Genomic DNA, 57,671 nt, shown 5'->3' with positions numbered 1-57,671 from the left:
CAGTGCAGCGTTACGCTGCTTAAGGAGGCGCTTCAGGTTGCTCCAGGCGTTAAAGAAACCGGCTTCGTTGTGAAAGCATCCCCAGTCAAGGAAGGCTCTTCTGTATTTGGGGCCGCCATTGAGTAAAGTAAACCCCTCCGGCGTAATCAGCTGCATCGGCATCAGCAGCGCGAGCTCAGCCACTTTGTGGCCGTCAGTACCGTCGATACGAACCTTGCTGTCGCCCTGCTTGTCTTTGGTCAGACCGATGGCCGTTTCACGCTCCTCGCCCTGCAAACGCCCGTGCAGAACAAAGGCTTCCTGTTCGTGGCGAATGACGCGGCCAATTTGCAGACTGCGAAACGCTCGTCCGTGGCCGAGCGTGTAGATGGCCTCAAGCACGCTGGTTTTACCGCTGCCGTTCGCGCCAACCAGGAAATTAAAGCCAGGGGATAAAGCGAGATCCGCGTTTTCGATATTGCGGAAATCTTTAATTAAAAGGCGCGTCAGTGACATATCTGGATTTCTTCGGGCCAGGGCGTAATCGGCTCAGCCCGTTTCAACGCGGACTGCACGCAGACCCTGGTGCGTACACGAAGTACGAGACAGGGGCGAGCACAGCCCGGGTTGAAAAAGGCAAGTAAGATAGCCCGATAGCGTTCACTACAGCCTCATCGGCATGACAACGTAAGCCGCACTTTGGCTGGCCGCATCTTCAATCTGTACACTCGAAACGGAGTCGGTCAGCAGAATGCGAACGTTCTCGCATTTAAGCGCGTTCAGTACATCCAGCACATAACTGACGTTAAAGCCGATTTCCATCTCAGTCCCGGCATAGGTGACGTCCAGAATCTCTTCTGCCTCTTCCTGCTCCGGGTTGTTGGCGGTGATTTTGATCTGATTTTCGCTCACATACAGACGCACCCCGCGGAATTTCTCGTTAGAGAGAATCGCGGCGCGGGCAAAGGCCTGCTTGAGGCTGTCGCAACCGGCTTCCAGCGTTTTGTCCGGGTTCTTCGGCAATACGCGGCGATAATCCGGGAAACGACCGTCAACCAGCTTCGATGTGAAGACAAAATCACCCACGTGAGCACGGATGTTATTGCTGCCGATCTGCACGCGCAGTGGCGTATCACCACCGTCGAGCATACGCATCAGCTCAATCACCCCTTTACGCGGTACGATCACCGAATGGTTTGGCAGCGAGTCGCCAATGGGCATAGAACAGACTGCCAGTCGGTGACCGTCGGTAGCCACGGTACGCAGCTCTTCACCTTCGGTTTCGAACAGCATGCCGTTTAAGTAGTAACGAACGTCCTGATGCGCCATTGAGAACTGCGTGGCTTCAATCAGACGCTTCATCGTTGCCTGCGGCAGGGTGAATTCAACTTCACTCTGCCAGTCGTCCAGGTTCGGGAAGTCCGCGGCAGGCAGCGTGGAGAGCGAGAAACGGCTGCGGCCAGAGCGCACCAGCATACGGTCGCCTTCCAGCTGCACGGCAATTTCAGCGCCTTCCGGCAGCCCGCGGCAGATATCAAAGAATTTACGTGCCGGAACAGTGGTCGCGCCCGCTTCATGCGGCTGAGACAGCGTAACGCGCGCGATCATTTCCATTTCCAGATCTGTGCCGGTCAGCGACAGCGTACCGTCCGCGACCTGAAGCAGCAGGTTTCCGAGAATTGGCAGCGTTGGGCGGCCACCTAATGGGCCACTCACCTGTTGCAGCGGTTTTAATAAATGTTCACGTTCAACGGTAAATTTCATAGCGTCACGATGATAATGTTCTGATTAAATTGGAAAAATCTTCTTTTATGTCGTGGCTTTCTTCGCGTAACTGCTCAATCTTACGACAAGCGTGCAGCACGGTCGTATGGTCACGGCCACCAAACGCATCGCCGATCTCCGGCAGACTGTGGTTGGTTAACTCCTTTGCCAGCGCCATCGCCATCTGACGCGGACGCGCCACCGAGCGGGAACGACGTTTAGACAGTAAATCTGCCACTTTGATTTTGTAGTACTCGGCCACCGTCTTTTGAATATTGTCGATAGTGACCAATTTTTCCTGCAGTGCCAGCAAATCGCGCAGCGCTTCACGCACAAAATCGATGGTGATCGCACGGCCGGTGAAGTTGGCATTGGCAATCACGCGGTTCAGTGCCCCTTCAAGTTCACGGACGTTGGAGCGCAGACGCTTGGCAATAAAGAACGCCACTTCACCCGGCAGGCGAATGTCGTTTTCATCGGCTTTCTTCATCAGGATCGCGACGCGGGTTTCCAGTTCCGGTGGCTCGATCGCCACGGTCAGGCCCCAGCCAAAACGGGATTTCAGACGATCTTCAACGCCGTTGATCTCTTTTGGATAACGATCCGACGTCAAAATGATCTGCTGATTACCTTCCAGCAGCGCATTAAAGGTGTGGAAAAACTCTTCCTGGGATCGTTCTTTGTTGGCAAAGAACTGGATGTCATCGATAAGCAGTGCGTCAACAGAACGGTAGTAGCGTTTAAACTCTTCGATCGCATTGTTTTGCAGGGCTTTTACCATGTCCTGAACGAAGCGCTCGGAGTGCATATACACCACTTTCGCATTTGGCTTACGCGCCATAATGCCGTTGCCTACCGCATGCAGAAGGTGCGTTTTACCCAAACCCGTGCCGCCATAAAGGAACAGCGGGTTGTAAGCACCACCGGGGTTATCTGCAACCTGGCGTGCCGCCGCGCGCGCCAGCTGGTTCGATTTACCTTCAACGAAGTTATCGAACGTGTGTTTAACATTGACGTTAGAACGGTAGGTTTGCTCTGCCGGAGCAGGCACGTTGTCCCAGCCCGAACGGGTCGCCGGAAGGGCGCGCGGTGCCGGCGCGGGGGCTGCCTGAGCAGGTATTGCCACATTTACCGTTTCACGCACGGTCTGCGTGACCGGTTTTGTTCCCACTTCAAAGCGTAGCTGTGGCGCATCGGATCCGCAGAAATCATTCAGCAGTCCATTGATGTTATTAAGGTATTTATCCCTTACCCAATCGAGCACAAAACGGTTTGGCGCATACAAAGCCAGCGTGTTATCGCTCAGTTCCGCCTGCAAGGGGCGGATCCACATACTGAATTCTGTGGCTGGTAACTCATCCTGCAATCGGGCAAGACACTGCTGCCAAAGCGAAAGTGACACGGCGGACTCCACTCGAACAATAAAAGAAAACTATTGAATATTCATGATTGTTGGCGCACATCGACATGACCCTGTGCAAAAGGGTGATGTGCGAACCGCTATCTGCGGTTATACCCGGCCAGGATCGCTGGATCCCGATCGGGACCGCGGATCATAGCCTAAACTGAGCCAGAGATCTTCTGTTTCTCACAGATTCTTCCCGATTTATCCACAGGAAGATCGGAAACCGGGTAAGTGTAAACGATCCTGGGGCGAGTACCCTACGATTTAGCCCGCATATTGGAAAAATTAATGAGCACAGACAATTTCTTGCTTAAATGATCTAACGAAGATCCGGGACGATCCTTGCGCTTTGTTTGGGAGGACGTATAATCCTCGACCCGGCGCGAGGCGCTCATCTTCCTGCGTCGTCCGTTGCTCATTTTCCACGCGAAAACGTGCGGAAATACGCGGGAAATAAGGAAAGAGAATTGACTCTGGAGTGTACAATTATTACAATCCGGCCTCTTTAATCACCCACGCTGAGGCGTTAGTCGTTCGAAACTCGTTCGGGTATACGCAAAAGTCAGTGAATTTATTCAAGTTTAGGTAGAAATCGCCATGAAACGCACTTTTCAACCGTCTGTACTGAAGCGCAACCGTTCTCACGGCTTCCGTGCTCGTATGGCTACTAAAAATGGTCGTCAGGTTCTGGCACGTCGTCGTGCTAAAGGCCGCGCTCGTCTGACCGTTTCCAAGTAATAAAGCTAACCCCTGAGTGGTTAAGCTAGCATTTCCCAGGGAGTTACGTTTGTTAACTCCCACTCATTTCACTTTCGTCTTCCAGCAGCCACAACGGGCTGGCACGCCGCAAATCACCATCCTCGGCCGCCTGAATTCGCTGGGGCATCCCCGCATCGGTCTTACTGTCGCCAAGAAAAACGTTAAGCGTGCGCATGAACGCAATCGGATTAAACGTCTGACGCGTGAAAGCTTCCGTTTACGTCAACACGAACTGCCTTCAATGGATTTCGTGGTGGTGGCTAAAAAAGGGGTTGCCGACCTCGATAACCGTGCTCTCTCGGAAGCGTTGGAAAAATTATGGCGCCGCCATTGTCGCCTGGCTCGCGGGTCCTGATAGCCCTCATTCGGGTCTATCAACGCCTGATTAGTCCGCTACTCGGGCCACACTGCCGTTTCACGCCAACATGCTCAAGCTACGGAATTGAGGCATTGCGCAGGTTTGGAGTGATAAAAGGCAGTTGGTTGACGGTGAAACGCGTATTAAAATGCCACCCTTTACACCCAGGTGGAGACGATCCCGTCCCGCCAGGACCCTTTGATACCAGAGAACACTAACGATGGATTCGCAACGCAATCTTCTTATCATCGCTTTGTTGTTCGTGTCTTTCATGATCTGGCAGGCATGGGAGCAGGATAAAAATCCTCAACCCCAGCAGCAGACCACGCAGACTACGACCACCGCAGCGGGTAGCGCCGCCGACCAGGGCGTACCGGCCAGTGGCCAGGGGAAACAGATTACGGTTAAGACCGATGTGCTTGAGCTGACTATCAACACCCGTGGTGGTGATGTTGAGCAGGCGCTGCTGTTGACCTACCCAAAAGAGCTGAAGTCTAACGAACCGTTCCAGTTACTGGAAACCACGCCTGAGTTTATCTACCAGGCTCAGAGCGGCCTGACCGGTCGTGATGGCCCGGATAACCCGGCTAACGGTGCGCGTCCACTGTACAACGTCGAGAAAGAGACCTTCGTACTGGCTGATGGTCAGAACGAAATCGCTATCCCGATGACCTACACCGACGCCGCGGGCAACACCTTCACCAAAACCTTCACCCTGAAACGCGGTGAATATGCGGTGAACGTGGGCTACAGCGTTCAGAACACCGGTGCGAAACCGCTGGAACTGTCGACCTTTGGTCAGCTGAAGCAGTCCATCAATCTGCCGTCTCACCGTGACACCGGAAGCAGCAACTTTGCGCTGCATACCTTCCGTGGCGCGGCGTACTCCACGCCTGATGCGAAGTACGAGAAATACAAATTCGACACCATTGCCGATAACGAAAACCTGAACGTCAGCGCTAAAGGCGGTTGGGTGGCAATGCTGCAGCAGTATTTCGCCACTGCGTGGGTGCCAACGAACGACGGTACTAACAACTTCTATACCGCGAACCTGGGTAACGGTCTTGCAGCCATTGGCTACAAATCTCAGCCAGTTCTGGTACAGCCGGGTCAAACCGGTAAGCTGGCAAGCACCCTGTGGGTCGGTCCAGAAATCCAGGACAAAATGGCTGCCGTTGCGCCGCACCTGGATCTGACCGTGGACTACGGCTGGTTGTGGTTCATCTCTCAGCCGCTGTTTAAGCTGCTGAAGTTCATCCACAGCTTCCTGGGTAACTGGGGCTTCTCCATCATCGTTATCACCTTCATCGTACGTGGCATCATGTACCCGCTGACTAAAGCGCAGTACACCTCCATGGCGAAGATGCGTATGCTGCAGCCGAAGATTCAGGCAATGCGTGAGCGTCTGGGCGATGACAAACAGCGTCAGAGCCAGGAGATGATGGCCCTGTATAAAGCAGAGAAAGTGAACCCACTGGGTGGTTGCTTCCCGCTGCTGATTCAGATGCCAATCTTCCTTGCGCTGTACTACATGCTGATGGGTTCCGTTGAGCTGCGCCACGCGCCGTTCGCCCTGTGGATCCATGACCTGTCTGCACAGGACCCGTACTACATCCTGCCGATCCTGATGGGCGTAACGATGTTCTTCATCCAGAAGATGTCGCCGACCACCGTGACCGACCCGATGCAGCAGAAGATCATGACCTTTATGCCGGTCATCTTCACCGTGTTCTTCCTGTGGTTCCCGTCAGGTCTGGTGCTGTACTATATCGTCAGCAACCTGGTGACCATTATCCAGCAGCAGCTGATTTACCGTGGTCTGGAAAAACGTGGCCTGCATAGCCGCGAAAAGAAAAAGTCCTGATTCGGTAAGTTAACGCTAAAATAAGGGCGGTCGATTGACCGCCTTTTTTATTTGTATTGAACGAGACCAACCATGAGCCATAACGACACTATCGTCGCCCAGGCAACCCCACCGGGACGCGGTGGTGTAGGCATTCTGCGTATCTCCGGCCTGAAGGCCCGCGAGGTCGCCGAAGCGGTGCTGGGTAAACTGCCAAAGCCGCGCTACGCTGATTATCTGCCGTTTAAAGACACTGACGGCACGCCGCTGGACCAGGGCATTGCGCTGTGGTTCCCGGGCCCGAACTCCTTTACCGGAGAAGACGTACTGGAGCTGCAGGGCCACGGTGGCCCGGTCATTCTCGACCTGCTGTTAAAACGCATTCTGACGCTGCCGGGCCTGCGCATTGCAAAGCCAGGTGAGTTCTCCGAGCGTGCCTTCCTGAACGACAAGCTCGACCTCGCACAGGCAGAAGCAATTGCTGACCTGATCGACGCCAGCTCCGAGCAGGCAGCCCGCTCCGCACTGAACTCGCTTCAGGGCGCGTTCTCGGCGCGCGTGAATCATCTTGTGGAAGCACTTACTCACCTGCGCATCTATGTCGAAGCAGCTATCGATTTCCCGGATGAGGAGATCGACTTCCTCTCTGACGGTAAAATTGAAGCTCAGCTCAATAGCGTGATGGCCGATCTCGACGCGGTGCGTGCCGAAGCACGTCAGGGTAGCCTGCTGCGCGAGGGGATGAAGGTCGTAATTGCGGGCCGCCCTAACGCCGGTAAATCGAGCCTGCTCAACGCCCTGGCGGGCCGTGAAGCGGCGATCGTCACCGACATCGCCGGTACCACCCGCGACGTGCTGCGTGAGCATATTCATATCGACGGTATGCCGCTGCACATCATCGACACGGCAGGTCTTCGCGACGCCAGTGACGAAGTAGAGCGCATCGGAATCGAACGTGCCTGGCAGGAGATTGAGCAGGCTGACCGCGTGCTGTTTATGGTGGACGGTACCACGACCGATGCCGTTGATCCGGCGGACATCTGGCCCGACTTTATTGCCCGCCTACCGGCAAAACTGCCGATCACCGTGGTGCGTAACAAAGCGGATGTGACCGGCGAAACGCTGGGTATTAGTGAAGTGAATGGCCACTCACTTATTCGCCTGTCGGCCCGTACCGGTGAAGGCGTTGACGACCTGCGCAACCATCTCAAACAGAGCATGGGCTTTGATACCAGTATGGAAGGCGGCTTCCTTGCGCGCCGTCGTCACCTTCAGGCGCTGGAAGACGCGGCACGCCACCTCGATCAGGGGAAAGCACAGCTGCTTGGCGCATGGGCGGGTGAACTGCTGGCGGAAGAGCTGCGTCTGGCGCAGCAAAATCTGAGTGAGATAACCGGCGAATTTACCTCGGACGATCTGCTGGGACGGATTTTCTCGAGCTTCTGTATCGGCAAGTAATTACCGCTGATGATGGGTGATTTCCTCCCGGGAAATCACCTTTGTCCAAATGGCAACTCGCCTAATCCCTTTTATCCCCCTATTCTGCTTGCCTGCATCTATGGGGGGTTTATGGCTCGTTTTCTGTTTTGTAGTTTTGCGCTGGTTCTGCTCTATCCATCGGGTATTGATATGTATCTGGTGGGGCTGCCGCACATTGCCCGCGATCTGGGTGCCAGCGAGGCGCAGCTGCATATTGCGTTTTCGGCCTATCTCGCCGGGATGGCATCATCGATGGTATTTGCCGGGAAAATCGCGGACAAAGCGGGTCGTCAGCCCGTGGCCATTACCTGTGCCATCATCTTCGCGCTGGCGTCAATGCTCTGCTCCCTGGCCCAGGACAGTACCCTGTTCCTGACAGGACGCTTTATCCAGGGGGTAGGTGCCGGTGGCTGTTATGTGGTGGCCTTCGCCATCCTGCGCGATACCTTAAGCGCCCAGCGCCGTGCCAAAGTGCTTTCCATGCTCAACGGTATTACCTGCATCATTCCGGTGATGGCGCCGGTGGTGGGCTATCTGATCATGCTGAAATTCCCGTGGCAGAGCCTGTTCTGGACGATGGCGGCCATGGGTGCGCTGGTCTTTATCCTCTCGATCACGGTGCTGAAAGAGACCCATCCAGGCTCGCAAAACGCAGGCCATACGGCAACCCTTCATCCGGCCGAGACGCTGCTAAACCGCTTTTTCCTGAGTCGCCTGGCCATTACCACACTGAGCGTGGCGGTGATCCTGACGTATGTAAACGTTTCCCCGGTATTGCTGATGGAGACCATGGGGTTTGATCGCGGTGAGTATTCCACCGTGATGGCACTCACCGCGATGGTCAGTATGGCCGTCTCGTTCTCGACGCCGTTCGCACTGAATATCTTCCGTCAGCGCACGCTCATGCTAACTTCGCAGGTGCTGTTCCTCGCTGCGGGGGGGATTCTGGCGACCACCAGCACACATGCGCTGATGCTGGTAGGGATTACGCTGATTTGCGCCGGCTTCTCCGTCGGCTTTGGCGTGGCGATGAGTCAGGCACTTGGCCCGTTCTCGCTGCGCGCGGGTGTGGCAAGCTCGGTACTGGGTATTGCGCAGGTCTGCGGTTCGTCGCTGTGGATATGGCTGGCGGCGGTCATCGGCCTTAATGCGCTCAATATGCTGATCGGGATTCTGATTGGTTGTAGCATGCTCTGCATTACCTTACTTATGGTCATCCAGCCCGCGGCCCATTATGAAGAAGCCAATCAGCAGTCTCGATCTTAACCTGTTGTTGTGCCTGCAGCTTTTGCTGCAGGAGCGCAGCGTAACCAAAGCCGCGAAACGGATGAACGTGACCCCGTCCGCGGTAAGTAAATCGCTGGCGAAACTGCGCGACTGGTTTGACGATCCGCTGTTTGTGAAAACACCGTTAGGCCTGCTGCCGACACCGCTGACGATGAGTCTGGAGCAGGATCTGGCCGACTGGATGCAGATTGGCAATCAGATCCTCGATAAATTCCATCATGACTCCCCGGGCGGGCTGACGTTCGTGCTGGCCGCGGAAACGCCTCTGATGTTGATCCGTTTTAATGCCCTGCTCGAGCAGGTCAATCAGCGCTATCCACAGGCCACGGTAAAGATGCGCCACTGGGATTACGACTCGGTGGATGCCATTACGCGCGGAGAAGTCGATCTTGGCTTCACGGGCCGTGAAACGCATCCGCGCTCCCGCGAGCTGTTGAAGCTGATGCCGTGGTTTATCGACTACGAAATTCTGTTCAGCGACCGCCCCTGCGTCTATTTGCGCGAAGATCATCCGGCTCTTCAGGAAGAGTGGAATCTGGAGACTTTCCTGCGCTATCCGCATATCAGCATCTTCTGGGAGCGCAGCGACACCTGGGCGCTTGATGAGGTGCTCAGAGAGATGGGACGTGAGCGTAATATCGCCATGAGCCTGCCCGGTTTCGAACAGTCGATGTTTATGGCGGCGCAGCCCGGCCATAACTACATCGCCACGGCGCCACACTACTGCCATCACTATAATCAACTCCACCAGCGTAAGCTGATCGCCCTGCCCATTCCCATTGATGAAGCCCAGGCTGAAAAACTGACCGTTCCTTTCACGCTGATCTGGCATAAACGAAACAGCCATAATCCGAAAATCCTCTGGCTCCGTGAGACAATCAAAGCGCTATATGCCGCTCCAGCGCTTATTTTTGCCTAAGAAAATGTAAAGTTGGGTCCTCAGGCTTCTCTTACTCCCATTTACTGATTAAAACAGAAGGCAAGTTAAGCGATAATCATGTAACCGTTTAACCGAATACGACCATTATCAAGGAGCGAAAAATGGCAACGCACTTTGCAAGAGGGATACTGACAGAGGGACATCTCGTATCGGCCAGAATTTCATCCGCGTGTCACCAGGAAGCACGTAAACTGCCGGAGCATCGCCGGACGCGGTTTTTGGCATCCCGCGCGCTTCTCGCTGAGCTGATGTTCATGCTGTACGGCACCAGTGAACTGCCGGATATCCTCACCCAACCTGAAGGCCGCCCGGTCTTTGCCGACCCGGAGCTGCCGCGTTTCTCCATTGCCTATACGGGCAATATCATTGGCGTCGCGCTCACCACTGAAGGGGATTGCGGCCTGGACATGGAGCTTCAGCACGCAACCCGCGGCTTCCACGGCGCGAACCCGCACGATGACTACCCGCTTTCCAGCAATGAAAAGCTGTGGGTGCGTAACCAGAACGATCCCATCGAGGCCAGAGCTCAGCTCATTACCTTACGCCAGAGCATTCGAAAGCTCTGTGGCTGTGCATCAGACGACGCCAGCCTGCTGCAATTGCTTCCAGGCTCCGGACGCCTGCGTTCCGCTAAAGCCACGCTGGTAGAGGCGCTCAGCGATGCTGAAGACGTACTGATTTGGTCCATCGCGGTGACTCCCGCCATCGAACGATTGAAAATCTGGGAATTTGACAGTCAACACGGATGGAGTAGCCTTCCGGATGTGCCCGAGCGAGCCAACGAACCCGCCGCGCGCCTGATGAGATTAACCAGTTTACCGGCAGAAAAAGCATATACCCTTAGCTGATCCATTCAGGGTCATCATGATGAAACAGGAGTAATCATGTCTGATACGTTGAAAGTTGTTACGTTACTGGGAAGCCTGCGCAAAGGTTCATTTAACGGGATGGTTGCCCGCACGCTGCCTCAGCTGGCACCGGCAGGTATGGACATTAGCGCCCTGCCATCGATTGGCGACATTCCGCTTTACGACGCGGATGTGCAGCAGGAAGAAGGGTTTCCACAGAGCGTAGAAGCGCTTGCAGAGCAGATCCGTCAGGCAGACGGCGTGGTCATTGTTACGCCTGAATATAACTACTCCGTCCCGGGTGGCCTGAAGAACGCCATTGACTGGTTATCCCGTCTCCCGGAGCAGCCGCTGTCGGGTAAACCGGTGCTGATCCAGACCAGCTCTATGGGCGCGATTGGCGGGGCACGCTGCCAGTACCATCTGCGTCAGATCCTGGTCTTCCTGGATGCGATGGTAATGAACAAACCGGAATTTATGGGGGGCGTGATTCAGAACAAGGTCGACCCGCAGACGGGTGAAGTGGTGGATCAAAGTACGCGTGACCATCTTTCTGGCCAGCTCACCGCGTTTGGTGATTATATTAAGCGAGTGACAGCTTAAACGTAGCCTGACACCCTCACTCTGGCCCTCTCCCACAGGGAGAGGGCGCAAACACAAAAGCCCTTTTCGTCGAAAAGGGCTTTCTGTTTATTTGGCATCAATAAAAACAATCTTCAGCACAAACAGCAGCGCCACAATGATGACGCACGGGCTGAGGTCGCGGAAGCGACCGGTACCAATCTTCATGACGCAGTAGGAGATAAAGCCCAGCGCGATACCTTCGGTGATCGAGAAGCTAAACGGCATCATCACCGCGGTAATAAACGCAGGCACCGCTTCGGTTAAATCATCCCACTTCACGCGCGACAGGCTGGAGGTCATTAACACCCCCACGTAGATCAGCGCGCCGGCTGCCGCATACGGAGGCACCATGCCCGCCAGTGGTGACAGGAAGATCACCAGCAGGAACAGGATACCCACCACAACCGCCGTCAGACCGGTACGGCCACCCACAGAGACACCTGAAGAGGATTCAATGTAAGCGGTAACAGACGATGTACCGATAAACGCGCCGGTGACAGAGGAGACACTGTCAACAAACAGCGCCTGCTTCATGCGCGGGAATTTCCCATTCTCATCCGCCAGGCCGGCTTTGTCGGTCACGCCAATCAGCGTACCGGAGGAGTCAAACAGGTTAACCAGCATGAAGGAGAAAATCACGCCCGCCAGCCCCAGGTTCAGGGAGCCTGCCAGATCGACGTGCCCAATGACGGTAGACACGCTCGGTGGCGCGGAGACAATCCCTTTGTACTGCACATCGCCCAGCATCCAGCCCAGTAGCGTGGTGACCACGATGGAAACCAGCACGGCCGCATGAATATTGCGCGAAGCCAGGATAGCGATGATAAAGAAGCCCAGCACGCCCAGCAGCACGTTGTGCGAGGTCAGGTGACCGATGCTCACCAGCGTGTCCGGGTTAGCCACGATAACGCCTGCGTTTTTCAGACCCATCATGCCGATAAACAGACCAATACCGCTGGTAATCCCCACGCGCAGGCTCACCGGAATATTGGCTATCATCCAGTAACGTACGCGGAAAATGGTCAGCAACAGCAGGCCAACCGCGCCCCAGAAGATAGCGCCCATGCCGACCTGCCATGGCAGACCCATCGCCTGGACGACCACGAACGCGAAGAAAGCGTTCAGACCCATTGCCGGGGCCAGCGCCACGGGCAGGTTAGCGAACACACCCATCAGGATACTGCCCAGCGCAGCGATCAGACAGGTGGTCACGAAGACGGCGCTGGTGTCCATGCCAGCAACGCCAAGAATTTGTGGGTTAACAAAAACGATATAGACCATCGTCAGGAAGGTGGTGAAACCGGCGATCACTTCGGTGCGTGCCGTTGTGCCGTGCTCACGCAGTTTAAACACGCGCTCAAGCAGACCCTGACCAGATGTCTGGGTAGTGTGTTGTTGACTCATCATCAATTTCCGAACAAGGAGGGAAAATTCGTCGCTATCCTATACCAAAATGCGACAATAGTGGCGGTTACAAGATACTTTTTTCATTGATTTTGCTTATACGGCAACGATTGCGTCTCATTAAACTGCCGTACGTAAACGTTAAACTTGTAAAAAGGGAAAGGCATGTCCGGAATTGAAGCGGTATTTTTCGACTGCGACGGTACGCTGGTCGACAGTGAGGTCATTTGTTCCCGCGCGTATGTGACCATGTTCAGGGAATTTGGCATTACGCTGGATCTCGAAGAGGTGTTTAAACGCTTTAAAGGTGTGAAGCTCTACGAGATCATCGACATCATTAACGAAGAGCACGGTGTGGATCTGGCGAAAGCAGATCTGGAGCCGGTCTACCGCGCCGAGGTCGCACGCCTCTTCGACTCCGAACTGGAGGTCATTGCCGGGGCGAATGCGCTTCTGGATGCGATGACGGTGCCCATCTGCGTGGTCTCGAACGGTCCGGTCAGCAAAATGCAGCACTCGCTGGGTAAGCTTGAAATGTTGCACCACTTCCCGGAAAAACTGTTCAGCGGCTACGATATCCAGCGCTGGAAGCCAGACCCGGCGTTGATGTTCCATGCAGCAAAAGCGATGAACGTTAACGTGGCGAACTGCATTCTGGTGGATGACTCTTCTGCGGGAGCGCAGTCGGGGATTGATGCGGGTATGGAGGTGTTTTACTTCTGCGCCGATCCGCACAACAAACCGATCGATCATCCAAAAGTGACGACCTTCACCGATCTGGCGCAGCTGCCAGAATTGTGGAAGGCTCGCGGGTGGAATATTACTCGCTAAAAAAAGCCGGATAGCGCTGACGCTTATCCGGCCTATAAGGCTCGCAGGCCCGGTAAGCTCAGCAGCACCGGGCATGTTAGCGCATCACTCTTTCGGATCTTTACCCGCCAGCAGCTTGTCCAGCTCATCGCCGCCAACGTGACGGAAATCCTGTCCTTTCACGAAGTAGAAGATGTATTCGCAAATGTTCTGGCAACGGTCACCGATACGCTCGATTGAGCGCGCGCAGAACAGCGCGGTCAGGACGCTTGGGATCGTACGGGAGTCTTCCATCATGTAGGTCATCAGCTGACGCACGATGCCTTCATACTCCTGGTCGACCTTTTTGTCTTCACGGTAGATACGTACCGCTTCGTCCAGATCCATTCGCGCAAAGGCATCCAGTACGTCATGCAGCATCTGCACGGTATGACGACCCAGCGACTCGAGGCTCACCAGCAGTGGCTGGTGCTGCTGAGAGAATTTCTCCAGCGCGGTGCGGCAGATTTTATCCGCAACGTCACCAATACGCTCCAGCTCGGCGATGGTTTTGATGATCGCCATAACCAGACGCAGGTCGCTCGCCGTTGGCTGACGCTTGGCGATAATACGCACGCAGGCTTCATCAATGGCGACTTCCATCATATTGACGTTTTTATCACCTTCGATAACGCGCTTCGCCAGCTCGCTGTCCTGGTTGTGCATCGCGGTAATGGCATCGGAAAGCTGCTGCTCAACCATGCCACCCATGGTCATCACCTGAGTGCGAATACTTTCCAGCTCTGCGTTGAACTGGCCTGAAATGTGTTTGTTAAGATTGAGATTGTCCATAGCGCGCTCCTGAATCAACCGTAACGACCGGTGATATAGTCTTCTGTTTGCTTTTTAGCGGGCTTGGTGAACAGATCGTCCGTATTGCTGAACTCAATCAACTCGCCCAGGTACATAAACGCCGTGTAATCGGAACAACGCGCAGCCTGCTGCATGTTGTGGGTCACGATAACCACGGTGTAATCCTGCTTCAGCTCGGTGATCAACTCTTCAATACGGCCGGTTGAGATCGGGTCCAGAGCTGAACACGGCTCATCCAGCAACAACACTTCCGGGCGAATGGCGATACCACGCGCAATGCACAGACGCTGCTGCTGACCACCGGAGAGAGAGTAACCGCTCTGGTGCAACTTATCTTTGGTTTCGTTCCATAATGCGGCCTTGGTCAAAGCCCACTGAACGCGCTCATCCATATCCGTACGGGAGAGCTTTTCAAACAGACGTACGCCAAAGGCGATGTTGTCATAGATGGACATCGGGAACGGCGTCGGTTTCTGGAACACCATCCCGACTTTCGCACGCAGCAGGGCGATATCCTGGCTGTTGGTCAGAATGTTATCGCCGTCCAGGATGATTTCACCTTCGGCACGCTGCTCCGGATAGAGCGAATACATTTTGTTAAAAGTACGCAGCAGCGTGGATTTACCACAGCCAGACGGACCGATAAATGCCGTGACCTGGTTCCTGGCGATATCCAGGTTGATGTTCTTCAGGGCATGGAATTTGCCGTAGTAGAAGTTCAAATCACGAACCTGAATCTTACCCGGGGCAGTATCAACCATACTCATTGACTCATTTCCTCATTCGGCGCCGCGATCTGCCGCGCCGTAAAAATTTAACCGTGTTTCTGCTTCGCGAAAATGACGCGCGCCAGAATGTTCAGCAACAGTACGCAAAGGGTAATGATCAGCACCCCGGCCCAGGCCAGCTGCTGCCATTCCGCGAATGGGCTCATCGCAAATTTAAAAATCGTCACCGGCAGGTTGGCGATCGGCTGCATCATGTCCGTACTCCAGAACTGGTTGGAGAGGGCAGTAAACAGCAGCGGCGCCGTTTCGCCTGCAATACGGGCAATGGCCAGCAGGATACCGGTCATGATCCCCGATACGGAGGCTTTCAGCGTAATCGCAGAGATCATTTTCCACTTCGGCGTGCCCAGCGCGTAAGCCGCTTCACGCAGGCTATCCGGCACCAGTTTCAGCATGTTCTCGGTGGTACGAATGACGATAGGTACCTGCAGCAGCGCCAGCGCAATCACACCTGCCCAGCCGGAGAAGTGTTCCATTTGCGCCACCACAATGGTGTAAACAAACAGACCGACCACGATAGACGGCGCAGACAGCAGGATGTCGTTAATGAAACGAATCACCTCTGCCAGCCAGGATTTACGCCCGTACTCCGCCAGATAAATCCCCGCCATAATGCCAAGCGGCGTACCAACTACCGTCGCCCAGAGGATCAGCAAACCGCTTCCCGCCAGGGCATTCGCCAGGCCGCCACCCGCCGTATTTGGCGGCGGCGTCATCTCGGTGAACAGTGACAGCGACATCCCGTCGATGCCGCGCACAACGGTCGAGAACAGGATCCAGACCAGCCAGAACAGACCGAACGCCATCGTTGCCATTGAGAGCGTCAACGCAACGCGGTTTTTGAAACGACGCTTCGCCTGCATTTTGCGACGGGATTCCGCCAGCGCAGTGGTGCTTTGCATTTCGAGAGTTGCCATTAGCGTGCCCCCTCATTTTTTGCGAGACGCAGGATCATCAGCTTGGAGATCGCCAGCACAATGAAGGTAATCACAAACAGGATCAGGCCCAGTTCCATCAGCGCCGCGACGTGCAGCCCGGATTCCGCTTCGGCAAATTCATTCGCCAGTGCGGAAGTAATACTGTTACCCGGCATGTAGAGGGAGGCGCTGTCGAGCTGGTAGGTGTTACCGATAATAAAGGTCACCGCCATGGTTTCACCCAAAGCACGGCCTAAACCCAGCATGACGCCGCCAATCACCCCATTTTTGGTGAACGGAAGGACGATGCGCCAGATAACTTCCCAGGTGGTGCAGCCGATGCCGTAGGCCGACTCTTTCATCATCACCGGGGTTTGTTCGAAGACATCGCGCATTACCGCCGCAATGTACGGAATAATCATAATGGCGAGGATCACCCCCGCAGCCAGAATACCGATACCGAAAGCCGGGCCAGAGAACAGGGTGCCGACAAACGGAATGGCAGAGAGAACATTACCCACCGGTTCCTGGAAATACGTTGCGAACAGGGGAGCAAAGATAAACAGGCCCCACATGCCGTACACGATACTTGGAATAGCGGCCAGCAGTTCAATGGCGATACCCAGTGGACGACGCAGCCAGCCCGGCGCCAGTTCCGTCAGGAACAGGGCGATACCAAAGCTCACCGGCACCGCAATCAGCAGGGCGATAAACGAGGTCACCAGCGTGCCGTAAATCGGCACCAGCGCACCGTAGATATCGTTCGGCGCATCCCACTCTTTGGTCCACAGGAAGGAGAAACCAAATTTCTGGATGCTCGGCCAGGAGGAGAAAATCAGGGACACGATAATGCCGCCCAGCAGCAATAGCACAATCAGCGCAGCCAGTTTGACCAGCGCGCTGAAAATCATGTCACCTTTTTTACCCGGAGGGTTAAATGCAGGCTTTGTTGCAGCCATAAATCACTCTTCTGTTAAACGCGTTTACGAAATCGGCGGGTAGCGCGAGCGCCACCCGCCATTTTCGTCAGAATACTAAATTAATACAATGCTTTACCGCTGCTGTCTTTCACGTTGGTTTTCCATGCAGCGCGAATCTGCTCAACCACGTTGTCCGGCAGGGTGGCGTAATCCAGCGCGTTAGCCTGTTTGCCGCCGTTTTTGTACGCCCAGTCGAAGAACTTCAACACTTCAGCGCCCTGCTCAGGTTTCTTCTGCTCTTTGTGAACCAGAATGAAGGTGGTAGAGGTGATTGGCCACGCACCGTCGCCTTTCTGGTTAGTCAGATCCTGAGCGAAGGATTTGCTCCAGTCAGCGCCTTTTGCAGCGTTAGCAAAGTTCTCTTCAGTCGGGCTGACTGGCTTGCCATCGGCAGAAACCAGTTTGGTGTAGGACAGGTTGTTCTGCTTAGCGTACGCATACTCTACATAGCCGATAGAACCAGGCAGACGCTGTACGAACGCGGCGATACCGTCGTTGCCTTTACCACCCAGACCGGTTGGCCAGTTAACGGTAGAGCCGGAACCGACTTTAGATTTCCACTCTTCGTTCACTTTCGCCAGGTAGCTGGTGAAAACGAAAGAGGTACCGGAACCATCTGCACGACGAACCACTGCGATGTTCTGCGAAGGCAGTTTGACACCCGGGTTCAGTTTGGTGATGGCTTCGTCATCCCATTTTTTGATTTTACCGAGGTAGATGTCACCCAGGGTTTTGCCGTCCAGGACCAGCTCGCCTGATTTCAGGCCTGGAATGTTAACGGCCAGCACAACACCACCGATAACGGTCGGGAACTGGAACAGGCCTTCCTGCGCCAGTTTGTCATCAGACAGTGGAGCGTCTGATGCGCCGAAATCAACGGTATTCGCGGTAATTTGTTTTACGCCACCGGAGGAGCCGATACCCTGATAGTTAACCTTGTTACCGGTTTCTTTCTGGTAGGTATCCGCCCATTTGGCATACACCGGCGCAGGGAAGGTTGCACCAGCGCCAGTCAGGCTTGCTTCTGCAAATACAGAGAACGCGCTCAGAGATAAGGTCGCGGCGACAACAGTTGCGACAGTGGTACGCATAACTTTCATAATGTCTCCTGCAAGATTTTCGTAAATCGTTGTTTAGTGGCTACGATGAGCAAAATAGGACAAACAGGTGACAGATAAATGTACGAATTATGACAGTTTTATGACAATGAAAATTTAGCTTAAATGTCAGTAAAAATTCATTTAATTATCATCTAGTTAACCACTTACATGACAGCAAGTTTTCAGAAATATTTTCTTTATGTGACACTGAAAAAAGTAGCTGAAGATGACAGATTGTCATAAATAAAAATGCGGATGGGTTGATTAAAAACAAACCATGAAGGGTAAAAAAGCTCCACCCGAAGGTGGAGCCTGAGGGGATTATTCTACGGTGACCGATTTCGCCAGGTTACGTGGCTGGTCAACGTCAGTGCCTTTGATCAGCGCGACGTGGTAGGCCAGCAACTGCAGCGGAACGGTGTAGAAGATAGGGGCAATCACCTCTTCCACATGTGGCATCTCGATGATGTGCATATTGTCGCTGCTCGCAAAGCCGGCGTCTTTATCGGCGAAGACGTACAGTACACCACCGCGGGCGCGGACTTCTTCGATATTGGACTTCAGTTTTTCCAGCAGTTCGTTGTTAGGTGCCACAACGATGACCGGCATGTCTGCGTCAATCAGCGCCAGCGGGCCGTGTTTCAGCTCGCCTGCTGCGTAAGCTTCCGCGTGGATGTAGGAGATCTCTTTCAGCTTCAACGCGCCTTCCAGCGCAATTGGATACTGATCGCCACGGCCGAGGAACAGGGCGTGATGTTTGTCAGAGAAATCTTCCGCCAGCGCTTCAATGCGTTTGTCCTGAGACAGCATCTGCTCAATACGGCTTGGCAGCGCCTGCAGGCCATGAACGATGTCATGCTCAACAGCCGCATCCTGCCCTTTCAGACGCGCCAGTTTCGCCACCAGCATCAGCAGAACGGTCAGCTGAGTGGTAAACGCTTTGGTGGAGGCCACGCCGATTTCCGTGCCTGCGTTGGTCATCAGCGCCAGATCGGATTCACGAACCAGCGAAGAACCCGGCACGTTACAGATGGCCAGAGAGCCCAGATAGCCCAGCTCTTTAGAGAGACGCAGCGCCGCCAGGGTGTCCGCCGTTTCGCCAGACTGGGAAAGGGTGATCATCAGGCTATTACGACGCACCGCGGATTTGCGGTAGCGGAATTCTGAAGCGATTTCCACGTCACACGGAACACCGGCCAGGGATTCAAACCAGTAGCGGGAGACCATACCGGAGTTGTAGGAGGTACCGCAGGCCACGATCTGAATATGCTCAACCTTACCGAGCAGCTCATTGGCGTTGGCACCCAGTTCGCTCAGGTCCACCTCGCCGTGGCTGATGCGCCCGGTCAGGGTGTTTTTGATGGCGTTCGGCTGCTCGTAAATTTCTTTCTGCATGTAGTGGCGGTAAGCGCCTTTGTCGCCTGCGTCGTACTGCAGATTGGATTCGATCTCCGGGCGTTTCACCTGCTCGCCTTTGGTATCGAATACCGTCACGCTGCGACGCGTCACTTCCGCGATATCACCCTCTTCCAGGAAGATAAAGCGACGGGTAACCGGCAGAAGTGCCAGCTGGTCAGAGGCGATAAAGTTCTCGCCCATGCCCAGACCGATAACCATTGGGCTACCGGAACGTGCGGCCAGCAGCGTGGACGGATCGCGTGAATCCATGATTACCGTACCGTATGCACCGCGCAGCTGAGGGATAGCGCGCAGCACCGCTTCACGCAGTGTACCGCCCTGCTCCAGCTCCCAGTGAACCAGGTGAGCAATAACTTCGGTGTCGGTTTCAGAGACGAAGGTATAGCCGCGCGCTTTAAGTTCTTCGCGCAGCGGTTCGTGGTTTTCGATAATGCCGTTATGCACGACCACGATGTGTTCGGACACATGCGGGTGCGCATTGCCTTCAGACGGTTCGCCGTGGGTCGCCCAGCGGGTGTGCGCAATACCCGTACCACCGTGCAGCGGATGATCTTCCGCAGCCTGGGCCAGCATCTGCACTTTACCGAGACGACGCAGACGGGTCATATGCCCTTCTGCATCCACAACTGCCAGACCGGCAGAGTCGTAACCACGGTATTCCAGACGACGTAAACCTTCGAGAAGGATTTCAGCAATATCACGCTGCGCAACTGCGCCAACAATTCCACACATAGTTTAATTTCCTGATTATGGCGTTATGCCATGCGTTGTCGCTGACCTGTATTTGCCCTTTCCGGGCACCCCGAGCCTTGTAGAGAGTGGGGTTATTGTTATAAGTACTGCCTTTGGGGGGAGGATTATGTTATCCCCTCACCCCATCCCTCTCCCCAGAGGGGCGAGGGCAAAAAACACCGCACCGAACGAGCGCTCTCCTCGCGAGAGAGAGCAGGGTGCAGGTCGTTACTTTTTCTTCACCGGGCGTTTCCAGCCCTGCTTGTGAACCTGCGGCACGCGGCTCAGCACCAGCTCATTGTCGGCAACATCGCGCGTCACGGTCGTCCCGGCGGCAATGGTTACCCCGTTCCCGACCGTCACCGGTGCCACCAGCTGTGTATCAGAACCGACAAACACATCATCACCGATGATGGTTTTAAACTTGTTGGCACCGTCATAGTTGCAGGTGATTGTTCCTGCACCAATGTTCACGTTATCGCCAATCTCTGCATCGCCCAGGTAGGTTAAATGGCCGGCTTTGGAACCTTTGCCCAGACGCGCTTTTTTCATCTCAACGAAGTTGCCAACATGGGCGCCTTCGAGCAATTCAGCGCCAGGGCGCAGGCGTGCGAACGGCCCAATGGTGCATGCCGCGTCCAGATGTGCATCTTCAACCACGCTGTACGGGCTAATGTCGCAGTCGTCACCGATGACGCTGTTTTTGATAACACAACCGGCACCAATTTTGACGCGGTGGCCAAGCGTGACGTTGCCTTCAAGGATAACGTTAGTATCGATTTCAACGTCGCTCCCGTGAGATAAGGTCCCGCGCAGATCGAAACGCGCCGGGTCGCGCAGCATAACGCCTGCCAGGAGCAGTTTTTCAGCCTGTTCGGACTGATAAACGCGTTCCAGGCGGGAAAGCTGAAGGCGGTTATTCACCCCTTCGGTTTCGCTAATCCGTGCCGGATGAACCGCCGCAATCTCACGCCCTTCCTGATAGGCCATCGCGATGATGTCGGTGATGTAGTACTCACCCTGCGCATTATTGTTGTTGAGCTTCGACAGCCAGCGCTTCAGGTCCGCGCCATTGGCAATCAGGATACCGGTGTTGATCTCCTGAATCTGACGCTGTGCGTCGCTGGCATCTTTATGCTCAACGATACCCGTTACGTTACCGTTTTCGCGGGTAATGCGGCCATAGCCGGTCGGATCGTCAAGTACGACAGTTAACAACCCGATGCCACCCTGCGGTTTAGCTTCACGCAGGCGGGCAAGGGTGTCGACAGAGATCAGCGGGACGTCGCCGTAAAGCATCAGAATATCTTCGTCATCCGCAAAGAACGGGGCGGCCTGCTGCATGGCGTGTCCAGTCCCCAACTGTTCTGCCTGAAGCACCCAGTTGAGTTTGTCATCGTTCAGCGTCTTTTTAAGCAGATCGCCGCCGTGACCATAGACCAGATGGACCTGACGAGCACCCAGTTCATTAGCGGCATCAATGACATGCTGCACCATCGGCTTTCCTGCCAGCGTGTGCAGTACCTTTGGAAGATCGGAATACATGCGGGTACCTTTACCGGCGGCAAGGATGACCACGCTCATTGTATTGTTCAACATACGCGTCCTGACTGTAATTTGAGTAAGAAGTTAAACCCGTTGACGTTGAAAATTCTACATATTTTGCGTCATAAAATGGAGTGGCGGTAAAACGTTCAACATCAGCCAATAATGGCTATTTGAGGCGATTTTTAGGGGCAGAGTAAACCCCTTTTTCTCTGGAAAATAGCCTTCTCGCGGTAAGTCGCTAGCACACACAATAGCTTAGCTATTCTTTTGGATCATGAATAAAGATCGGTGTGATACGAAACCATAAAAAAAGCCAGCCTGGAAACCAGACTGGCTTTGTGCTTTTCAAGCCGGTGTTACATCGCTTTTTTGGTCAACTCGATAACGCGCAGTTTCGCGATCGCTTTGGCCAGCTCCGCAGACGCCTGAGCGTAATCCACGTCACCATGAGAGCTGCTAATGTGCTCTTCAGCCTTACGCTTCGATTCCAGGGCTCGTGCTTCGTCGAGATCCTGGCCACGAATAGCGGTATCGGCCAGAACGGTCACGCTGCCAGGCTGCACTTCAAGAATGCCGCCGGACAGATAGATAAACTCTTCATGACCGAACTGTTTAACGATGCGGATCATACCAGGCTTAATGGCGGTGAGCAGCGGTGCGTGACCCGGGAAAATACCCAGTTCACCTTCACTACCCGTTACCTGGATTTTCTCGACCAGACCAGAGAACATTTGTTGCTCTGCGCTGACGACGTCCAGGTGGTAAGTCATTGCCATATCACCCTCCGATTAAGGCGTTAAAGTTTTTTGGCTTTTTCCACGGCTTCGTCGATGGAACCAACCATGTAGAACGCCTGCTCCGGCAGGTGATCGTATTCGCCTTCCATGATGCCTTTAAAGCCACGGATGGTGTCTTTCAGGGAAACGTATTTACCCGGAGAACCGGTGAATACTTCCGCAACGAAGAACGGCTGGGACAGGAAGCGCTGGATCTTACGCGCACGTGCTACCACCAGTTTGTCTTCTTCAGACAGCTCATCCATACCCAGGATGGCGATGATGTCTTTCAGTTCCTGGTAACGCTGCAGCAGGGACTGTACGCCACGCGCGGTGTCGTAGTGTTCCTGACCCACAACCAGTGGATCCAGCTGACGGCTGGTGGAGTCCAGCGGGTCAACGGCCGGGTAAATACCCAGAGACGCGATCTGACGGCTCAGTACCACGGTTGCGTCAAGGTGCGCAAAGGTGGTGGCTGGGGATGGGTCAGTCAAGTCATCCGCAGGTACGTATACCGCCTGAACGGAGGTGATAGAACCGGTTTTGGTAGAGGTGATACGTTCCTGAAGAACACCCATCTCTTCCGCCAGCGTCGGCTGATAACCTACCGCTGAAGGCATACGACCCAGCAGTGCAGATACTTCAGTACCGGCCAGGGTGTAACGATAGATGTTATCAACGAACAGCAGAACGTCACGGCCTTCGTCACGGAACTTCTCAGCCATAGTCAGGCCAGTCAGCGCAACGCGCAGACGGTTTCCTGGTGGCTCGTTCATCTGACCGTAAACCAGGGATACTTTGTCCAGAACGTTGGAGTCGGTCATTTCGTGGTAGAAGTCGTTACCCTCACGAGTACGTTCACCTACGCCCGCAAATACGGAGTAACCGGAGTGCTCGATCGCGATGTTACGGATCAGCTCCATCATGTTTACGGTTTTACCTACACCCGCACCACCGAACAGACCAACTTTACCGCCCTTCGCAAACGGACACATCAGGTCGATAACTTTGATGCCGGTTTCCAGCAGTTCCTGAGAGCTGGACAGCTCTTCGTAGGAAGGTGCTGCGCGGTGGATAGCCCAACGCTCTTCTTCACCGATGTCGCCTTTCATGTCGATTGGTTGACCCAATACGTTCATGATACGACCCAGTGTTGCTTTACCTACCGGGACTTCGATCGGGTGCTCAAGGTCTTTAACTTCCAGACCACGACGCAGACCGTCGGAAGAACCCATCGCGATGGTACGCACGATACCGCCGCCGAGCTGCTGCTGAACTTCCAGCACCAGGCTCTCGTTACCATTCTGTACCTCAAGCGCGTCGTACACGCGTGGTACGGCGTCCTGAGGGAACTCGACGTCCACCACGGCGCCGATTACCTGGACAATCTTTCCAGTAGCCATCTTGAATCCTCTACGTAATTCGTAAACCTGGTTAAACCGCGGCGGCCCCCGAGACGATCTCGGTGAGTTCCTGAGTAATGCTGGCCTGACGAGCTTTGTTGTAAACCAACTGCAGCTCTTTAATCAGGCTGCCGCCATTATCGGTCGCGGCTTTCATCGCCACCATTCGTGCGGCCTGCTCGCTGGCCAGGTTTTCTACAACGCCCTGATAAACCTGAGATTCAACGTAACGACGCAGCAGGGTATCCAACAGCGGTTTCGGATCGGGTTCATACAGGTAATCCCAGGATTTTTGCTTCAGCTCGTCATCTTCTGATGCCGGTAAAGGCAGCATCTGAGTGAGCGTTGGAACCTGAGACATGGTGTTAATAAATTTGTTGCTGACAACGTACAGTCTGTCCAGACGGCCTTCATCGTAAGCCTGCAACATCACTTTAACCGGGCCGATCAGCTCGGACAGGGAAGGGTTATCACCCATACCCGTCACCTGAGCGACAATGTTGCCACCAACGGAGTTAAAGAAAGAGACGCCTTTAGAGCCGATCATTGCGATATCGCACTGAACGCCTTTTTCAGACCATGCTTTCATATCCGCCAGCAGTTTTTTGAACAGGTTAATGTTCAAGCCGCCACACAGACCACGGTCGGTCGACACCACCAGGTAGCCCACGCGCTTAACGTCGCGTTCTTCCAGGTAAGGGTGCTTATATTCCAGATTACCGTTTGCAAGGTGACCAATCACTTTGCGCATGGTTTCTGCATAAGGACGGCTGGCCGCCATGCGATCCTGCGATTTACGCATTTTGGAAGCGGCGACCATCTCCATCGCTTTAGTGATCTTTTGCGTGTTCTGGACGCTTGCGATCTTACTACGTATCTCTTTTGCGCCGGCCATGAGCTTCTCCTCAATGCCAGGCGGCTTGTCCTGAGACAAGCCGCCGGACGATTACCAGGATTGGGTTGCTTTGAAGGAATCGAGGATAGCTTTCAGCTTGCCTTCGATTTCGTCGTTATAGCCACCGGTCTGGTTGATCTCTTGCATCAGCGGAGCGTGATCACGGTCGACGTAAGCCAGCAGAGCGGCTTCGAAGCTACCGATTTTCGCCAGTTCCACATCTTCGAGGTAACCGCGTTCAGCCGCGAACAGAACCAGGCCCTGCTGAGCAACAGACATTGGTGCGTACTGTTTTTGCTTCAGCAGCTCGGTCACTTTCTGACCGTGGCTCAGCTGTTTACGGGTTGCTTCGTCCAGATCGGATGCGAACTGAGAGAACGCAGCCAGTTCACGATACTGTGCCAGCGCGGTACGAATACCACCGGACAGTTTCTTGATGATCTTGGTCTGAGCAGCACCACCCACACGGGATACGGAGATACCCGGGTTAACTGCCGGACGAATACCGGAGTTAAACAGGTTGGTTTCCAGGAAGATCTGACCATCGGTAATGGAGATTACGTTGGTCGGAACGAACGCGGAAACGTCACCCGCCTGGGTTTCAATGATTGGCAGCGCGGTCAGAGAGCCGGTTTTACCCTTCACTTCACCTTTGGTGAAGTTCTCGACGTATTCCGCGTTAACGCGGGAAGCACGCTCCAGCAGACGAGAGTGGAGGTAGAATACGTCGCCAGGGAACGCTTCACGTCCAGGTGGACGACGGAGCAGCAGGGAAACCTGACGATATGCAACGGCCTGTTTAGACAGGTCATCGTATACGATCAGCGCATCTTCACCGCGGTCACGGAAGTATTCGCCCATTGCGCAACCGGCGTATGGTGCCAGGTATTGCAGTGCAGCAGATTCAGAAGCGGTCGCCACAACAACGATGGTGTTAGACAGCGCGCCGTGCTCTTCCAGTTTACGAACCACGTTAGAAATGGTGGACGCTTTCTGGCCGATAGCCACGTACACACATTTGATGCCGGAGTCACGCTGGTTGATGATGGCGTCGATAGCCATCGCGGTTTTACCGGTCTGACGGTCACCGATGATCAGTTCACGCTGGCCACGACCGATTGGAATCATGGCATCAACGGACTTATAACCAGTCTGCACTGGCTGATCAACGGACTGACGGTCGATAACGCCTGGTGCGATAACTTCGATTGGGGAGAAGCCATCGTGCTCAACCGGACCTTTACCGTCGATTGGTGCACCCAGGGTGTTAACAACGCGACCCAGCAGGCCACGGCCAACCGGTACTTCCAGAATACGGCCAGTACACTTAACCTTCATGCCTTCGGCGAGGTCAGCGTATGGACCCATCACAACTGCACCTACGGAGTCGCGCTCCAGGTTCAGTGCGATAGCGTAACGGTTACCCGGCAGGGAAATCATCTCACCCTGCATACAATCGGCCAGGCCGTGGATGCGGATAACACCGTCACTTACAGAAACAATAGTACCTTCGTTGTGAGCTTCGCTCACAACACTGAACTGAGCAATGCGCTGCTTGATCAGTTCGCTGATTTCGGTGGAATTCAGTTGCATGCTCCAGTCCCCTTAAGACTGCAAGACGTCTGCAAGGCGTTCAAGACGGCCGCGTACGCTGCCATCAATGACCATATCACCCGAACGGATGATTACGCCTGCCATTACAGACTTATCGATTTTGCAATTCAGCTTAACTTTGCGTGACAGACGTTTTTCCATCGCGGCGGTGATTTTCGCAAGCTGTTCATCACTCAGTTCAGTCGCAGAAGTCACTTCGACTTCAGCGGTAGCTTCACTAAGGGCACGTAAGTGCTCAAACTGCTCGAGAACATCCGGGAGCACACGGAGACGACCATTTTCTGCCATTACCTTAATCAGGTTCTGACCATTGGCATCCAGTTGCTCTCCGCACACGGCGATAAACGACGCGGCGAGAGTTTCAGGCGCTAACGCACCAGAAAGCAACTCGGCCATTTGTTCGTTTTTCGTCACCTCAGCGGCAAACGCCAGCATATCCTGCCAGCGATCGACATTTTGGTGTTCGACAGCAAAGTCAAAAGCTGCTTTGGCGTAGGGGCGAGCTACCGTAACAAATTCAGACATCAGCCCCTCCCTCCTTACAGTTCAGCGACAAGTTTGTCCACGATGTCGCTGTTAGCAGCTTCATCCACGGAACGTTCGATGATCTTCTCGGCGCCAGCAACAGCCAGAATCGCAACCTGCTTACGCAGTTCTTCGCGAGCACGTTTACGCTCAGCTTCAATTTCAGCCTGAGCTTGTGTCACGATCTTAGTACGTTCCTGTTCTGCTTCAGCTTTGGCTTCGTCCAGGATCTGCGAACGGCGTTTGTTAGCCTGTTCGATGATAACCTGAGCTTCCGCTTTCGCTTTTTTCAGCTGGTCTGTCGCGTTGGCCTGTGCAAGGTCCAAATCTTTCTTAGCGCGTTCTGCAGAAGCCAGACCGTCAGCAATTTCTTTCTGACGTTTTTCGATGGCAGCCATTAAAGGCGGCCATACATACTTCATGCAGAACCAGACAAAGAGAATAAACGCGATGGCCTGGCCGAGGATTGTTGCGTTCATGTTCACAGCACAATACCTCTTTAATATCTGTGGCTTAGGGTTTTAAAACTACTACTACGCGACAGCAAACATCACGTACAGACCCAGACCTACAGCGATCATTGGGATAGCATCCACCAGACCCATAACGATAAAGAACTGAGTACGCAGCAGAGGAATCAGATCAGGTTGACGCGCTGCGCCTTCCAGGAATTTGCCCCCGAGGATGCCGATACCGATCGCAGCACCGATAGCCGCCAGACCCATCATCACAGCGGCAGCCATGTACAGCAGATCCATATTCAGGTTTTCCATGACAGTCTCCAGTTTGTTTCAATTAAAACGTAGTAGTGTTGGTAAAAAATCAGTGCTCTTCAGACGCCATCGACAGATAGACGATCGTCAGAACCATGAAGATAAAGGCTTGCAGCGTAATGATCAGGATGTGGAAAATGGCCCAAGGCACATTCAGAATCCACTGTGACCACCACGGCAGAAGACCCGCGATCAGAATGAAAATCAGCTCACCCGCATACATGTTGCCGAACAGTCGCAGACCCAGTGAAACAGGTTTGGACAGCAGGCTAACGCCTTCCAGGATCAGGTTGACCGGAATAAACGCCCAGTGGTTGAACGGCTGCAAGGTAAGCTCTTTCACGAAGCCGCTTACGCCTTTCATTTTGATGCTGTAGAAAAGAATCAGGATAAACACGCCCAACGCCATCGACAGGGTGATGTTCACGTCAGCGGACGGCACCACGCGCAGTGCTGGCAGACCGAGGACATGTTCGCCAATCCACGGCAGGAAATCGATTGGCAGCAGGTCCATCAGGTTCATCAGGAACACCCAAACGAACACGGTCAGGGCCAGCGGAGCAATCAGCTTGCTCTTACCATGGTACATGTCTTTGACGCTGCCATGGACGAAGCCGATGATCATTTCGATGAACGTCTGGAATTTCCCTGGAACACCGCTGGTCGCTCTTTTCGCAACACCGCGGAACATGGCCAGGAACAGAAGACCCAAAACGACCGAGAAGAACATGGAGTCGATGTTGATCGTCCAGAAGGTGGCCGGGGGGTTATGCGGATCCACCAGCGAGAATGTACGCAGGTCCAGCTGAAGGTTATTCAGATGGTGACCTATGTAATCCTGCGGCGTCATATTTTCTGAAGCCATGATGCCTTTTACCCTTTGTTGTTGATTACAGCTGGAGCCAGAACTTGTACCACCAGCACCAAAACCCACGTTGCTATCAGCGGCATGAATACCACTTTCAAAACCGCCAGCGCCATCACCAGTAGAGCAAAGGTCAGCAACACCTTACACACTTCACCGAGAGCGAAGGACCAGGCCACACGGCCTTTGGCGGGTGTATGCGCCTGATGACGCCAGGCAAAAATCATAAACAATACGTTTGGCAGAACAACCGCCAAACCCCCGCACACGGCGGAGATGCCCCAGAAGGGGTCTTTGAGGCTAAACAGCAGTCCACTTGCTATCACAGCCAGAAACTGAATGAACAGAAGCTTACGAGCAACGTTTCTACTCAAGAGCGACACAGACATCACGTTTTTACTCCTGCTCCCTTCGAGGTATGCCGCGTGTCGTATAAAACGTCCTTTAAGGCTCAGAGTCAAGCATCAAAAAGCGGTCAAATTATACGGTGCGCACCCGTGATTTCAAACATTAAGTAGCGAAAAGGTGAATAAATGTTTAAATATTTTTCCCCGCCGCTATTTTTTAACTTTTCCTGAAAGCCACGACCTTCGACCAAAACTGCAAACAGCGCGAAAACGTTGGCTACAAAGCGTGCACGAGATCACAAAACACACATTTGCGATAAGGGTGTATTTATCAAAGACGCAAATCGGTTTATTTCATCTTTATGAAATTAAAGACAAATTATCGTAACTATTTTCAAAACAGCCCGGTATACAATAAAAACCTTTTATTGACATTCTTAATAAATATTTAACATTCGATTCTGGTTGCCGTATTCCACTTTTAGCAGGCTGATATTTTCGATGTTGACTATCTTCATGCTGAACAATGGCTGTTACGTTAACCGTTAGAAAAACCTTAGTAACACAGAGGTTAAACTCTCTTCGGTAAAACCAGAGAATTAGTGCTGTTATTTAACATGGTCAGAACAGCACGAATTCCACAATTTTTATTAAATATTTAAAAATTGTTTGGCTTAATTATCACCAGATGGCGTTCACCCTCAAGCTGAGGAATGTTTAATTTCTCAACGGATTCGACAGCAAAACCCTCCGGAAGCTGTTCAATTTCATCGCCCGGCAACTGCCCTTTCAGGGCATAAAAGCGGCCATCTTGTGCAGGCAAGTGCTTACACCAGCTCACCATATCATTGAGCGACGCAAACGCGCGGCTGATAACACCGTCAAACGGTGGCTCCGCGGGGAACGCCTCTACCCTGCTCTGTACAGGGGCGATATTCTCCAGCTTCAGCTCATGCTGTACCTGACGTAAAAAACGGACGCGTTTGCCAAGGCTGTCCAGCAGCGTGAAATGGCTCTCAGGGCGGACAATCGACAGCGGGATCCCCGGCAGGCCAGGACCTGTGCCCACATCGATAAAGCGCTCCCCTTTAAGATACGGCGCAACCACGATGCTATCGAGGATATGACGAACCAGCATCTCGTTGGGGTCGCGAACAGACGTCAGGTTGTACGCTTTATTCCATTTGTTCAGCATATCGACATAGGCCACCAGCTGAGTTTTCTGGTGATCGGTGAGCGAAATACCTGCCTGTTCCAGCAGACGAGAGAGTTTATTGAGCACAGTGGGTACCTGTTTAGACATAAATTGCCCGGTGGCGCTTACCGGGCCTACGAATTAGCAGGGCGGGTAGCGAAGCGCCACCCGCCAAAAGCACTGGATATTATGCGCTACGGCGCAGCATACCTTGCTTTTTCAGCCACACCAGCAGAATCGAAATCGCGGCAGGTGTGACACCGGAGATACGGGACGCCTGACCGATCGACACAGGCTTGTGATCGTTCAGCTTGGCGATCACTTCATTGGAAAGCCCCGTCACCTGACGGTAGTCCAGCATTTCCGGCAGCAGCGTATTTTCGTTGCGCTGCTGTTTTTCAATCTCATCCTGCTGACGCGCGATGTAACCTTCGTATTTGACCTGGATCTCAACCTGTTCAGCCGCTTCAGCGTCTTCAAGGCCCGGCGCAAACGCGGTCAGTTTCACCAGGTTCTCGTAGGTCACTTCAGGGCGACGCAGCAAATCTTCGCCGCTGGCTTCACGCGAAAGCGGCGCAGTTAAGTGAGCATTCACTTCTGCAGCGGTTTCCGCCTGTGGATTCACCCAGGTGGTTTTCAGGCGCTGACGTTCCTGCTCAATACGTTCCAGTTTTTCGTTGAAGCGCGCCCAGCGTTCGTCATCCACCAGACCCAGTTCACGACCCACTTCGGTCAGACGCAGGTCGGCGTTATCTTCGCGCAGCATCAGGCGATATTCCGCGCGAGAGGTAAACATACGGTACGGTTCTTTGGTACCCAGGGTGCAAAGATCGTCGACCAGCACGCCCAGATAAGCCTGAGAACGCGCAGGTGCCCAGCCCTCTTTCTCCGCAGAGAAGCGTGCTGCGTTCAGACCGGCAAGCAGACCCTGAGCGGCAGCTTCTTCGTAACCGGTCGTGCCGTTAATCTGGCCGGCGAAGAACAGACCGTGGATGAATTTGCTCTCCAGGGTTGGCTTCAGGTCACGCGGATCGAAGAAATCGTATTCAATAGCGTAGCCAGGACGAACGATTTTCGCGTTCTCCATACCCTGCATTGAGCGAACAATTTGCATCTGCACATCGAACGGCAGGCTGGTGGAGATGCCGTTCGGGTAAATTTCATTTGACGTCAGTCCTTCCGGCTCCAGGAAGATCTGGTGCTGGTTACGATCGGCAAAGCGCATCACTTTGTCTTCGATCGACGGACAGTAACGCGGGCCGATCCCTTCGATCACGCCAGCGTACATTGGGCTGCGGTCAAGGTTATTGCGGATCACGTCATGGGTTTTTTCGTTGGTATGCGTGATGTAGCACGGTACCTGCTGCGGATGTTGAGCCGCATTGCCCATGAACGAGAACACCGGCATGGGGTTATCACCGTGCTGTTGTGCCAGCACGCTGAAATCAATGGTGCGCGCATCAATACGCGGTGGCGTGCCTGTTTTCAGGCGACTGACGCGCAGCGGAAGTTCACGCAGACGACGAGACAGCGGAATGGACGGCGGATCGCCAGCACGGCCACCGCTGTAGTTATCCAGACCGATATGGATTTTGCCATCCAGGAAGGTCCCGACAGTCAGTACGACGGCTTTCGCGCGGAACTTGAGGCCCATCTGGGTTACGGCACCCACAACGCGATCGTTTTCAACGATAAGATCTTCTACCGCCTGCTGGAAGATCATCAGGTTTGGCTGATTCTCCAGGGCAGTACGTACCGCCTGACGGTAAAGCACGCGGTCTGCCTGAGCACGGGTGGCACGCACAGCGGGACCTTTGCTCGCGTTTAGTATCCTAAACTGAATGCCGGCATGATCGATCGCTTTCGCCATCAGGCCGCCAAGTGCATCCACTTCTTTTACCAGGTGTCCTTTCCCAATGCCGCCAATCGCCGGATTACAGGACATTTGTCCCAGCGTGTCGATATTGTGTGTCAAAAGCAGGGTCTGCTGACCCATTCGCGCTGCGGCCATTGCGGCCTCAGTGCCTGCATGACCCCCGCCAATGATGATGACGTCAAAAGGATCCTGATAAAACATGGTGGTCTGCCTCGCGTAAAGCGGTATGAAAATGGATTGAAGCCCGGGCCGTGGATTCTACTCAACTTTAGTCTTTCGAGAAAGCATTGGGATCCTGGGCTATTAAAAAGAAGATCTTTTTATTTAGAGATCTGTTCTATTGTGATCTCTTATTAGGATCGAGTACCTCTGTGGATAAGCCCGATCTCACGATGAAGATCATGCAGTTAGAAAGGATCGTTTGCTGTGAATGATCGGTGATCCTGGCCAGTATAAGCTGGGATCAGATCGCGACTTTATACACAGGGCCAAAACAGCCTCAGAGTTATAACTTGGATAACTACCGCTTAATACGAGCTTTTAACCAGAGTTATCCACATCTGTTCGCGCGATCTTTAATCGTTTTTGAGTAAATTTTTCCATTCACCCAGCCAGATCTCCGCTGGATCTTCCGGAATGTCATGATCGAGGATGTTGATCTTCAGTGTTTCACCCAGCTGTTTTGCCCCACAGGCAGTCACAGCGGCTTCGACTTTCTCTATTGCACCGCAAAAGGTGTCATATTCACGACTGCCGATACCCACCGCGCCAAAACGGACGTTTGACAGGTCAGGCTGCTGTTCCAGCAGTTCGTCATATAAAGGTTGCAGATTATCCGGCAGATCGCCTGCGCCGTGCGTCGAGGTGATCAGTAGCCAGACCCCATCAGTCGGGAGATCGTCAAGCAACGGGCCGTGCAGTGTTTCGGTGGAAAAGCCCGCGTCTTCCAGCTTCTCAGCCAGATGTTCCGCAACGTATTCCGCGCCGCCCAGGGTGCTGCCACTGATAAGGGTAATGTCCGCCATTGATCGCTCGCTCAAATAAAGAGGGGCTCATTGTACGCTGTGAACGAGCTGGGATCTACCTGTGGAAAATGTGGGAATGAATTTGCCCGATCAGGGGCGGATGGTACGCATGATCGGGTTCTGCAGGGAGATCAATGTTTCAGTGGACTGAATTTCATCAATTGTTTGGATCTTGTTGATAAGTACCTGCTGGAGGGCATCAATGGAGCGGCACATCACCTTTATAAAGATACTGTAGTGCCCGGTGGTGTAGTACGCCTCCGTGACTTCTTCAAGCGCGTTGAGCTTCGCCAGGGCTGACGGATAATCTTTGGCGCTTTTGAGAATAATGCCAATAAAGCAGCAGACGTCATAACCCAGCTGCTTAGGGCTGACGTCGATACGAGCACCGGTAATGATCCCCGCCTGTTTCATCTTTTCCACGCGGACGTGGATTGTGCCCGGACTGACGCCAAACTGTTTCGCCAGTTCCGCGTAGGCAGTACGTGCATTGGCCATTAAGGCCTCCAGGATGCCGCGGTCCAGATTATCGATCTGATAATTTTCCATAGCTTTTTCTTATGAACATTAATGAATCTCTCTATTCTAGCGCCTTATTTTAATGAATCAAAAGTGAAGGTGGCTTTTTGTTGATGGGTTATTGAATAACAGGCCATTTCTGTTGCTTAATCTCTATCAACAGGACGCAGGAGTATAAATAATGAAAACCGCTTACATCGCAAAACAACGCCAGATCAGCTTCGTTAAATCCCATTTTTCACGTCAGCTGGAAGACAAGCTTGGTCTGATCGAAGTCCAGGCGCCCATTCTCAGCCGCGTGGGTGACGGGACGCAGGACAACCTTTCTGGATGCGAAAAAGCGGTACAGGTGAAAGTGAAAACACTGCCAGACGCCCAGTTCGAAGTGGTGCATTCCCTTGCGAAGTGGAAACGTCAAACCCTGGGACAACACGACTTCAGCGCGGGCGAAGGGCTTTACACGCACATGAAAGCCCTTCGCCCCGATGAAGACCGTCTTACGCCAATGCACTCTGTCTACGTCGATCAATGGGACTGGGAGCGCGTCATGGGCGATGGCGAGCGTCACGTCGGTACGCTGAAATCCACCGTTGAGGCGATCTACGCCGGGATCAAAGCGACCGAAGCGGCAGTGAGCAAAGAGTTTGGTCTGGCACCGTTCCTGCCGGAATCGATCCACTTTGTCCACAGCCAGGAACTGCTGAGCCGTTATCCCGATCTGGATGCCAAAGGCCGTGAGCGTGCGATCGCCAAAGAATTGGGTGCTGTGTTCCTGATCGGGATTGGCGGCAAATTGTCTGACGGTAAACGCCATGATGTGCGTGCGCCGGATTATGATGACTGGAGCACGACGGGTGAGGGCGAACTCGCCGGTCTGAACGGCGATATTCTGGTCTGGAACCCGGTGCTGGAAGATGCGTTCGAGCTCTCTTCAATGGGGATCCGCGTGGATGCTGACGCCCTGAAGCGTCAGCTGGCACTGACCGGGGATGAAGATCGCCTCACGCTGGAGTGGCACCAGGCGCTGCTGCGCGGAGAGATGCCGCAGACCATTGGCGGTGGTATTGGCCAGTCCCGTCTGACCATGCTGCTGTTGCAGCTGCCTCATATTGGTCAGGTGCAGTGCGGTGTCTGGCCACAACAGGTACGCGATCGCGTTGAATCTCTTCTGTAATTAGCGCTGCCAGCGTCTTAGCAGGCGGCTACGTAACCCGGTATCAAAGCGCCAGATATGATCGAAGATGCGCATGATGCCGGGCTTTCCATGGGCAGACATCGCCACAGCATGGAAACGGTGCTGGTGCACTCGCTGTAGCTCCTTCACTTTATTCACCACGTCATCCGGTAGCCGCTGGGCAATAAAATCGGAGATGACCACGGCGTCGGCGTCATACCAGTCTCCGCCCTGCATCCGCTCAACGATGCTTCGAAAACAGCTGGCCAGATCGGTACCGCCACGAAAGCGCTGGCTTAAAAAGCGGATCGCCTGCTCAATACCCTGCTGATGGGTCAGTTCATACCCCACAACTTCGCTGGAAAAGAGCATGATGAAGCAGCGACGTCGATCGGCGAGCGCCACGCGCATCAGAGCCAGGCAGAACGCTTTCGCGCACTGTTCGTTAAACCCTCCCATCGAGCCGGACGTATCCACGCACACAATAAAAGGCCCGCGCGGCTGTTCGTCAAAATCCTGATGGATGACCGGGCGCTGGCTGAGCTTTTCACGCCAGGCTTCGCCATGCAACCGGTAGGTCAGAAGCTGTTTTTCCACCAGCCGGCGATAAAACTCGTACTCAAGCTCGGTCATCCCCAGCGTACTCAACTCCGTGGGCAGCAGGCGCAAAATATCGTCGCTTTGCTGGAGCCCATCCACCTGCTCAGGCACGGTGGCCGGTTCACGGACCAGGGTGCGGAAGGTCTCCATTGGGGCATCTTTCTTTGGGACCGATTTGGCCTCCCGTGAGCGACCCAGCTGTTCGGCAAGCTTCATCAGCTCTGGCTGCTGTGCCAGAAAATCGCCGTACTTGACGATGAGCTGGTAATCTCCGCGCCGCAGCTGACCGGCGCTCATATCCCAAAGACGCCCGGCGGCGTTATCATTTTCCACCAGCACCTGCTCCAGCTGACCGCTTAAGGTCATGCGTTCCTGCACTTCGCTAAGCAGCTGTTCACGCTCCTCATCCAGCAACTGCTGGTTCAACGTTGTGGCCTGCACCACCAGGCTGAGGCGCCAGCGTTGTAAAAAGAGGGTGTGTAGCGCGGGGGTAAACGTGGCGTTATCCGTGACCAGCGCTCGCGCCTGGCTGGCAAACGGAGAGTGTACCGTGTCGAGTAACGTCAGGGTTTGCGGGAGCTGGGCGATAAACTGTGACGTAGAGAGCCGCTGGCACTGCTGATAGCAGGCCACCTCGTCAGTTAATTCAGGGGGGACTTCGGTCTCTTTGAACCGCTGACGCAGGTTTTCACGCCAGCGCGGGAGATCGTCGGTCATCGCCTTTTTGAGCCGCGGGAATTTTTCAAAAAAAGCCGCCAGCTGCGGGGAGGCCAGAAGGGTGATGACCACCTCTTCGATCAACCCCTCTTCGCTGACGGCCAGCATGACGTTAAGCGTATCCAGCGTTAGCATTGACGAGCCTGTTTGATCTGCGCGCTGACATCCTGCAGGCTGGCTTCGATGCGACCTAACCAGTCGCTATGAATAAAGAGGCATTTTTGCTGCTCGCTGAAGCGCGTATGTTGCTGGTGCCATTCCGTATCCAGCGCTTCAAGCTGGCGTTTAATCTCTTCCGGCACGCTGTCAGAGGCGGTTCCCGGAAGCGCAAGACGCGATCCCTGCAGGCTGACGTCGCGGATCACCAGATGCTGGCTGCTGTCCACTTCCAGCGTCAGCGGCTGGGCAAAACCGATGCCGTTGAGTTTGCCGCGGATCTCCCCGCCCTTATCAAGCCACTGAGCCAGCGGCTCTCGCTCCACGGTAATATGGACCACCTGCATGTCATGCAGCTTAAGGGGCTGCTGAAGCAGGAGCGTCAGCGTTGTACTGGTCAGTTCGGACGGCAACTCATAATGCGCTTTGCGGGCGAACATACCGCCAAGGCGGTTTACTTTCAGCGCTGTTTTGTCGCTTTGTTGTTGCTGCAGCTGAATTCGCCGTTGGGCAATCGCCCCGAGCTGGTTGAGCATCGACTGCTGGCCCCAGGCGTGTCCGGTCATCAATACGTCAAGCTGCTGCTGCATCAGGTTCATGCCTTCCGCGTCGTGCCAGAGACAATCTTTTAAAAGGATCAGATCGATTGGCGCAACGGCATCGCGGCCGCTGAACAGGGCGCTGGCCTGCAGCAGGCGGATCGCTTTTTTCCAGCGACGGTCGGAGACATACGGCGCAGAAGGCAGTAAATCGAGCTGCTGGCGCAGCAGATAGATCAGCTCAAACACCGAATCCGGCAGTGTGATTTTGCCGATATCCTCCTGCCACTGGTAATACTCCTCATCCGTGACCTGCAGCGAAGCGGGGACCGGGTTTTCATTCTCATCCTGCTGGCTGACCAGCATCGAGCGGAAGTTGGATTTATCCTGCACTTTGTCGAGCCACAGGCGGATCAGCATGCGGTCATACAGCGCTTCTAGGCTGCTGTCGGCTTCCGGGAGTTCGTTAGAGGCCGCCACCAGCAGGCGCATCGGGATTTTCTCTTCGCTGGCACCGTTGCGGAATCGGCGTTCGTTTATCGCCGTGAGCAGGGTGTTCAGAATAGCCGGCCCCGCTTTCCAGATCTCATCAAGAAAAACAATTTCCGCTTCCGGAAGATACCCCTCAGTCAGGCGCTGATAGCGCCCTTCATCTTTCAGCGCCTGAATGGAAAGCGGGCCGAAAACTTCTTCTGGGGTGGAAAAGCGGGTCATCAGGTATTCGAAAGCGCGGGCGTTCTGAAAGGCAAATTTCAGCCGGCGGGCAATCAGGCTTTTGGCTATGCCCGGAGGACCAAGCAGAAAGACGCTTTCACCGCTCAACGCCGCCAGTAAACAGAGGCGAATGGCGTGGCTACGCTCGAAAAGGCCTTTTTCCAGCGCGCCGCTGAGGCGGGAAATTCTTTCTGCTATTAAATGTGAGTGAGCCATAATAGTTTTGCATCCTTTCGCCGTCGTGGCGGCCAATTGAAGCGAGTATAGACGTTTCAGTCAGGGCTGGTAATAGACTGAAGTGCGGCGCTATTTTCTTTGCGCTACATTAATGCGGTTGCATTTAGGGGTACGATTTTGCATTGAATCGTGCATACTGTGCGCTTTTTGTGGGCCAAGGGACTAAGCACACATTTGTTATTTAAACGAAAAGACTAGTCTATGAGCACTGATAATAAGCAATCATTACCCGCAATAACGCTTGCGGCGATCGGGGTTGTCTACGGTGATATCGGCACCAGCCCGCTTTATACGCTTCGTGAATGTCTGTCCGGTCAGTTTGGTTTTGGTGTTGAGCGCGATGCCGTCTTTGGCTTCCTGTCCCTCATCTTCTGGCTGCTGATCCTGGTGGTTTCAGTGAAATACCTCTCCTTCGTTATGCGTGCAGATAACGCCGGTGAAGGGGGGATCCTGACTCTGATGTCCCTTGCCGGGCGGAATACCTCCGCCAGAATGACGTCGGTGCTGGTCATTATCGGCCTGATTGGCGGCAGCTTCTTCTATGGGGAAGTCGTCATTACGCCCGCGATTTCGGTTCTCTCGGCGATAGAGGGGCTGGAGATTATCGCGCCACAGCTTGATTCATGGGTTGTTCCGCTGGCGATCCTTGTCCTGACGCTGCTGTTCATCATCCAGAAGCACGGCACCGGGCTGGTGGGCAAGCTGTTCGCTCCGATTATGCTGGCCTGGTTCCTGGTCCTGGCGGCACTCGGTTTACGCAGCATTATTGCTAACCCGGACGTGCTGCATGCGCTGAACCCATACTGGGCCGTGCATTTCTTCCTTGAATATAAAGTGGTTTCCTTCGTTGCGCTCGGTGCCGTCGTGCTCTCCATCACCGGTGTTGAGGCGCTGTATGCCGATATGGGGCACTTCGGGAAACTGCCTATCCGCGTGGCGTGGTTTTTAGTGGTCCTGCCGTCGCTGGTGCTGAACTATTTCGGTCAGGGTGCGCTGCTGCTGCAAAACCCGGAGGCGATTAAGAACCCCTTCTTCCTGCTGGCTCCGGACTGGGCGCTGGTGCCCATGCTGATTCTGGCGACGCTGGCGACCGTTATTGCCTCGCAGGCGGTAATTTCAGGCGTGTTCTCTCTGACGCGTCAGGCCGTGCGTCTGGGGTATCTCTCGCCTATGCGCATTATCCATACCTCCGAGATGGAGTCGGGCCAGATTTACATTCCGTTCATCAACTGGCTGCTCTATTTCGCCGTGGTGATTGTCATCGTCAGCTTCGAGCACTCCAGCAACCTGGCGGCGGCGTACGGTATTGCGGTAACCGGTACGATGGTACTGACCTCGCTGCTCTCCACCACGGTAGCGTACCGAAACTGGCACTGGAACAAATTCCTCGTGATGATGATTCTGGTCGGCTTCCTGTGCATTGACGTGCCGCTTTTCTCCGCCAACCTCGACAAGATTGTCTCCGGTGGCTGGCTGCCGTTGACGCTCGGTCTGGTGATGTTCATTGTCATGACCACGTGGAAAAGCGAACGTTTCCGCCTTCTGCGCCGTATGCATGAGCACGGTAACTCCCTGGAGGCTATGATTGCCTCGCTGGAGAAATCGCCGCCGGTACGCGTGCCGGGCACCGCGGTGTATATGTCGCGTGCGCTGAACGTTATCCCGTTTGCGCTGATGCATAACCTCAAGCACAACAAAGTGCTGCACGAGCGCGTGATCCTGCTGACCCTGCGCACCGAAGATGCCCCGTACGTCCACAATGTCCGCCGCGTGCAAATCGAGCAACTGTCGCCGACCTTCTGGCGCGTCGTGGCAAGCTACGGCTGGCGTGAGACACCAAACGTCGAAGAGGTGTTCCATCGCTGCGGTCTGGAAGGTCTGAGCTGTCGCATGATGGAGACCTCGTTCTTTATGTCCCACGAGTCGCTGATTATCGGCAAGCGCCCCTGGTATTTGCGTCTGCGCGGCAAGTTGTACCTTATCCTGCAGCGTAACGCCCTTCGCGCGCCTGACCAGTTTGAGATCCCGCCTAACCGTGTGATTGAGCTGGGAACGCAGGTCGAAATCTAGGTCCTCGTGTGGCCTGATGCCCTCTCCTGGATGGAGAGGGTGCAACCCTAAAAAGCGGTAACCAAAGGGTTACCGTTTTTGCATTTATCGCCTTCTCATTTCACGTAGCGAAACGTTTCGACGCCGATCACAAATCTGTTATGTCATGGTGGTTTTCTGAACACCGTTAAGACTAAACTGATTTCAGCGAAACGTTTCGCTAGTGGAGCAAGAAAATGAAGAAAGGCACCGTTCTTAACGCAGAAATCTCATCGGTTATTTCCCGTCTTGGGCATACCGATACGCTGGTGGTTTGCGATGCAGGCTTACCGGTTCCACGCAGCACAACCCGTATTGATATGGCGTTAACGCAGGGCGTGCCCTCGTTTATGCAGGTACTGGACGTGGTGACGGCGGAGATGCAGGTTGAGGCGGCCATTCTCGCGACGGAAATTAAACACCATAATCCGCAACTCCACGAAACGTTGCTCAGCCACATTGAGCAACTGCAACAACACCAGGGAAACACCATAGAAATTCGTTACACAACGCACGAGCAATTCAAACAACAAACCGCAGACAGTCAGGCGGTGATTCGCAGCGGGGAGTGTTCCCCGTATGCGAATATCATTCTCTGTGCTGGCGTCACCTTCTGAGGCCATCATGGACGCATTACTGCAACTGAAAGGGATCGATAAAGCGTTCCCTGGCGTAAAAGCCCTCTCTGGCGCGGCTCTGAACGTTTATCCCGGACGCGTAATGGCGCTGGTGGGCGAAAACGGGGCCGGCAAATCCACCATGATGAAAGTGCTGACCGGTATCTATCAACGCGATGCCGGCTCGCTGCTGTGGCTGGGTAAAGAGACCACGTTCAACGGCCCGAAATCCTCCCAGGATGCGGGGATCGGTATTATCCATCAGGAGCTGAACCTGATCCCGCAGCTCAGCATTGCGGAAAACATCTTCCTCGGACGTGAGTTCGTTAACCGGTTTGGCAAAATCGACTGGAAAACGATGTATGCCGAAGCGGATAAACTGCTGGCGAAGCTAAACCTGCGCTTCAAGAGCGACCGTCTGGTGGGCGACCTCTCCATTGGCGATCAGCAAATGGTTGAAATCGCGAAGGTGCTGAGCTTTGAGTCGAAGGTCATCATTATGGATGAACCGACGGACGCGCTGACCGACACCGAAACCGAATCTTTATTCCGCGTTATCCGCGAGCTGAAATCGCAGGGACGCGGGATTGTCTATATCTCTCACCGTATGAAAGAGATTTTCGAGATCTGCGACGACGTAACGGTCTTCCGCGACGGGCAATTCATTGCCGAGCGCGAAGTCGCCACGCTGACCGAAGATACCCTTATCGAAATGATGGTGGGACGTAAGCTCGAAGACCAGTATCCGCATCTGGACAAAGCACCGGGTGAGATCCGCCTGAAGGTGGACAACCTCTGTGGCCCGGGCGTGAACAATGTCACCTTTACCCTGCGCCAGGGGGAGATCCTTGGCGTGGCGGGGTTAATGGGGGCAGGCCGTACCGAGCTGATGAAAGTGCTCTATGGCGCACTGCCGCGTACCAGCGGTTATGTCACGCTCGACGGTCATGAGGTGGTGACTCGCTCTCCACAGGATGGCCTGGCAAACGGCATCGTCTATATCTCAGAAGACCGCAAGCGTGACGGCTTAGTGCTGGGGATGTCGGTAAAAGAGAACATGTCGCTTACTGCCCTGCGCTATTTCAGCCGCAGCGGTGGCAGCCTGAAGCACAAAGATGAACAGCAGGCGGTCAGCGATTTTATCCGTCTCTTCAACGTTAAAACGCCGTCGATGGAGCAGGCGATTGGCCTGTTGTCCGGTGGTAATCAGCAAAAAGTGGCCATTGCGCGCGGTCTGATGACGCGCCCGAAAGTGCTGATCCTTGATGAGCCAACCCGCGGCGTGGACGTTGGGGCCAAGAAAGAGATCTATCAGCTGATTAACCAGTTCAAGGCCGACGGCCTGAGCATCATTCTGGTCTCTTCCGAGATGCCAGAAGTATTAGGCATGAGCGATCGCATTATCGTCATGCATGAAGGGCATCTCGGTGGTGAATTCACTCGCGAGCAGGCCACCCAGGAAGTTCTGATGGCTGCCGCTGTGGGCAAGCTTAATCGCGTGAATCAGGAGTAAGAAGATGACTACCCAGGCTGTTTCTGGTCGCCGTTATTTCACAAAGGCATGGCTGCTGGAACAAAAATCGCTGATTGCCCTGCTGGTGTTGATCGCGATTGTTTCGACCATGAGCCCAAACTTTTTTACCGTTAATAACCTGTTCAATATTCTTCAGCAGACGTCGGTTAACGCCATTATGGCGGTAGGGATGACGCTGGTGATTTTGACATCGGGTATCGATCTGTCCGTCGGTTCCCTGCTGGCGCTCACCGGTGCGGTTGCGGCTTCAATTGTAGGGATTGAGGTCAACGCGCTGGTGGCTGTTGCAGCTGCGCTGGCACTTGGGGCGGCAATTGGTGCCGTGACCGGTGTGATTGTGGCGAAAGGTCGCGTTCAGGCATTCATTGCGACGCTGGTCATGATGCTCCTGCTGCGCGGTGTCACCATGGTTTACACCAACGGCAGTCCGGTAAATACCGGCTTTACGGATAACGCCGATCTGTTTGGCTGGTTCGGTATTGGTCGTCCGCTGGGTATCCCGACGCCGGTCTGGATCATGGCTATCGTTTTCCTCGCGGCGTGGTACATGCTGCATCACACCCGTCTGGGTCGTTATATCTATGCGCTGGGCGGTAACGAAGCGGCAACGCGTCTGTCCGGGATCAGCGTCAATAAAGTCAAAATCATCGTCTATTCGCTGTGTGGTCTGCTGGCCTCTCTGGGAGGCATCATCGAAGTGGCGCGCCTCTCTTCTGCGCAGCCAACGGCGGGGACGGGGTATGAGCTGGATGCCATTGCGGCAGTCGTTCTGGGCGGTACGAGTCTTGCGGGCGGTAAAGGTCGCATTGTTGGGACATTGATCGGCGCACTGATCCTTGGTTTCCTGAATAATGGTTTGAATTTATTGGGTGTTTCCTCCTATTACCAGATGATCGTTAAAGCAGTGGTGATTTTGCTGGCGGTTCTGGTAGACAACAAAAAACAGTAACTGACGACACTACAGGACATCTTAGATATGAACATGAAAAAACTGGCTACCCTGGTTTCTGCTGTCGCGCTGAGCGCAACCGTAAGTGCTAACGCAATGGCGAAAGACACCATCGCGCTGGTTATCTCCACGCTGAACAACCCGTTCTTCGTCTCTCTGAAGGACGGAGCACAGAAAGAAGCTGACAAACTGGGCTACAACCTGGTGGTGCTGGACTCTCAGAACAACCCGGCGAAAGAGCTGGCAAACGTTCAGGACCTAACCGTACGTGGCACCAAAATCCTGCTGATCAACCCAACGGATTCTGACGCCGTGGGTAACGCCGTGAAGATGGCAAACCAGGCGAAGATCCCGGTCATCACCCTTGACCGTCAGGCGACGAAAGGCGACGTAGTCAGCCACATCGCTTCTGATAACGTACTGGGTGGCAAAATCGCGGGTGACTACATCGCGAAGAAAGCGGGTGAAGGCGCGAAAGTTATCGAACTGCAGGGTATTGCCGGTACGTCAGCGGCGCGTGAGCGTGGTGAAGGCTTCCAGCAGGCTGTTGCAGCGCACAAATTTAACGTACTGGCCAGCCAGCCTGCTGACTTCGACCGCACGAAAGGTCTGAACGTGATGCAGAACCTGCTGACCGCGCACCCTGACGTGCAGGCTGTGTTTGCACAGAACGACGAAATGGCGCTGGGCGCGCTGCGTGCTCTGCAGACCGCAGGTAAATCTGATGTGATGGTTGTCGGATTTGACGGCACACCGGATGGTGAAAAAGCAGTAAAAGATGGCAAACTGGCGGCGACCATCGCTCAGCTGCCTGAGCAGATCGGCGCAACGGGCGTGCAGACTGCTGATAAAGTGCTGAAGGGCGAAAAAGTTCAGGCCAAATATCCTGTTGACCTGAAACTGGTCATCAAGCAGTAAAAGGCGAATCAGGCAGTCGCTGGCTGCCTGAGGGACACCCTATAAAGAAAAGTGTGGCATACGCCACCGGGTCACACCGGTGGCGCTCTCAGATGGACACCTCAACCATGAAAACCGCAGGCAATCTTGTCGTCCTTGGCAGTATCAATGCCGATCACATTCTTAACCTTGAATCGTTCCCGACACCGGGCGAAACCGTCACCGGTAATCAGTATCAGGTGGCATTCGGCGGTAAGGGCGCCAACCAGGCCGTCGCCGCAGGACGCAGTGGGGCGAAGATCGCCTTTATTGCCTGCACGGGTGATGACGATACCGGTGAGCGCGTACGCAAACAGCTGGCCAGCGATAACATTGATATTGCGCCTGTCAGCGTTGTCGAAGGGGAATCAACCGGCGTGGCGCTGATTTTCGTCAACGCGGAAGGTGAGAATGTCATCGGTATTCATGCGGGGGCTAACGCCGCGCTGACCACTGAGCGGGTGGACGCACAGCGCGAGATCATCGCGAATGCCGAAGCGCTTCTGATGCAGCTGGAATCACCCGTTGAAAGCGTCCTGGCGGCCGCAGCGATAGCGCATCAAAATCATACCACTGTCGTACTCAATCCTGCGCCTGCGCGGGTATTATCAGACGAGCTGCTGGCGCTGGTGGATATCATTACCCCGAACGAAACTGAAGCGGAGAAACTGACAGGCGTTCGCGTTGAAAATGATGACGACGCCGCGCGGGCGGCGAGAGTGCTGCACGATAAAGGCATCGGCACCGTTATCATTACCCTTGGTAGTCGTGGAGTGTGGGCCAGCGTAAACGGGGAAGGCCGTCGCGTGCCGGGCTTTAAGGTTAAGGCGATTGATACCATCGCGGCGGGAGATACCTTTAACGGTGCATTGGTGACTGCGCTGCTGGAAGGCAAGAGAATGGATGATGCTATTCGCTTTGCCCATGCCGCCGCGGCGATTGCCGTAACGCGCAAAGGTGCCCAGCCTTCCGTTCCGTGGCGTAAAGAGATTGATGAATTCTTAAGTCAGCAGGGGTAACGCTTGGCCACAATGAAAGATGTCGCCCGCCAGGCGGGCGTTTCTACGTCGACAGTCTCCCACGTCATTAATAACGATCGCTTCGTTAGCGAGGCGATTCGGGAAAAAGTCGAAGCCGCGGTTAAAGATCTCAACTATGCGCCGTCCGCGCTGGCGCGCAGCCTCAAGCTCAACCAGACGCGCACCATCGGCATGCTGATCACCGCCAGTACCAACCCCTTTTATTCTGAACTTGTGCGCGGTGTCGAACGCAGCTGCTTCGAGCGTGGTTACAGCCTGGTGCTGTGCAATACCGAAGGGGATGAGCAGCGAATGAACCGCAATCTGGAGACGCTGATGCAAAAACGCGTCGACGGGTTACTGCTGCTGTGTACCGAAACACATCAGCCCTCGAAAGAGATTATTCAGCGCTACCCTTCTATTCCCACGGTGATGATGGACTGGGCGCCGTTCGACGGTACCAGCGATCTCATTCAGGATAACTCGCTGCTGGGAGGTGACATGGCCACCCAGTATCTGATCGATAAAGGCTATACCCGCATCGCCTGCATTACCGGCCCCCTGGATAAAACCCCGGCACGTTTGCGTCTTGAGGGGTATCTTTCTGCGATGGCGCGGGCGGGGCTTACTGTTCCGGATGGCTACCGTATTACCGGTGATTTCGAATTTAACGGCGGCTTTGAAGCTATGCAGAAACTGCTGTCGCAAGCGCAGCGTCCGCAGGCTGTGTTTATCGGCAACGATGCGATGGCGTTTGGCGCGTATCAGGCGTTATATCAGGCGGGACTGCGTGTTCCACACGATATGGCGGTGATTGGTTATGATGACATTGAACTGGCCCGCTACATGACGCCGCCGCTTACTACGATTCATCAGCCAAAAGATGAACTGGGCGAGCTGGCCATCGATGTGCTTATCCACCGGATGGCCGAGCCCGGCCTGCAGCAGCAACGTCTGCAGCTTACTCCTGTTCTGATGGAACGGGGTTCGGTTTAGCTTTTGCTTTGTGGCGCTCTTTGATCAGGTTGCGGCCATCTTTGGGTTTTAACAGCATAAAGACCAGCGCCGACACGACGGTGAGTGCGCCCATGGTAATAAAGGTATAGTGAAACTGTTCGACGGTGTTCGCGCTGTCAAAACCTTCATAAAACCGCAGTACCGCCGCACTGACGGCCACCCCCAGACTGATCGACAACTGCTGAGTCACTGCCAGCACGCTGTTGCCGCTACTGGCGTTATCGTCGGTCAGGTCGGCGAGGGTGATGGTGTTCATCGACGTGAACTGTGTCGACATTGCCATTCCCAGCACAAACAGGGGCAGGATCAGCATCCAGACCGGTAAAGAGGCGGATTGCAGGGAGAACTGCGCGATCATCAGCCCGATAAAGACCGTTACACCTACCAGCGTTTTACGATAGCCAAACCAGCGCAACACCTGCGTGACGGTTGATTTGGCCAGAATAGAGCCCATCGCCGTGGGTGCCATCATGCAACCGGCAATCAGAGCCGGGTAGCCGAAACCCACCTGCAGCATCAGTGGCATCAGGAATGGCACGCAGCCCGTCCCCAGGCGTGAGGCAATGTTGCCCGCAATCCCCACGGAAAACGTTCGGGTGTTAAACAGCGACAGAGAAATTAACGGCGTCGGGTGATGGCGTGCATGACGTATATAAAGAAGGAACAGCAAAATACCGCCGAGGATGACGGAGAGTGCAATCCATGTCGCGACGATTTTCTCACCAAACAGTTCCATCCCGCTGGAGAAGAGCACCAGGCTCAGGCCAAACAGGAAAAAACCACGCATATCGAAACGGCGTCTTGGGGTGGTGAAGTTCGGCATATATTTGCGGGCATAAAGCAGCCCCGCGACGCCAATGGGAATATTAATCAGGAAGATCCAGTGCCAGCTTGCCCAGGTGACGAATACCCCGCCGAGAACCGGACCCAGTATGGGGCCGACCAGGCCGGGCATCGTGACGAAGTTGAGCACAGGAAGCAGTTCACTGCGCGGATAGGCGCGCAGTAACGCCAGACGCGCCACGGGCATCATCATTGCCCCGCCAACGCCCTGAAGAACACGGAAGATGACCAGCTCTGTAAGAGACGTTGACAGCGCACAGGCCAAAGAGCCGAGCGTAAAGAGCGTCACGGCCAGCATGAATATTTTGCGGGTGCCGAAGCGGTCAGCCAGCCAGCCGCTCACCGGAATGAGCATCGCGACAGTCAGGGTATAACTGATGATGGCGGACTGCATCGCCAGCGGGGATCGGTTAAGGCTTTGTGCAATCGCGGGTAGCGCTGTGTTGAGGATGGTGGCATCCAGAGCCTGCATAAAGAACGCCATGGCTGCAATCCACGGCAATCCGGCCATGCTGCGTGCTTTTTTCTCTCTCATTTATGTACCTGCTGGTGGGTTGGCGCGGCCAGCAATGCCTGGCATGCATCCTGGGCTCGCTGCCCGTCGCTCTCCTGAATGGCATCAACAATCGCCTGGTGCAAATCCAGCTTTACCACTTCGTCTTGTGTAATAGAGGTAAAGTAGGTGTGGTATACCGAATGGAATAAAGAGGCAAAGGATGTCAGGAACGGATTGGCGCTCATCATATAGATGTGTTCATGCCAGGCCATATCGACCTCAATCCAGCGTTCGCGGTTGAAGTGCTTTTTCAGGAACACCATCTCTTCCATCAGGGCATTGAGCTGCGCTTTCTGTTCTGCCGTCCCGAGCGTGGCGGCAAGGAGGCAGGCCTGAGGTTCAAGACTGCTGCGCATCACCAGGAAGTGATCGACGACCTGATGAAAGTTATCTTCCGTCATCCACCATGAGAGCAGTTCCTGATCGAGGAAGTTCCAGTTGCTCTGTGGCATCACACGCGTACCAATGCGAGGACGCGGAAGCACCATGCCTTTTGCCGTTAAGGTTTTCACCGCTTCGCGAACGGCGGTACGGCTCACCCCAAACTGCTCACCCAACTCCATTTCACCCGGCAGGATGCTCCCCGGGGCATATTTACCCGCTAAAATCAGCTGAGCCAGTTTTTCTGCCAGCACATACGACAGGTTTTTTTGGGCAGCCAGTTGTTGTGCGCTTAATGGCATCGCGTTTATTCCTTAAAGATTCATGCTGATAATTATGCCACCTCGGGTGTTATTGTGGTTGCAGATACATCAAATAGAACAATTTGTAGCTTGATTTCACCCCTGTTGGTGAAAAAAAACACGGACAGAAACTTTTTTTGAATTTCCTCTTGTCACTTCAGAATAACTCCCTATAATGCGCCTCCACTGACACGGAACAACGGCACACACGCCGCCGGGTCAGCAGAGATAAGCGAAAATAAATGCTTGACTCTGAAGCGGGAAAGCGTAATATGCACACCCCGCGCCGCAGCGAAAACGAAGCGGCACTGCTCTTTAACAATTTATCAGACAATCTGTGTGGGCACTCAAAGTGACATGGATTCTTAACGTCCTCGGACGAAAAATGAATACCAAGTCTCTGAGTGAACATACGTAATTCATTACGAAGTTTAATTCACGAGCATCAAACTTAAATTGAAGAGTTTGATCATGGCTCAGATTGAACGCTGGCGGCAGGCCTAACACATGCAAGTCGAACGGTAGCACAGAGAGCTTGCTCTCGGGTGACGAGTGGCGGACGGGTGAGTAATGTCTGGGAAACTGCCTGATGGAGGGGGATAACTACTGGAAACGGTAGCTAATACCGCATAACGTCGCAAGACCAAAGAGGGGGACCTTCGGGCCTCTTGCCATCAGATGTGCCCAGATGGGATTAGCTAGTAGGTGGGGTAACGGCTCACCTAGGCGACGATCCCTAGCTGGTCTGAGAGGATGACCAGCCACACTGGAACTGAGACACGGTCCAGACTCCTACGGGAGGCAGCAGTGGGGAATATTGCACAATGGGCGCAAGCCTGATGCAGCCATGCCGCGTGTATGAAGAAGGCCTTCGGGTTGTAAAGTACTTTCAGCGGGGAGGAAGGTGTTGTGGTTAATAACCACAGCAATTGACGTTACCCGCAGAAGAAGCACCGGCTAACTCCGTGCCAGCAGCCGCGGTAATACGGAGGGTGCAAGCGTTAATCGGAATTACTGGGCGTAAAGCGCACGCAGGCGGTCTGTCAAGTCGGATGTGAAATCCCCGGGCTCAACCTGGGAACTGCATTCGAAACTGGCAGGCTAGAGTCTTGTAGAGGGGGGTAGAATTCCAGGTGTAGCGGTGAAATGCGTAGAGATCTGGAGGAATACCGGTGGCGAAGGCGGCCCCCTGGACAAAGACTGACGCTCAGGTGCGAAAGCGTGGGGAGCAAACAGGATTAGATACCCTGGTAGTCCACGCCGTAAACGATGTCGACTTGGAGGTTGTGCCCTTGAGGCGTGGCTTCCGGAGCTAACGCGTTAAGTCGACCGCCTGGGGAGTACGGCCGCAAGGTTAAAACTCAAATGAATTGACGGGGGCCCGCACAAGCGGTGGAGCATGTGGTTTAATTCGATGCAACGCGAAGAACCTTACCTACTCTTGACATCCAGAGAACTTAGCAGAGATGCTTTGGTGCCTTCGGGAACTCTGAGACAGGTGCTGCATGGCTGTCGTCAGCTCGTGTTGTGAAATGTTGGGTTAAGTCCCGCAACGAGCGCAACCCTTATCCTTTGTTGCCAGCGGTCCGGCCGGGAACTCAAAGGAGACTGCCAGTGATAAACTGGAGGAAGGTGGGGATGACGTCAAGTCATCATGGCCCTTACGAGTAGGGCTACACACGTGCTACAATGGCGCATACAAAGAGAAGCGAACTCGCGAGAGCAAGCGGACCTCATAAAGTGCGTCGTAGTCCGGATTGGAGTCTGCAACTCGACTCCATGAAGTCGGAATCGCTAGTAATCGTAGATCAGAATGCTACGGTGAATACGTTCCCGGGCCTTGTACACACCGCCCGTCACACCATGGGAGTGGGTTGCAAAAGAAGTAGGTAGCTTAACCTTCGGGAGGGCGCTTACCACTTTGTGATTCATGACTGGGGTGAAGTCGTAACAAGGTAACCGTAGGGGAACCTGCGGTTGGATCACCTCCTTACCTTAAAGAACCTGCCTTTGTAGTGTCCACACAGATTGTCTGATGAAAAGTAAATAGCAAGGCGTCTTGCGATTGAGACTTCAGTGTCCCCTTCGTCTAGAGGCCCAGGACACCGCCCTTTCACGGCGGTAACAGGGGTTCGAATCCCCTAGGGGACGCCACTTGCTGGTTCGTGAGTGAAAGTCACCTGCCGACATATCTCAAAACTCATCTTCGGGTGACGTTTGAGATATTTGCTCTTTAAAAATCTGGATCAAGCTGAAAATTGAAACGACACACATGTTATGTGTGTTCGAGTCTCTCAAATTTTCACAAACCGGTGGTGAATCGAAAGAAACATCTTCGGGTTGTGAGGTTAAGCGACTAAGCGTACACGGTGGATGCCCTGGCAGTCAGAGGCGATGAAGGACGTGCTAATCTGCGAAAAGCGCCGGCGAGGTGATATGAACCTTTGACCCGGCGATGTCCGAATGGGGAAACCCAGTGTGTTCCGACACACTATCGTTAACTGAATACATAGGTTAACGAGGCGAACCGGGGGAACTGAAACATCTAAGTACCCCGAGGAAAAGAAATCAACCGAGATTCCCCCAGTAGCGGCGAGCGAACGGGGAGCAGCCCAGAGTCTGAATCAGCTTGTGTGTTAGTGGAAGCGTCTGGAAAGTCGCACGGTACAGGGTGAAAGTCCCGTACACGAAAGCACACAGGCTGTGAACTCGAAGAGTAGGGCGGGACACGTGGTATCCTGTCTGAATATGGGGGGACCATCCTCCAAGGCTAAATACTCCTGACTGACCGATAGTGAACCAGTACCGTGAGGGAAAGGCGAAAAGAACCCCGGCGAGGGGAGTGAAAAAGAACCTGAAACCGTGTACGTACAAGCAGTGGGAGCCTCTTTATGGGGTGACTGCGTACCTTTTGTATAATGGGTCAGCGACTTATATTCTGTAGCAAGGTTAACCGTATAGGGGAGCCGAAGGGAAACCGAGTCTTAACTGGGCGTTAAGTTGCAGGGTATAGACCCGAAACCCGGTGATCTAGCCATGGGCAGGTTGAAGGTTGGGTAACACTAACTGGAGGACCGAACCGACTAATGTTGAAAAATTAGCGGATGACTTGTGGCTGGGGGTGAAAGGCCAATCAAACCGGGAGATAGCTGGTTCTCCCCGAAAGCTATTTAGGTAGCGCCTCGTGAACTCATCTTCGGGGGTAGAGCACTGTTTCGGCTAGGGGGCCATCCCGGCTTACCAACCCGATGCAAACTACGAATACCGAAGAATGTTATCACGGGAGACACACGGCGGGTGCTAACGTCCGTCGTGAAGAGGGAAACAACCCAGACCGCCAGCTAAGGTCCCAAAGTCATGGTTAAGTGGGAAACGATGTGGGAAGGCACAGACAGCCAGGATGTTGGCTTAGAAGCAGCCATCATTTAAAGAAAGCGTAATAGCTCACTGGTCGAGTCGGCCTGCGCGGAAGATGTAACGGGGCTAAACCATGCACCGAAGCTGCGGCAGCGACGCTTATGCGTTGTTGGGTAGGGGAGCGTTCTGTAAGCCGTTGAAGGTGTCCTGTGAGGGGTGCTGGAGGTATCAGAAGTGCGAATGCTGACATAAGTAACGATAAAGCGGGTGAAAAGCCCGCTCGCCGGAAGACCAAGGGTTCCTGTCCAACGTTAATCGGGGCAGGGTGAGTCGACCCCTAAGGCGAGGCCGAAAGGCGTAGTCGATGGGAAACAGGTTAATATTCCTGTACTTGGTGTTACTGCGAAGGGGGGACGGAGAAGGCTATGTTAGCCGGGCGACGGTTGTCCCGGTTTAAGCATGTAGGCGGAGGTTCCAGGTAAATCCGGTTCCTTATTAACGCTGAGGTGTGATGACGAGGCACTACGGTGCTGAAGTAACAAATGCCCTGCTTCCAGGAAAAGCCTCTAAGCATCAGGTAACATCAAATCGTACCCCAAACCGACACAGGTGGTCAGGTAGAGAATACCAAGGCGCTTGAGAGAACTCGGGTGAAGGAACTAGGCAAAATGGTGCCGTAACTTCGGGAGAAGGCACGCTGATATGTAGGTGAAGCCCCTGCGGGTGGAGCTGAAATCAGTCGAAGATACCAGCTGGCTGCAACTGTTTATTAAAAACACAGCACTGTGCAAACACGAAAGTGGACGTATACGGTGTGACGCCTGCCCGGTGCCGGAAGGTTAATTGATGGGGTTAGCGGTAACGCGAAGCTCTTGATCGAAGCCCCGGTAAACGGCGGCCGTAACTATAACGGTCCTAAGGTAGCGAAATTCCTTGTCGGGTAAGTTCCGACCTGCACGAATGGCGTAATGATGGCCAGGCTGTCTCCACCCGAGACTCAGTGAAATTGAACTCGCTGTGAAGATGCAGTGTACCCGCGGCAAGACGGAAAGACCCCGTGAACCTTTACTATAGCTTGACACTGAACACTGGTCCTTGATGTGTAGGATAGGTGGGAGGCTTTGAAGCGTGGACGCCAGTCTGCGTGGAGCCAACCTTGAAATACCACCCTTTAATGGCTGGTGTTCTAACGTAGACCCGTGATCCGGGTTGCGGACAGTGTCTGGTGGGTAGTTTGACTGGGGCGGTCTCCTCCCAAAGAGTAACGGAGGAGCACGAAGGTTAGCTAATCCTGGTCGGACATCAGGAGGTTAGTGCAATGGCATAAGCTAGCTTGACTGCGAGAGTGACGGCTCGAGCAGGTGCGAAAGCAGGTCATAGTGATCCGGTGGTTCTGAATGGAAGGGCCATCGCTCAACGGATAAAAGGTACTCCGGGGATAACAGGCTGATACCGCCCAAGAGTTCATATCGACGGCGGTGTTTGGCACCTCGATGTCGGCTCATCACATCCTGGGGCTGAAGTAGGTCCCAAGGGTATGGCTGTTCGCCATTTAAAGTGGTACGCGAGCTGGGTTTAGAACGTCGTGAGACAGTTCGGTCCCTATCTGCCGTGGGCGCTGGAGAATTGAGGGGGGCTGCTCCTAGTACGAGAGGACCGGAGTGGACGCATCACTGGTGTTCGGGTTGTCATGCCAATGGCACTGCCCGGTAGCTAAATGCGGAAGAGATAAGTGCTGAAAGCATCTAAGCACGAAACTTGCCCCGAGATGAGTTCTCCCTGAGACTTTAAGTCTCCTGAAGGAACGTTGAAGACTACGACGTTGATAGGTCGGGTGTGTAAGCGCAGCGATGCGTTGAGCTAACCGATACTAATGAACCGTGAGGCTTAACCTTACAACGCCGAAGATGTTTTGGCGATGAGAGACGATTTTCAGCTGATACAGATTAACAGAATTTGCCTGGCGGCTTTAGCGCGGTGGTCCCACCTGACCCCATGCCGAACTCAGAAGTGAAACGCCGTAGCGCCGATGGTAGTGTGGGGTCTCCCCATGTGAGAGTAGGGAACTGCCAGGCATCAATTAAAAGAACCCCGTACCGTATGGTGCGGGGTTTTTTGCTTTGGGTTTTTCCCGTCATCAGAGAGAGCATCAGACAGCACACCAATTCAAAATAAACGCGGCGATCTCCTCAACGTTATTCAAATCCAGTACCGGTATCTCCAGATCCAGGGCTACGTCACTGGCGACTGCAATCACATGCTCATCGAGCGTCAGCTCGTGAACATCATGCCCGGCATGGCTTCTGAACAGCAGGATCTTCGCCACCGCGTCATGCTTAAACCCCTCAACCAGCACCAGATCCAGAGTAGAGTGATCCATCCGGCTAACCAGATACATGAGATCCAGCGGCACTTCATCTGGTGTTTCAGTCATCAATGCCCAGCGCTGATCACTCGCCACCATCGTTTGGGCTGCTCCCGCCTTACGCAGCTCATAGCTGTCTTTTCCCGGCTTATCGACATCCATATTGTGATGCGTATGCTTAATTAATCCGGGGCGAACACCTTTAGCGCAAAGCGCAGGGATCAGTTTTTTCAGCAGCGTCGTTTTCCCGGTACCACTCCAGGCTGAAATGGCCAAAACAGGTATCATTTTTTCTCCTGCATCATCTGCAAATCTTCTGTGGTATTGACGTTTATAAACGCCGACTTCAAATCGCTAAAATCGACGGCATGGCCGCCTGACTGGCGCATAAAAGTCATCACCCTGCGCTCTCCTGCCGTCAGGTACTCCTGTAACGCCGGAACTAACGAACGGTGGATCAACGCAACAGCAGGGTGGTCACGCTCACCGTCATGGGCCCAGACAACGGGTGCGCTACCACGAAGCCGTACCATGCGTTCGACAAGACAAGACGGAATAAACGGGGTATCACACGGACAGAAGATAAACCACTCCCCGTGCGACTGCTGCATAACCGAAAGCATACCGGCCAGCGGCCCGGGGTAATTCTCCTGCGTATCCTCGTAAACGGGATACCCGCTACGCTGATAAACATCTCTATGCCTGTTAGCGCTGATGGCCATTGTCATGACCTGGTCCACAAGCGTATCAGCGACATGCTGCCAGAGTGGCTTACCGTTAAGGAGCTGAAGACCTTTATCTTTCCCCCCCATTCGGGTTGCCTTGCCACCCGCCAGAACAACGCCGATTATTTGCTGGCCATGATTCATGAATATCGCCTCTTTTATTGTGGGATTGACCCTGCTAACGTGTCACTCTCAATGAAAGGAGCACCACCATGAAATGTAAACGTCTGAATGAAGTCATTGAACTCCTCCAGCCGGCCTGGCAAAAAGAGCCAGAGCTTAATCTGATGCAATTTTTACAGAAACTGGCGAAAGAGTCAGGTTTTGACGGCGAACTGACAGACCTTTCTGACGATATCCTGATCTACCATCTCAAAATGCGCGACTCTGCCAAAGACGCTGTTATTCCTGGTATTCAGAAAGATTATGAGGAAGATTTTAAAACCGCGTTGCTACGCGCACGTGGCGTAATTAAAGAGTAAAAGCTTGTAAGCGGCGGCACCGAAATCGCCACAAGATGATATCCTGAATCATTCGTATAATTTCCGGATGATCGGATGAACGACCAGGCTTTTACTTTCCAGACATTACACCCGGATACCATTATGGATGCGCTGTTTGAACAGGGTATTCGGGTGGATTCCGGGCTAACCCCCTTAAATAGCTACGAAAACCGCGTCTATCAGTTTCAGGACGAGGATCGTCAGCGCTTTGTCGTAAAGTTCTATCGCCCTCAACGTTGGTCCGCAGAACAAATTCAGGAAGAGCACCAGTTTGCTCACGATCTGCTGGATGATGATGTTCCCGTTGCCGCGCCGCTTAAATTTAATAACCAAACGCTGCTCACCCACGAAGGGTTTTACTACGCCGTATTCCCAAGCCTGGGGGGCCGCCAGTTTGAAGCGGATAATATCGATCAGATGGAGTGGGTTGCCCGATATCTGGGACGCATTCACCAGACGGGACGCAAAGAAGACTTTATTGCCCGTCCGACAATCGGTATTCAGGAATACCTGCTTGAACCTCGTCAGGTATTTGAAACCTCGGCGCTAATCCCCAAAGCGCTTAAGGATAATTTCCTCAACGCGACCGATAAACTTATTGATGCGGTGAAAACCTGCTGGTGCGATGATATTTCCGTTCTGCGTCTGCACGGCGATTGTCACGCTGGTAATATTCTCTGGCGTGATGGCCCGCTGTTCGTCGATCTCGATGATGCACGTATGGGGCCAGCGGTTCAGGACCTGTGGATGCTGCTCAATGGCGATAAAGCTGAGCAACGGATGCAGCTTGAAACGATTATTGAGGCCTATGAAGAGTTTAGCCCTTTTAATTCAGACGAAATTGTCCTGATTGAACCTTTACGCGCGATGCGTTTTGTTTATTATCTCGCATGGTTAATCAGGCGTTGGGACGATCCTGCATTTCCCCGTAATTTCCCGTGGCTTACCGGAGAGGATTACTGGCGCAGCCAGATATCCACATTTACTGAGCAGGTTAAGGTTCTTAAGGAGCCCCCTCTGCAATTAACGCCGATGTATTAGTTGGACACACCCAGGAGAGAGTTAATCATGAAAAAAATTTGGCTGGCGCTGGCAGGTATGATTCTGGCATTTAGCGCTTCTGCTGCGCAGTTTACCGACGGCAAACAGTATACGACGCTGGAAAAGCCAGTCGCTGGCGAGCCACAGGTTCTGGAGTTCTTCTCGTTCTATTGCCCACATTGCTATCAGTTCGAGCAGGTGCTGCATGTTTCCGATAACGTGAAGAAAAAGCTGCCAGAAGGCACCAAAATGACCAAGTATCACGTTGAGTTCCTGGGCCCATTGGGTAAAGACCTGACTCAGGCGTGGGCGGTAGCTATCGCGCTGGGCGTGGAAGATAAGATCACTGCACCAATGTTTGAAGCAGTCCAGAAAACCCAGACAGTTCAGACGACTGCAGATATCCGTAAAGTCTTCGTGGATGCCGGTGTGAAAGGTGAAGAATACGACGCGGCATGGAACAGCTTTGTGGTGAAATCTCTGGTAGCCCAGCAGGAAAAAGCCGCCGCAGACCTTCAGCTGCAGGGCGTTCCGGCGATGTATGTTAACGGCAAATATCAGCTGAACACGCAGGGCATGGACACCAGCAGCATGGATATCTTCGTACAGCAGTACGCGGATACCGTGAAATATCTGGTCGAGAAGAAGTAAGAGCAATAAAGAAAAAAACGCCGGTCACTGACCGGCGTTTTTGTATGAAGATTTAATCTTTTCTATCTGTTCATCTTTCTCATTCCAGAGCGTATTCAGCCAACGCTGGAAAAGACGTTTGAAATTCTTATCGTTAACGTAATCCCCGTGCAACCCGTCATCAACCGGCACCAGCTCGATGCGTACAACGATCCGCGTCAGCTTGCCGCTGAGCATATCGAAGAAGGGTGTCCTGTCGTTTTCCGGATAGCAGAGCGTGACGTTGAGTAATTTATCGAACTGCGCGCCCAACACGTTAAGCGCCATCGCAATGCCCGCAGCCTTGGGCGGCAGCAGGTGCTGATAAGGAGAGCGAGTTTGTTGACGCTTCTCTTCCGTAAAGCGCGAGCCTTCCACGAAGTTCACAATGGTTGTCGGATGCGCGCGAAATTTTTCGCAGGAGCGGCGGGTGGTTTCTACATCTTTACCACGGCGCTCCGGATGACGAAGCAAATAGCTGCGCGAATAGCGTTTCATAAACGGCATATCAAGCGCCCAGCAGGCCAGACCGATAAAAGGCACCCAGGCGAGCTGCTGTTTCAGGAAGTATTTGTTCATCGGGATATGTTTGCGGAAAAGCACGCATAACACCACGATGTCTGCCCAGCTGTGGTGGTTGCAGATAAGCAGGTACCAGTTCTTTTTGTTGAGGCCTTCAAGCCCTTCCACATCCCACTTCAGGTGTGGGTTCAGGTACAACAGGAACGCCAGTCCTTCACACCAGCAGTACATCATGAAATTACAAAATGCGGATACGGCTCGCCATACCACGGGCACGGGCAGCAGCAACTTAATGATTCCGGCAATAATGATCGGCACAGAACAGGCGACAGTCACCAGAATAGTTAAAATGATGCTTAAAGGTAATGTTATTGCTGCGAGCAATCTCGACATGATGAGCTTTTTCAGATGGTTAGCTGTAAGTGAGCGGCCGGCTATCCGGTGCAGGGCGCTGATTTTAT

General features: G+C 53.9%; 53 protein-coding genes, 1 tRNA gene and 3 rRNA genes (2 of these 57 cut by a window edge). 26 read left to right on the top strand and 31 right to left on the bottom strand.

Annotated elements, in window-relative coordinates; translation table 11 throughout:
- From recF to dnaA, 3 genes are all read right to left on the bottom strand, one after another.
- On the bottom strand, positions 1-495 hold the start of the coding sequence (gene recF, locus ACMGG3_RS18445) for a DNA replication/repair protein RecF (protein WP_025202644.1). Its footprint begins 579 nt before the window's first position; 495 of the gene's 1,074 nt are visible here — the first part of the coding sequence; its start codon is at positions 493-495; its stop codon lies beyond the left edge, outside the window.
- Positions 496-642: 147 nt separating this feature from the next.
- Positions 643-1,743 carry a DNA polymerase III subunit beta gene (gene dnaN, locus ACMGG3_RS18440; RefSeq protein WP_014167956.1) on the bottom strand — a complete coding sequence of 367 codons (1,101 nt, stop codon included), beginning with the start codon at positions 1,741-1,743 and terminating at the stop codon, positions 643-645.
- A 4-nt stretch (positions 1,744-1,747) separates the two neighbouring features.
- Positions 1,748-3,145, bottom strand: coding sequence for a chromosomal replication initiator protein DnaA (gene dnaA / locus ACMGG3_RS18435; protein WP_020882755.1), 1,398 nt, complete (start codon positions 3,143-3,145; stop codon positions 1,748-1,750).
- 600 nt (positions 3,146-3,745) lie between these two features.
- Between dnaA and rpmH the strand changes: the two genes are divergently transcribed.
- From rpmH to ACMGG3_RS18390, 9 genes are all read left to right on the top strand, one after another.
- Positions 3,746-3,886: a 50S ribosomal protein L34 gene (gene rpmH, locus ACMGG3_RS18430; RefSeq protein WP_000831330.1), complete on the top strand. Its 141-nt coding sequence runs from the start codon at positions 3,746-3,748 to the stop codon at positions 3,884-3,886.
- A 16-nt stretch (positions 3,887-3,902) separates the two neighbouring features.
- Positions 3,903-4,262, top strand: a complete 360-nt coding sequence (rnpA, locus tag ACMGG3_RS18425; protein ID WP_014172301.1) for a ribonuclease P protein component — start codon at positions 3,903-3,905, stop codon at positions 4,260-4,262.
- Positions 4,226-4,483, top strand: a complete 258-nt coding sequence (gene yidD, locus ACMGG3_RS18420; RefSeq protein WP_001307474.1) for a membrane protein insertion efficiency factor YidD — start codon at positions 4,226-4,228, stop codon at positions 4,481-4,483. The genes rnpA and yidD overlap by 37 nt, the downstream gene beginning before the upstream one ends.
- Before the next feature lie 2 nt (positions 4,484-4,485).
- Positions 4,486-6,129, top strand: a complete 1,644-nt coding sequence (yidC, locus tag ACMGG3_RS18415) for a membrane protein insertase YidC (RefSeq protein ID WP_014172300.1) — start codon at positions 4,486-4,488, stop codon at positions 6,127-6,129.
- 72 nt (positions 6,130-6,201) lie between these two features.
- Positions 6,202-7,566, top strand: coding sequence for a tRNA uridine-5-carboxymethylaminomethyl(34) synthesis GTPase MnmE (mnmE, locus tag ACMGG3_RS18410; RefSeq protein ID WP_014172299.1), 1,365 nt, complete (start codon positions 6,202-6,204; stop codon positions 7,564-7,566).
- 111 nt (positions 7,567-7,677) lie between these two features.
- A complete protein-coding gene (locus ACMGG3_RS18405; protein ID WP_068795368.1) occupies positions 7,678-8,853 on the top strand; it encodes an MFS transporter in 1,176 nt (391 codons plus the stop codon).
- Complete coding sequence (yidZ, locus tag ACMGG3_RS18400) at positions 8,822-9,793, top strand: HTH-type transcriptional regulator YidZ (RefSeq protein ID WP_040018322.1); 972 nt, start codon at positions 8,822-8,824, stop codon at positions 9,791-9,793. Before ACMGG3_RS18405 ends, yidZ begins: the two co-directional genes overlap by 32 nt.
- Positions 9,794-9,915: 122 nt before the next feature.
- Positions 9,916-10,662, top strand: coding sequence for a 4'-phosphopantetheinyl transferase family protein (locus ACMGG3_RS18395; protein WP_014172296.1), 747 nt, complete (start codon positions 9,916-9,918; stop codon positions 10,660-10,662).
- Between the two features lie 36 nt (positions 10,663-10,698).
- Complete coding sequence (locus ACMGG3_RS18390; RefSeq protein WP_414149359.1) at positions 10,699-11,265, top strand: NADPH-dependent FMN reductase; 567 nt, start codon at positions 10,699-10,701, stop codon at positions 11,263-11,265.
- Between the two features lie 87 nt (positions 11,266-11,352).
- On the opposite strand, the gene ACMGG3_RS18385 is transcribed toward ACMGG3_RS18390, so the two are convergent.
- Positions 11,353-12,690: an NCS2 family permease gene (locus ACMGG3_RS18385; protein ID WP_138614807.1), complete on the bottom strand. Its 1,338-nt coding sequence runs from the start codon at positions 12,688-12,690 to the stop codon at positions 11,353-11,355.
- 165 nt (positions 12,691-12,855) lie between these two features.
- On the opposite strand from ACMGG3_RS18385, the gene yieH reads away from it, so the two are divergent.
- The gene (gene yieH, locus ACMGG3_RS18380; protein ID WP_014172293.1) at positions 12,856-13,521 is read left to right on the top strand and encodes a 6-phosphogluconate phosphatase; all 666 of its coding nucleotides are present in this window, start codon (positions 12,856-12,858) and stop codon (positions 13,519-13,521) included.
- A gap of 84 nt (positions 13,522-13,605) precedes the next feature.
- Here the strand turns inward: yieH and phoU are convergent, their stop codons facing one another.
- The 20 genes from phoU to asnC form a co-directional block, all read right to left on the bottom strand.
- Positions 13,606-14,331 (bottom strand): phosphate signaling complex protein PhoU, encoded by a 726-nt coding sequence (gene phoU / locus ACMGG3_RS18375; protein ID WP_008500182.1) that lies wholly within the window; start codon positions 14,329-14,331, stop codon positions 13,606-13,608.
- A 14-nt stretch (positions 14,332-14,345) separates the two neighbouring features.
- The gene (pstB, locus tag ACMGG3_RS18370) at positions 14,346-15,119 is read right to left on the bottom strand and encodes a phosphate ABC transporter ATP-binding protein PstB (RefSeq protein ID WP_014172291.1); all 774 of its coding nucleotides are present in this window, start codon (positions 15,117-15,119) and stop codon (positions 14,346-14,348) included.
- Between the two features lie 47 nt (positions 15,120-15,166).
- Complete coding sequence (pstA, locus tag ACMGG3_RS18365; RefSeq protein ID WP_014172289.1) at positions 15,167-16,057, bottom strand: phosphate ABC transporter permease PstA; 891 nt, start codon at positions 16,055-16,057, stop codon at positions 15,167-15,169.
- Entirely contained in the window at positions 16,057-17,016 is a 960-nt protein-coding gene (pstC, locus tag ACMGG3_RS18360; protein ID WP_014172288.1) for a phosphate ABC transporter permease PstC, read from the bottom strand. The genes pstA and pstC overlap by 1 nt, the downstream gene beginning before the upstream one ends.
- An 80-nt stretch (positions 17,017-17,096) precedes the next feature.
- Positions 17,097-18,137 carry a phosphate ABC transporter substrate-binding protein PstS gene (gene pstS / locus ACMGG3_RS18355; protein WP_014172287.1) on the bottom strand — a complete coding sequence of 347 codons (1,041 nt, stop codon included), beginning with the start codon at positions 18,135-18,137 and terminating at the stop codon, positions 17,097-17,099.
- A 321-nt stretch (positions 18,138-18,458) separates the two neighbouring features.
- Positions 18,459-20,288 (bottom strand): glutamine--fructose-6-phosphate transaminase (isomerizing), encoded by a 1,830-nt coding sequence (gene glmS, locus ACMGG3_RS18350; RefSeq protein WP_044857050.1) that lies wholly within the window; start codon positions 20,286-20,288, stop codon positions 18,459-18,461.
- A gap of 228 nt (positions 20,289-20,516) precedes the next feature.
- Positions 20,517-21,887: a bifunctional UDP-N-acetylglucosamine diphosphorylase/glucosamine-1-phosphate N-acetyltransferase GlmU gene (gene glmU / locus ACMGG3_RS18345; RefSeq protein WP_025202719.1), complete on the bottom strand. Its 1,371-nt coding sequence runs from the start codon at positions 21,885-21,887 to the stop codon at positions 20,517-20,519.
- Between the two features lie 305 nt (positions 21,888-22,192).
- The gene (locus tag ACMGG3_RS18340; RefSeq protein WP_006177560.1) at positions 22,193-22,612 is read right to left on the bottom strand and encodes a F0F1 ATP synthase subunit epsilon; all 420 of its coding nucleotides are present in this window, start codon (positions 22,610-22,612) and stop codon (positions 22,193-22,195) included.
- Between the two features lie 20 nt (positions 22,613-22,632).
- Positions 22,633-24,015: a F0F1 ATP synthase subunit beta gene (atpD, locus tag ACMGG3_RS18335; RefSeq protein WP_006177559.1), complete on the bottom strand. Its 1,383-nt coding sequence runs from the start codon at positions 24,013-24,015 to the stop codon at positions 22,633-22,635.
- A gap of 31 nt (positions 24,016-24,046) precedes the next feature.
- Positions 24,047-24,910 carry a F0F1 ATP synthase subunit gamma gene (gene atpG / locus ACMGG3_RS18330; RefSeq protein WP_020882764.1) on the bottom strand — a complete coding sequence of 288 codons (864 nt, stop codon included), beginning with the start codon at positions 24,908-24,910 and terminating at the stop codon, positions 24,047-24,049.
- A 51-nt stretch (positions 24,911-24,961) separates the two neighbouring features.
- Complete coding sequence (gene atpA, locus ACMGG3_RS18325; protein ID WP_006808751.1) at positions 24,962-26,503, bottom strand: F0F1 ATP synthase subunit alpha; 1,542 nt, start codon at positions 26,501-26,503, stop codon at positions 24,962-24,964.
- Between the two features lie 12 nt (positions 26,504-26,515).
- Entirely contained in the window at positions 26,516-27,049 is a 534-nt protein-coding gene (gene atpH, locus ACMGG3_RS18320) for a F0F1 ATP synthase subunit delta (protein WP_014172281.1), read from the bottom strand.
- A 14-nt stretch (positions 27,050-27,063) separates the two neighbouring features.
- Positions 27,064-27,534 (bottom strand): F0F1 ATP synthase subunit B, encoded by a 471-nt coding sequence (gene atpF / locus ACMGG3_RS18315; protein WP_003862370.1) that lies wholly within the window; start codon positions 27,532-27,534, stop codon positions 27,064-27,066.
- Between the two features lie 48 nt (positions 27,535-27,582).
- Positions 27,583-27,822, bottom strand: coding sequence for a F0F1 ATP synthase subunit C (gene atpE / locus ACMGG3_RS18310; RefSeq protein WP_000429386.1), 240 nt, complete (start codon positions 27,820-27,822; stop codon positions 27,583-27,585).
- A gap of 49 nt (positions 27,823-27,871) precedes the next feature.
- The gene (atpB, locus tag ACMGG3_RS18305) at positions 27,872-28,687 is read right to left on the bottom strand and encodes a F0F1 ATP synthase subunit A (protein WP_014172280.1); all 816 of its coding nucleotides are present in this window, start codon (positions 28,685-28,687) and stop codon (positions 27,872-27,874) included.
- An 8-nt stretch (positions 28,688-28,695) separates the two neighbouring features.
- Positions 28,696-29,076: a F0F1 ATP synthase subunit I gene (gene atpI, locus ACMGG3_RS18300; protein WP_008500194.1), complete on the bottom strand. Its 381-nt coding sequence runs from the start codon at positions 29,074-29,076 to the stop codon at positions 28,696-28,698.
- A gap of 616 nt (positions 29,077-29,692) precedes the next feature.
- The gene (rsmG, locus tag ACMGG3_RS18295) at positions 29,693-30,316 is read right to left on the bottom strand and encodes a 16S rRNA (guanine(527)-N(7))-methyltransferase RsmG (protein ID WP_032679279.1); all 624 of its coding nucleotides are present in this window, start codon (positions 30,314-30,316) and stop codon (positions 29,693-29,695) included.
- Positions 30,317-30,416: 100 nt separating this feature from the next.
- A complete protein-coding gene (mnmG, locus tag ACMGG3_RS18290; RefSeq protein WP_113656893.1) occupies positions 30,417-32,306 on the bottom strand; it encodes a tRNA uridine-5-carboxymethylaminomethyl(34) synthesis enzyme MnmG in 1,890 nt (629 codons plus the stop codon).
- 374 nt (positions 32,307-32,680) lie between these two features.
- Complete coding sequence (gene mioC / locus ACMGG3_RS18285; RefSeq protein WP_020882767.1) at positions 32,681-33,130, bottom strand: FMN-binding protein MioC; 450 nt, start codon at positions 33,128-33,130, stop codon at positions 32,681-32,683.
- 90 nt (positions 33,131-33,220) lie between these two features.
- Positions 33,221-33,679, bottom strand: a complete 459-nt coding sequence (gene asnC / locus ACMGG3_RS18280) for a transcriptional regulator AsnC (protein ID WP_014172275.1) — start codon at positions 33,677-33,679, stop codon at positions 33,221-33,223.
- 151 nt (positions 33,680-33,830) lie between these two features.
- Between asnC and asnA the strand changes: the two genes are divergently transcribed.
- Entirely contained in the window at positions 33,831-34,823 is a 993-nt protein-coding gene (asnA, locus tag ACMGG3_RS18275) for an aspartate--ammonia ligase (RefSeq protein ID WP_068795370.1), read from the top strand.
- On the opposite strand, the gene viaA is transcribed toward asnA, so the two are convergent.
- Positions 34,824-36,275 carry an ATPase RavA stimulator ViaA gene (gene viaA, locus ACMGG3_RS18270; RefSeq protein WP_032680053.1) on the bottom strand — a complete coding sequence of 484 codons (1,452 nt, stop codon included), beginning with the start codon at positions 36,273-36,275 and terminating at the stop codon, positions 34,824-34,826.
- Positions 36,269-37,765 carry an ATPase RavA gene (ravA, locus tag ACMGG3_RS18265; RefSeq protein WP_025202724.1) on the bottom strand — a complete coding sequence of 499 codons (1,497 nt, stop codon included), beginning with the start codon at positions 37,763-37,765 and terminating at the stop codon, positions 36,269-36,271. The genes viaA and ravA overlap by 7 nt, the downstream gene beginning before the upstream one ends.
- A gap of 222 nt (positions 37,766-37,987) precedes the next feature.
- Here ravA and kup point away from each other — a divergent pair, with 222 nt between their 5' ends.
- The 7 genes from kup to rbsR all read left to right on the top strand — a co-directional run bounded on the left by kup (position 37,988) and on the right by rbsR (position 45,925).
- Positions 37,988-39,856 carry a low affinity potassium transporter Kup gene (kup, locus tag ACMGG3_RS18260; RefSeq protein WP_014172271.1) on the top strand — a complete coding sequence of 623 codons (1,869 nt, stop codon included), beginning with the start codon at positions 37,988-37,990 and terminating at the stop codon, positions 39,854-39,856.
- A 215-nt stretch (positions 39,857-40,071) separates the two neighbouring features.
- Positions 40,072-40,491 (top strand): D-ribose pyranase, encoded by a 420-nt coding sequence (rbsD, locus tag ACMGG3_RS18255; RefSeq protein WP_020882770.1) that lies wholly within the window; start codon positions 40,072-40,074, stop codon positions 40,489-40,491.
- A gap of 7 nt (positions 40,492-40,498) precedes the next feature.
- The gene (rbsA, locus tag ACMGG3_RS18250) at positions 40,499-42,004 is read left to right on the top strand and encodes a ribose ABC transporter ATP-binding protein RbsA (RefSeq protein ID WP_032679277.1); all 1,506 of its coding nucleotides are present in this window, start codon (positions 40,499-40,501) and stop codon (positions 42,002-42,004) included.
- Between the two features lie 4 nt (positions 42,005-42,008).
- On the top strand, positions 42,009-42,974 hold the full coding sequence (gene rbsC / locus ACMGG3_RS18245) for a ribose ABC transporter permease (RefSeq protein ID WP_346590148.1): 966 nt from the start codon (positions 42,009-42,011) through the stop codon (positions 42,972-42,974).
- A gap of 27 nt (positions 42,975-43,001) precedes the next feature.
- Entirely contained in the window at positions 43,002-43,892 is an 891-nt protein-coding gene (rbsB, locus tag ACMGG3_RS18240) for a ribose ABC transporter substrate-binding protein RbsB (protein ID WP_014172267.1), read from the top strand.
- A 107-nt stretch (positions 43,893-43,999) separates the two neighbouring features.
- Positions 44,000-44,929: a ribokinase gene (rbsK, locus tag ACMGG3_RS18235; RefSeq protein ID WP_279259339.1), complete on the top strand. Its 930-nt coding sequence runs from the start codon at positions 44,000-44,002 to the stop codon at positions 44,927-44,929.
- A gap of 3 nt (positions 44,930-44,932) precedes the next feature.
- Positions 44,933-45,925: a ribose operon transcriptional repressor RbsR gene (gene rbsR / locus ACMGG3_RS18230; protein ID WP_072255737.1), complete on the top strand. Its 993-nt coding sequence runs from the start codon at positions 44,933-44,935 to the stop codon at positions 45,923-45,925.
- Here rbsR and mdtD read toward each other — a convergent pair.
- A complete protein-coding gene (mdtD, locus tag ACMGG3_RS18225; protein ID WP_049021939.1) occupies positions 45,891-47,324 on the bottom strand; it encodes a multidrug transporter subunit MdtD in 1,434 nt (477 codons plus the stop codon). The two genes, rbsR and mdtD, sit on opposite strands and share 35 nt — an antisense overlap.
- The gene (locus tag ACMGG3_RS18220; protein ID WP_020882776.1) at positions 47,321-48,028 is read right to left on the bottom strand and encodes a FadR/GntR family transcriptional regulator; all 708 of its coding nucleotides are present in this window, start codon (positions 48,026-48,028) and stop codon (positions 47,321-47,323) included. The genes mdtD and ACMGG3_RS18220 overlap by 4 nt, the downstream gene beginning before the upstream one ends.
- Before the next feature lie 453 nt (positions 48,029-48,481).
- Between ACMGG3_RS18220 and ACMGG3_RS18215 the strand changes: the two genes are divergently transcribed.
- From ACMGG3_RS18215 to rrf, 4 genes are all read left to right on the top strand, one after another.
- A 16S ribosomal RNA gene (locus tag ACMGG3_RS18215) occupies positions 48,482-50,021 on the top strand.
- An 85-nt stretch (positions 50,022-50,106) separates the two neighbouring features.
- A tRNA-Glu gene (locus ACMGG3_RS18210) sits at positions 50,107-50,182 on the top strand.
- A 192-nt stretch (positions 50,183-50,374) separates the two neighbouring features.
- Positions 50,375-53,280 (top strand): 23S ribosomal RNA (locus ACMGG3_RS18205).
- Between the two features lie 64 nt (positions 53,281-53,344).
- A 5S ribosomal RNA gene (rrf, locus tag ACMGG3_RS18200) occupies positions 53,345-53,460 on the top strand.
- Together the 16S, 23S and 5S rRNA genes with 1 tRNA gene alongside form the textbook arrangement of a ribosomal RNA operon.
- 74 nt (positions 53,461-53,534) lie before the next feature.
- Here the strand turns inward: rrf and mobB are convergent.
- The gene (mobB, locus tag ACMGG3_RS18195) at positions 53,535-54,038 is read right to left on the bottom strand and encodes a molybdopterin-guanine dinucleotide biosynthesis protein MobB (protein WP_414149358.1); all 504 of its coding nucleotides are present in this window, start codon (positions 54,036-54,038) and stop codon (positions 53,535-53,537) included.
- Positions 54,035-54,619 carry a molybdenum cofactor guanylyltransferase MobA gene (gene mobA, locus ACMGG3_RS18190; protein ID WP_414149357.1) on the bottom strand — a complete coding sequence of 195 codons (585 nt, stop codon included), beginning with the start codon at positions 54,617-54,619 and terminating at the stop codon, positions 54,035-54,037. Before mobA ends, mobB begins: the two co-directional genes overlap by 4 nt.
- A gap of 68 nt (positions 54,620-54,687) precedes the next feature.
- Between mobA and ACMGG3_RS18185 the strand changes: the two genes are divergently transcribed.
- The 3 genes from ACMGG3_RS18185 (at position 54,688) to dsbA (ending at position 56,670) form a co-directional block, all read left to right on the top strand.
- Positions 54,688-54,957 carry a YihD family protein gene (locus ACMGG3_RS18185; protein ID WP_010436801.1) on the top strand — a complete coding sequence of 90 codons (270 nt, stop codon included), beginning with the start codon at positions 54,688-54,690 and terminating at the stop codon, positions 54,955-54,957.
- Between the two features lie 75 nt (positions 54,958-55,032).
- Positions 55,033-56,019, top strand: coding sequence for a serine/threonine protein kinase (locus tag ACMGG3_RS18180; protein WP_250369492.1), 987 nt, complete (start codon positions 55,033-55,035; stop codon positions 56,017-56,019).
- Positions 56,020-56,046: 27 nt separating this feature from the next.
- Positions 56,047-56,670 carry a thiol:disulfide interchange protein DsbA gene (dsbA, locus tag ACMGG3_RS18175; RefSeq protein ID WP_020883990.1) on the top strand — a complete coding sequence of 208 codons (624 nt, stop codon included), beginning with the start codon at positions 56,047-56,049 and terminating at the stop codon, positions 56,668-56,670.
- A gap of 24 nt (positions 56,671-56,694) precedes the next feature.
- Here dsbA and ACMGG3_RS18170 read toward each other — a convergent pair whose 3' ends face one another.
- Entirely contained in the window at positions 56,695-57,546 is an 852-nt protein-coding gene (locus ACMGG3_RS18170; protein ID WP_232937915.1) for an acyltransferase, read from the bottom strand.
- Between ACMGG3_RS18170 and ACMGG3_RS18165 the strand changes: the two genes are divergently transcribed.
- Positions 57,443-57,671, top strand: the 5' portion of a protein-coding gene (locus ACMGG3_RS18165; protein WP_370978182.1) for a hypothetical protein. The gene runs 50 nt beyond the window's last position; 229 of the gene's 279 nt are visible here — the first part of the coding sequence; its start codon is at positions 57,443-57,445; the stop codon falls past the right edge of the window. The two genes, ACMGG3_RS18170 and ACMGG3_RS18165, sit on opposite strands and share 104 nt — an antisense overlap.

The sequence above is a fragment of the Enterobacter sp. BNK-18 genome, assembly GCF_047456135.1.
GTDB classification, from domain to species: Bacteria; Pseudomonadota; Gammaproteobacteria; order Enterobacterales; family Enterobacteriaceae; genus Enterobacter; species Enterobacter ludwigii.
This window is presented reverse-complemented; position numbering and strand designations above follow the sequence as displayed.

What these genes read in the sequence shown, in the direction of transcription:
- viaA (WP_032680053.1), bottom strand. Translation starts at nt 36,275, where the DNA reads ATGCTAACGCTGGATACGCTTAACGTCATGCTGGCCGTCAGCGAAGAG.
- ACMGG3_RS18185 (WP_010436801.1), top strand. Translation starts at nt 54,688, where the DNA reads ATGAAATGTAAACGTCTGAATGAAGTCATTGAACTCCTCCAGCCGGCC.
- asnA (WP_068795370.1), top strand. Translation starts at nt 33,831, where the DNA reads ATGAAAACCGCTTACATCGCAAAACAACGCCAGATCAGCTTCGTTAAA.
- dnaN (WP_014167956.1), bottom strand. Translation starts at nt 1,743, where the DNA reads ATGAAATTTACCGTTGAACGTGAACATTTATTAAAACCGCTGCAACAG.
- mnmG (WP_113656893.1), bottom strand. Translation starts at nt 32,306, where the DNA reads ATGTTTTATCAGGATCCTTTTGACGTCATCATCATTGGCGGGGGTCAT.
- ACMGG3_RS18385 (WP_138614807.1), bottom strand. Translation starts at nt 12,690, where the DNA reads ATGAGTCAACAACACACTACCCAGACATCTGGTCAGGGTCTGCTTGAG.
- glmS (WP_044857050.1), bottom strand. Translation starts at nt 20,288, where the DNA reads ATGTGTGGAATTGTTGGCGCAGTTGCGCAGCGTGATATTGCTGAAATC.
- mioC (WP_020882767.1), bottom strand. Translation starts at nt 33,130, where the DNA reads ATGGCGGACATTACCCTTATCAGTGGCAGCACCCTGGGCGGCGCGGAA.
- pstA (WP_014172289.1), bottom strand. Translation starts at nt 16,057, where the DNA reads ATGGCAACTCTCGAAATGCAAAGCACCACTGCGCTGGCGGAATCCCGT.
- asnC (WP_014172275.1), bottom strand. Translation starts at nt 33,679, where the DNA reads ATGGAAAATTATCAGATCGATAATCTGGACCGCGGCATCCTGGAGGCC.
- rbsC (WP_346590148.1), top strand. Translation starts at nt 42,009, where the DNA reads ATGACTACCCAGGCTGTTTCTGGTCGCCGTTATTTCACAAAGGCATGG.
- mdtD (WP_049021939.1), bottom strand. Translation starts at nt 47,324, where the DNA reads ATGAGAGAGAAAAAAGCACGCAGCATGGCCGGATTGCCGTGGATTGCA.
- ravA (WP_025202724.1), bottom strand. Translation starts at nt 37,765, where the DNA reads ATGGCTCACTCACATTTAATAGCAGAAAGAATTTCCCGCCTCAGCGGC.
- rbsK (WP_279259339.1), top strand. Translation starts at nt 44,000, where the DNA reads ATGAAAACCGCAGGCAATCTTGTCGTCCTTGGCAGTATCAATGCCGAT.
- atpH (WP_014172281.1), bottom strand. Translation starts at nt 27,049, where the DNA reads ATGTCTGAATTTGTTACGGTAGCTCGCCCCTACGCCAAAGCAGCTTTT.
- glmU (WP_025202719.1), bottom strand. Translation starts at nt 21,887, where the DNA reads ATGTTGAACAATACAATGAGCGTGGTCATCCTTGCCGCCGGTAAAGGT.
- yieH (WP_014172293.1), top strand. Translation starts at nt 12,856, where the DNA reads ATGTCCGGAATTGAAGCGGTATTTTTCGACTGCGACGGTACGCTGGTC.
- atpG (WP_020882764.1), bottom strand. Translation starts at nt 24,910, where the DNA reads ATGGCCGGCGCAAAAGAGATACGTAGTAAGATCGCAAGCGTCCAGAAC.
- mobB (WP_414149358.1), bottom strand. Translation starts at nt 54,038, where the DNA reads ATGATACCTGTTTTGGCCATTTCAGCCTGGAGTGGTACCGGGAAAACG.
- yidZ (WP_040018322.1), top strand. Translation starts at nt 8,822, where the DNA reads ATGAAGAAGCCAATCAGCAGTCTCGATCTTAACCTGTTGTTGTGCCTG.
- ACMGG3_RS18405 (WP_068795368.1), top strand. Translation starts at nt 7,678, where the DNA reads ATGGCTCGTTTTCTGTTTTGTAGTTTTGCGCTGGTTCTGCTCTATCCA.
- pstB (WP_014172291.1), bottom strand. Translation starts at nt 15,119, where the DNA reads ATGAGTATGGTTGATACTGCCCCGGGTAAGATTCAGGTTCGTGATTTG.
- atpI (WP_008500194.1), bottom strand. Translation starts at nt 29,076, where the DNA reads ATGTCTGTGTCGCTCTTGAGTAGAAACGTTGCTCGTAAGCTTCTGTTC.
- dsbA (WP_020883990.1), top strand. Translation starts at nt 56,047, where the DNA reads ATGAAAAAAATTTGGCTGGCGCTGGCAGGTATGATTCTGGCATTTAGC.
- kup (WP_014172271.1), top strand. Translation starts at nt 37,988, where the DNA reads ATGAGCACTGATAATAAGCAATCATTACCCGCAATAACGCTTGCGGCG.
- atpE (WP_000429386.1), bottom strand. Translation starts at nt 27,822, where the DNA reads ATGGAAAACCTGAATATGGATCTGCTGTACATGGCTGCCGCTGTGATG.
- ACMGG3_RS18395 (WP_014172296.1), top strand. Translation starts at nt 9,916, where the DNA reads ATGGCAACGCACTTTGCAAGAGGGATACTGACAGAGGGACATCTCGTA.
- ACMGG3_RS18390 (WP_414149359.1), top strand. Translation starts at nt 10,699, where the DNA reads ATGTCTGATACGTTGAAAGTTGTTACGTTACTGGGAAGCCTGCGCAAA.
- yidD (WP_001307474.1), top strand. Translation starts at nt 4,226, where the DNA reads ATGGCGCCGCCATTGTCGCCTGGCTCGCGGGTCCTGATAGCCCTCATT.
- ACMGG3_RS18340 (WP_006177560.1), bottom strand. Translation starts at nt 22,612, where the DNA reads ATGGCAATGACTTACCACCTGGACGTCGTCAGCGCAGAGCAACAAATG.
- mnmE (WP_014172299.1), top strand. Translation starts at nt 6,202, where the DNA reads ATGAGCCATAACGACACTATCGTCGCCCAGGCAACCCCACCGGGACGC.
- atpA (WP_006808751.1), bottom strand. Translation starts at nt 26,503, where the DNA reads ATGCAACTGAATTCCACCGAAATCAGCGAACTGATCAAGCAGCGCATT.
- ACMGG3_RS18220 (WP_020882776.1), bottom strand. Translation starts at nt 48,028, where the DNA reads ATGCCATTAAGCGCACAACAACTGGCTGCCCAAAAAAACCTGTCGTAT.
- mobA (WP_414149357.1), bottom strand. Translation starts at nt 54,619, where the DNA reads ATGAATCATGGCCAGCAAATAATCGGCGTTGTTCTGGCGGGTGGCAAG.
- rbsA (WP_032679277.1), top strand. Translation starts at nt 40,499, where the DNA reads ATGGACGCATTACTGCAACTGAAAGGGATCGATAAAGCGTTCCCTGGC.
- pstC (WP_014172288.1), bottom strand. Translation starts at nt 17,016, where the DNA reads ATGGCTGCAACAAAGCCTGCATTTAACCCTCCGGGTAAAAAAGGTGAC.
- rpmH (WP_000831330.1), top strand. Translation starts at nt 3,746, where the DNA reads ATGAAACGCACTTTTCAACCGTCTGTACTGAAGCGCAACCGTTCTCAC.
- rbsB (WP_014172267.1), top strand. Translation starts at nt 43,002, where the DNA reads ATGAACATGAAAAAACTGGCTACCCTGGTTTCTGCTGTCGCGCTGAGC.
- atpB (WP_014172280.1), bottom strand. Translation starts at nt 28,687, where the DNA reads ATGGCTTCAGAAAATATGACGCCGCAGGATTACATAGGTCACCATCTG.
- yidC (WP_014172300.1), top strand. Translation starts at nt 4,486, where the DNA reads ATGGATTCGCAACGCAATCTTCTTATCATCGCTTTGTTGTTCGTGTCT.
- atpD (WP_006177559.1), bottom strand. Translation starts at nt 24,015, where the DNA reads ATGGCTACTGGAAAGATTGTCCAGGTAATCGGCGCCGTGGTGGACGTC.
- rbsD (WP_020882770.1), top strand. Translation starts at nt 40,072, where the DNA reads ATGAAGAAAGGCACCGTTCTTAACGCAGAAATCTCATCGGTTATTTCC.
- ACMGG3_RS18180 (WP_250369492.1), top strand. Translation starts at nt 55,033, where the DNA reads ATGAACGACCAGGCTTTTACTTTCCAGACATTACACCCGGATACCATT.
- pstS (WP_014172287.1), bottom strand. Translation starts at nt 18,137, where the DNA reads ATGAAAGTTATGCGTACCACTGTCGCAACTGTTGTCGCCGCGACCTTA.
- phoU (WP_008500182.1), bottom strand. Translation starts at nt 14,331, where the DNA reads ATGGACAATCTCAATCTTAACAAACACATTTCAGGCCAGTTCAACGCA.